Below are 55,804 nucleotides of genomic sequence, written 5' to 3' on the forward strand. Positions count from 1 at the left end.
GGGGGGGCCGGCCCGTAGTGGGGGCCCCCCCCCCCCCACACGCCAGGAGGAGTCCGCTCAACCCATGGCCGTCACCAGCGGTACCAGCGGCCCCGCTTGCCGTTTTCTGTCGACCGGATCACGAACCCAAGCAGCCAGACAATCAGCACGATGACGGCGATCCACCACAGGGCCTTCAGCGCAAAACCCGCGCCGAAGAGAAGCAGGGCGAGCAGAAGAACAAGAAGAATAGGAACCATGACTATCAACCTCCGATACGTCCTGTGCCCGCAAATCCCGCTTTCACTCTCCAGGACTTACAGAAACCTATGATGAATGCTCGCCACCAACAGCACGGTCGGCACGGTTCCTCACCGCATGGAGCGGAACAACGGCTCGACGTCGTCGAGGCGGGCCGCTGTTCGTGCGCGCGGCAAGGCGGAGGGTGGTACTGCCGCGTCGCCTTGCGCGACCGGAACGTCCCAGTACGACTCCGGCCAGGACGAGTGCCACGCCGCACAGCTGCTGGACGGTCAGCATCTCTCCGGCGATCACCGTGCCGAGCAGGACACCCGTGACGGGGTTGAGGAGCCCGACCAGGCCCACGGTCCCTGCCGGAAGGTGTCGCAGCCCGGTGAACCAGGCGACGAAGGCCAGCGCGGTGGCGACGAGGGTGACGTAGCCGAACGCGAGGAGCGCCGATGCGGAGAGTGCGGGTGGAGGGCCCTCGACAACTGCGGCGGCCGGCAGCAGGAACAGCCCTCCGGCGGTGAGCTGCCAGGCAGTCGACGCGAGCACGTCGGTTCCGGTGTCGTTCCAGCGTTTGGCCAGGATGTACCCGAAGGACGACACGCACATGGCGGCGACCGAGGCGAGGACCCCTGGGACGCTCGCTCCGCCCGCTCCCGTCAGCAGCATGAGGCAGACCCCGCCGAGCCCGACCCCGGCGCCGGCCAGGTGCGCGACGCCGGGCCGCTCGGACACCAGGACCCAGGCGATGAGCATCATCGCCAGGGGGGACATCGCCATGACGGTCGAGGCGACGCTCGTCGGCAGCAGCTGGGAGGCGACGTAGACGAGTACGAAGAACACGCTCACGTTGAGCAGCCCGAGGACCGCGGACCGCCACCACCACGCACCGCTCGGCCGCTGTCTGCACAGCCCCAGCAGGACCAGACCGGCGGGCAGCGCTCGCAGCGCCGCCCCGTAGAGAGGGGTGCCGGGTGGCAGGAACTCACGGGTGACGTAGTAGTTCGCGCCCCAGGCCACCGGCGCGGCGGCGGTGAGTGCCACCCACCGCAGATTACCTTCCATGGAAGACAATATAGCTTCCTTGGAAGGTACCGTAGTGGGCATGGACACTCCGCAACCGCTGGACCGCGTGGCTCGCATCCAGGCCGACTGGCGCCGCGAGCGGCCCGACCTCGACATCTCCCCGCAGGGCGTCATCGGCCGGCTGCACCGCCTGGCCGACCACCTCACCCGGGAACTCTGCCTCGTCTACGAACGCTACGGACTCAGCGAGGGCGAGTTCGACGTCCTGTGCGCACTGCGCCGTGCCGGTGAGCCCTATGAGCGTGCGCCCGGAGAACTCGCCGCACACACCATGGTCACGACCGGCGCGATGACCAAGCGGATCGACCGCCTGGAGCGAGCCGGACTCGTCACCCGCCGCCGCTCCGACGACGACCAGCGTGGCCGGATCGTGGCCCTCACCCAGCCTGGCCGCACACTGATCGACCAGGCATTCACCGACCACATGCACAACGAACGCCACCTGCTGAGCCCGCTGAGGCCGGACGAGACCGAGGCGCTCGAACACCTGCTCAGCATCTGGATCTCCCACGTGGAGAATCCGCGTCCGTCCGGCCGTACGTGAGCCGCCCGGCCGTACGTGAGCCTCTCGACGCCGAGCGGCCGAATCGGCGCGGCAGCCGCCTCCGCGCCGTTCCGGGGCGTTCTTACGACTGACGCGCAGGGGATGTCATTTGCCCTTGAGGCCGGGCCGGGTGATCGTGTTGGCTGACGGCGCGGGGCCGTCAGCGCCGCGGGGGTCCGCTTGGCTGTAGCAGGGAGATAAACGTGCAGGACATGGTCGTCGATCCCGTTTCCCACAATCGGGCGGCCTGGGACAGGTACGTCCAGGAGGGCAACGAGTGGTCGAGGCCGGTGAGTAGTGAGGTTGTCGAACGCGCCCGCAAGGGCGACTGGTCGGTTGTTCTCATCGGGCGGGAGCCGGTCGACCGATCGTGGCTGCCGGCGGACCTGACCGGGAAGGACGTGTTGTGCCTGGCCTCCGGTGGTGGCCAGCAGGGTCCGGTCCTCGCTGCCGCGGGGGCTCGGGTCACGGTGTTCGACAACTCGTCCGGCCAGCTCGGTCAGGACCGGATGGTGGCGGCTCGCGACGGGCTCGACGGGCTGCGCACCGTCCTGGGCGACATGAGTGACCTCAGCGCGTTCGGCGACGCGGCGTTCGACGTGGTGTTCCATCCGGTCTCCAACCTGTTCGTACCGGACCTGGCGCCGGTGTGGCGGGAGTGCTTCCGTGTTCTGCGACCGGGCGGGACTCTGCTCTCGGGGTTCCTCAATCCCGATGTGTACTTGTTCGACCACGAGGCACTCGACGAGCGCGGCGAGATGACCGTCGTGCACAAGCTGCCCTACAGCGATGTCACGCAGTACTCCGCCGAGGAACGCGCCGCGAAGTTCGGCGCGGATGCCGCACTTGAATACAGCCACACCCTGACCGGCCAGATCGGCGGGCAGCTCGCCGCCGGGTTCCTGCTCACCGGCTTCGCGGAAGCGCCGCACCAGTCCAACGCGTCCGCTTCCTACATGTCGCACTACTTTGCGACGTCGGCGGTCAAGCCCGGCTGACCCCTCGGGCGGTGAGGCGGAAGCGGTCGCGTGAACGCTCCGGCTCGGTGCCAGCGCCCGTCGCCGCCGCATCACGTGGCGTCCGCCCGGCTCCGCCGGATGAGAGGGGCGAAGGGGAGCACCCGTGACGGGTGCCCCCTCCGTCGTACGAGGAGCCGGTCCGCGGCCGCCGGCTCCGGCACGCGCCGGGCCCGGGGGAATCGGTGGCGTCAGGAGCGGACGTAGTCGATGGCCTTGACGACGACGTCGGTGATCAGCGGGCCGCATCCGCCGGGTGCGCGTCCGGCGAATTCGAGGGTGAAGTGGTCTTCGCCGGCGATGAACTGGAGGCTCTTGTCGACCGGGGCGAAGCGGGGGCCGATGGGGGTGTAGGAGTCGCCCACGGGGTCGGAGGTGGGCGGGGGGATCGCCTCGGTGCCGGGCTGGGTCGGCGGCCCGTACCGGATCATGAGCGGTACGTCGATGGCGACCCCGCTCGTCGCGGGATCGGCCGCGGTCCTCAAGCAGCGGCACCCCGACTGGACCGGCGAGCGCATCAAGAACGCGCTGATGTCGACGTCCGACACGACCGGTGGCACGCCGTACGAGGTGGGCACCGGCCGGGTGGGCGTCGCGTCGGCCGTCAGCTCCACCGTCGAGGCGACGGGCTCCGTGGAGGCGGCCGCGTACAACTGACCGAACGCCGACGCGAAGACGGCGACCCACACCCTCACCTACCGCAACGAGGGCGACGCGGACATCACGCTCGCCCTCGCCCTCGACACCGACGTCACCGCGTACACCCTGTCGCGGTCCTCGGTGACGGTCCCGGCACACGGCACCACCGAGGTGTCCCTGACCCTCGACCCGTCGAAGGTCCCCGCGGGCACCACGTTCTCCGGCCATGTCGTCGCGACGGACACCGCGACCGGAACGACCGTCGCCCACACCGGCTTCGCCCTCTTCAAGGAGGCGGAGATGTACGACTACACCATCACGCTGACGGGCCGGGACGGGAAGCCGCTGTCGGGCAATGTCGCGCTGCACACGGCGGACTCCAGCGAGTCCACGCTCATCGCCGTGGACGGGGAGAAGACGCTGCGGCTGCCGCCCGGCCGGTACACCGCGACCGCCTACGTCGAGGTGCCCGGCGACACCGCCGACTCGCTCGGCCAGGCACTGCTGATCTCCGACGAGACGACGCTCGGCGACGGCCACACCTCCGGCACGGCCGATCTGGACGCGACCAAGGTACGCAAGGCCTATGCGGTCACCGAGCGGGAGAGCGAGGAGACGCAGGCCGTCTTCAACCGCCAGCGCACCTACGCCAACGGAACGGGCGTCAACTGGTCCACCTCCTGGCTGCTGGCCGACATGTACGACTCGCTGCACCTGGCGCCCACGAAGAAGGTGTCGGACGGTTCGCTGCGCGCGTTCCTGCACTGGCGGCTGAGGGAGAAGGTCCTCGACGCCGCGACCGGAACCGGGCGGGACATCGAACTGACGCCGCAGCCGGGCACCGCGTACCGCGACGGCTCGTCGACCCTGCGCACCGTGTACGCGGGCCGGGGCGCGGCAGCCGACTACACCGGGCTCGACGCACGGGGCAAGGCCGTGATCGTCGACCGCAGCGAGGACGTCACCGCGACGGAGCGGGCTCGGACGGCCGCCGACGCGGGCGCGCCCCTGCTGATCGTCGTCAACAACACCCCTGGACGCCTGTATCAGAGCTATGACGGTGCCGACGGGCTGACCGTCGCCTCCGTGCGGCAGGGCGACGGCGCACGCCCGGTCTCCGAGGCGAAGTCGGAAAGCGGCCGGCTGCACGTGAGGCAGCAGCAGTATCCGGACTACGGCTACGACCTGGTGCAGCAGTTCGAGGACGTCGTCCCGGACCGGTCCCTGGCGTACCGGCCGGACGACGGCGAGCCGGCCCGGGTGCGCACCGGCGTCTACGCGGCGCCCGGCACACTCGGCTACGGCGGGCGCTACTTCATCCCGGCCTGGGGTCCGGGTCTCGGCGGTGACGCGTACGAGCAGTGGTCCCGGACGACGACGGAGTACGTCACCGGCGGCACCACCGCCGTCGGGTCCTGGTACGAGCAGCACACCGGACTCGGTGCGGCGGACGGCTACTTCGAGCGCGGGGAGACGGACTCCTACACCGGCGGCCGGCAATACGACGTCGCCTGGTTCAAGCCGGTCCAGGCCGCGCGCCTCGGGGATACCTACGTCCCGTACCAGACGAGCACCAACACCCTCAACTGGAACGTCGCGGTGTGGTCCGGAGGTGACGCCGGCCATGTCGGGGCCGGTGGCGGCACCAAGCAGACCACTCTTTACCGTGGCGACGCCCAGCTCGCCACGTTCAAGGCCCAGTCGGGCCGTGCGTACAACCTGACGGCGGGCTCCTACAGGCTCGTCGCGACCGGGCAGCGCACCACCGCCGCCTGGACGGGTTCCACGAGCACGCGCACCACGTGGAGCTTCGACTACAAACCGCTGCCGGCGGGCACGGCCCGCGCCGATGCGCCGATGCGCCGATGCTGAACCTGACGTACGACGCCGACACGGATCTGCGGGGCACGGCCGGGGCCAGCAAGCGCCTCGCCCTGGGGCTGCGTTCCGCGACGTACGACGGAAGGACCTCGGCCTCATCGGCCACCCTTCAGGTCTCCTACGCCGAGGGGGCGACGTGGCGGGACGCCACGCTCAAGCGGACGCGTGACGGCCGCTGGGCGACGGTCCTGAACACGCCGCGGGCCGCCGAGTCGGTGTCGCTGCGGGCCTCGGCCGCGGTGCCCGGCGGGCTCACGATCGGCCAGGACGTGATCCGGGCCATCACCCTGAAGTAGGCGGAGCCGGGAGCGGGCGGGTGTGGCGGACGGCGGTCACGCCCACCCGTAGTCGCGGGCGAGGGCCGTCACCTCCTCGCTGTCCGCCGGGGTGACGGCCTGGGGCCTGCCCGCCGAGAAGATGTCGATGGTACGGCGCGCGGACAACTGCAGTTGGCGGTAGCGCGTGCCGATGGCCTCGCCGCCCTCGACGATCTCCACGAGTTCGCGCTGCGCGCGGTCCGCGGTCGCCATCCGGTACGTCTCCGCGCGCCGCGCGACCGTCACTTCGGCGCGCCGCAACCGTTCTCGGTGCGCCGCCCGCTCGGCGCCCAGCGCGACGGCCGGGGGCGCCGCGGCGTACCGGTGGCCGTCGGCGGCGCGGGCCACGAGGCCCCTCGTCACCAGGGAGCCCAGTGCGGCCGCGGCCCGTTCGACGGGCAGACCGGCCGCGTCACAGATCGCCTCCGCACGGGCCGACGGCTGAGCGATCAGCATCTAGTAGACGGCCGCCTCGTCGGGCAGGAGCCCGAGTTCGTCGAGTTCCACACCGCCCACCCCCTTCGCTGTCCGGTGACCGTTCGCCGGCCCCCGTGGATGGTAAGCCCGAGCGGACCGGCCACCCACTGCCCCTCCTGCTCGATCGGCCCGCGAATCCGTCGTGGCTGCGCCGTCCCGCCTCCCCGGCACTGCGGAAGGCCTCGGGTTTACAATCGGTCAAGCTTCACGGAGGGTGACAACCATGGTGGCCAGGCATATTCCCAGCACCTCGACGCTGCTCGCCTTCGAGGCCGCGGCACGTCATGGCAAGTTCGCTCTCGCCGCCCGGGAACTGGTCGTCACGGAGGGGGCCATCAGCCGTCAGGTCGCGCGGTTGGAGGCGTTTCTCGGGGTGTCGTTGTTCCTTCGGAGCGGCAACCGGGTCGAGCTGACAGCGCACGGGGCGCGCTACGCCGAAGAAGTGGGACGGCTCCTCGTGTCGTTGGAGCGGTCGACACTGCAGGTGATGACGTCCCCGCCTCAGCAGGGGGTGCTGGAGCTGGCGGTGATCGGGACGTTCGCGACCAGGTGGCTGGTACCGCGGCTTCCGCTGTTCTCGCGGAAGCGTCCGGACGTGCTGGTGAATCTGAGCACGCGTAACGAGCCGTTCGTCCTGAACGGCAGCGCCTTCGACGCCGCGATCACTTTCGCCCATCCCGCGTGGGCCGGGACCGAATCACATCACCTGCTCCGCAGCCCCTTGATCCCGGTCTGCCGTGCCGACCTCGTCCCACAAGGCTACGGAATGAGTGCCGGCAGGCTCCCCGGTCTGCCGTTGCTGCACAAGACGACGACGCCGGAGAGCTGGCGGGACTACGCGCGGGAATTCGGGGTCGATCTCCAGAACGCGGCGGCGGGAAGCCGTTTCGAACAGTTCTCCATGCTGATCGAAGCGGCTCTCGCGGGCCTGGGCGTAGCACTCGTTCCCCGACTCTACGTCTCCGAAGAACTGCGAACCGGAAGACTCGTTCCGGTCGGGCCGCCCGGAGAGTCGGCGGGCAAGGACTTCATCCTCGTCACCAACTCCCGGACCTCCCGTACGGAACTTCTCGATGATTTCTCCGACTGGCTGGTGGACGAGGCCGGACCGGAGTACAGGCCGGCCACGTCGGACTCCGCCGCCGCTCACCCCTCGTACGTGATCCAGTAGTCACCGCCCAGCCGCTCGACGCGGGCGAATCCGCGGTCGGTGAGGTGGGGACCGGCGACGGTCATCCGCTCGGCACTGACCATCTCGAATACCTGTGAGCGGGTCTCGGCGGCGCGGACCGGGTCGTTGTCCAGAGCGACCGAGGCGTCCGGCCGCGTCACCTGGACGGCCGGGAAGTGCACGGTGTCGCCCCAGAAGAACACGCTCTCGCTCTGGGAACCGATGAGATAGCCGGTGTGCCCGTCCGTGTGACCGGGAAGCGGAATCGCTGAAATACCGGGCAGGACCTCGCCTCCGCGCAATGCGCGAAGTCCGCCGCCATAGGCGTCGAGGGCTCTGCGGGCGATCTGGAAATTGCCACGAGCCCTGTCGTTCGCGTGCGCGAGATTGCTGTCGTCCTCCCAGAAGGCGACCTCACGCTCGTGTACCACGAGTTCGGCGTTCGGGAAGGCGGCCCGTCCGGAGTCGTCGAGCAGGCCCCCGACATGGTCGGGGTGCGCGTGTGTGAGGAGGATCGTGTCGATCTCCGATGCTCGCACCCCTGCCCGTGGCAGGCAGGACGCCATACGACCGCCCCACTGCTTGATGCCGCCCGCCCCGGCGTCCACCAGAACGGTGCGGCCGCCGCCCCGGACCAGATAGCTGTTGATGTGCATGGGCGACTGATCGTTCAGTCCGCCCCGCCGCTGCAACGCGGACGCCTCGTGACGGTCGACGTTCAGGAGCAAGTCGAGACTCGCCGTGAGATACCCGTCACTGATGGCGGTGACCGTATAGTCTCCGACTTTTCTGACGGGAAAGGATTCGAATTCCATTCTTGCGCCGTTCTTCTTCATTGAGGGTGTGAATGCTTCGCCCGGTGAAGCCGAAGCAACGAATGCGGGCGCCGAGGCCGGTGGGATCCGTGATCGCAGCGGCGATCCGAATCTCGACGGAGACCGGACGACCTCGGCCCATTCGCGCGGGCACTACCTGTCGTCGGTCGCGGCTGCGGAGGGCACGCCCCTGAGCTGGGGAGTCATCGCCGCATAGAAATGGACGCCGTCCGGCACGCGTGCGAGGCACGGGGGCTCGGAACTCACGGCCGTGGCCAGCCAGCGCCGCTCCGGGGACTTCTCCATCGCGACGGCGCGCATGGCGTGCGGAGCGAGTCCGAGCCGCATCAACGCTTCGGGACCGATGGAACTCAGCACCAGGTATTCACCGGCCGACACGTCGGGCGCCCGGTCGAGGCCGTCGTAGAGGTTGCGGTGCCAGTCGACGATATCGGGTTGCCAGCGGGCGAAGCTCCCACCGCCCTTTTCTACGTACTCCTCTCCGTGCAGTACGTCCAGGGATCCGATGGTGTGAACGGCAAGATAAGTGGGGCACCCCGCACCGATCGCCTTGAACCGCTGCGAGGTATGAAATCCCGTGACAGAAATGAGCGCAGGCAACTTACGATGGGAATAGAAATCGTTCCACTCCCCCTCACGTACCGGATCGGCGAATCCGCACTCCACGGTGTAAATCATTGGACAGACCTCCGAGCCATTAACCGGTAGTCAAATCCTAGATCCCTCCCCAGCACCTTTCGCCCCTTTCAGGGCGATATTCTCGCAATGTAGCTTGACCATAAGTCATGGCAGACGGAACAGGCCGCCCCCAAGGAGTTGAACAACACGGCCGGCCAGGTCGTCGCACCCGTCACGCCGCGGGAAGAGCGATCTGTACCGCGTAGAGCGCACCGATCGTGGTGGCGAGGGTGGCGAGGAGGAGTGCGAGGGCCGCCTCGGGGAGGTGCGGTTGGAGGCGGGCGCCGAGGTATCCACCGAGGAGGCCGCCGGCGCCGCAGGCGAGGCCCAGGGGCCAGTCGGGGGCGACGTCGCCGGTGGCGGTGAGGGAGAGCAGCGCGTAGGTGGCAGCGCCGACGACGGAGGTGACGAAGGTGGAGGCGAGGGCGGCGGGTGCGACGGTCGCGACCGGCGCGCCGCGGCCGACGAGGACGGGGCCCAGCAGGGAGCCGCCCCCGATTCCGTAGATGCCACCGGCCACTCCGACGGCCAGTGCCAGCGATGTCGTCGCGCGGGGTGACAGGGGACGGTGGGCGCGGGTCGGGGCCGGGCGTACGGTCCGCAGCCACAACCACAGGCCGAGCGGCAGGAGCAGTGCCGCGATGAGGAGGCGGAAGGTGCGTGGGCCGGGCACGGCGTAGACGCGGATCACGGCCCCGATGACGACGCCGGGGGCCGTGCCCGCGACCAGGAGCCGGGTCAGCGGTCCGCCGAGCTGTCCGGCCCGCCCGTAACGCAGGAGGGCGCCGGGGCCGGCCACGACGTTGTAGAGCAGGTTCGTGGGTGTCACGGCCGGGCTCGGCACGCCCAGCACACTGACCTGGACGGGCAGCAGGAAGACCGCCCCGGAGACGCCCACGGGCGCGGTGACGACGGATATCAGGAACCCGGAGGCGAACCCGAGCAGCCCCAGCGACCAGTCCACGACGTCCCTCTCGGTGCTCTGCGACACGGCGCCCGGAACAGGGTCCGGACCGGGCTGATCCCGTTCCGGAACATCGGACCCGCTCCGATCCAACCCTCTCCCCCGGCGGCGGACAACCACTGTCCGGTCTCGGGACGTGTCAGGTGATGGCGGAGTCGCCCTTGCCGATGGGCCCGTTCAGTAGCCCGCTCGCCGCACGGTGGATCTTCGCCAGGGCCTTCAGGAGGGATTCGCGTTCGGTCTCGGTGAGATCCGCGGTGACCCTCTCCTCGATCAACTGCCGCTCCGACTCGACCGGTTCTGGCAGTGCACGCCCCGCGTCGGTGAGCCGGAGCCGGACGAAACGGTTGTCCCGGTCGTCACGGCGGCGGATGAGCAGCCCGGCCGCGGTCATCCGGTCGGCCGTCTCGACGACGGTGGGCGTGGTGACGTTCAGCGCGGTGGCGACTTCGCCGGGTGTACTGCCGTCGCGCCCCGACACCGTGGAGCAACTCCTCGGACGCGGGCCGCGGACCTTCGCGGACTTTCGCGCACGCAACGCCGACGCCTTCCGGTGGCCCGAAACAGCCTGATCCGGGGCGGCCACGCCCTCTTCCGCACCGCCGACGGGTCCGCCCGCCACGCGGACCCGCACCGCCCGCCCGATGAGCCCGACCGCCTCCGAACGCACCGTTGGAGAAGGCCGACGGCGACCACAAAACCGGGACCCGGCTGCGGGTACGCGTCCAGGTCGTCCCGCACGCCCTAGCGGGCGCTCCGACGCGCGCACATCGCGCACAACGCGAGCAAAACAGGCCCGCACCTGGACACCGCCCGTGTCCGGCTCGGCAGGTCCGCGGAACAGGGCCCGGCCGGCCGCGCAGACCGCCGATCGCCGATACCCTGGACGAATTCTCCGTCGCACTCTCGGCACGATCGACCCCCGAACAACTTACGCCGCAGACCGCTTGGGGGGCGGGCTCGGGTTCCGTGTCCGGCCGGCGGGTCCTGGCACGGTCCGTTCCAGCGCCTCTACACTGCCCGGGTGATCGACGACCTCCCCTCCGGACTGACAGCCCGGCATCCCGCTGCCGCGGATCATCCGCGGGTGCTGGCCGTGCTGGACAGGTGGTGGGGCGGGCTCAAGGGTGAGGCGGGCGCGAGGGAACGCGCGCTGCTGCTACCGCGCCTGTACTTCCAGCATTTCACCACGACCAGCTTTCTCGTCGAGCGTCCCGACGGAGAACTCGCCGCGTTCCTCGTCGGCTTCCTGTCGCAGACCGAACCGGACGTCGCCTACGTGCACTTCGTCGGCGTCGACCCGGCACTGCACGGGGAAGGCATCGGGCGCGCCCTCTACCATGCCTTCTTCCGGTTGGCACGGGCACACGGCCGCCGGTATGCGCACTGCGTGACCAGCCCGGAGAACACCGTCTCCCAAGCGTTCCACGCCCGGCTCGGGTTCGTGGCCGCGCCCGTTCGGCCGGACTACGACGGCCCCGGACTCGACCGCGTGACGTTCGTCGCCGACCTGGCCAAGGGGGCGGTCCGCTCGACGCGCCGTCTCCGGGTGCTGGATGCCGTCCTGGCCCTCGAACACCATCCCGGTCCGCGCGTGCCGCCCGGCGACGACTGGCTGGCCCTCATCCGAGCGCCGGAAGGCATGACGGTGATCCGTTCGGCAGGCGCCTCGGTGCCCGCAGCCGACCGCTGGATCGCTCTGTACGACGCCGATCCGAACCACGGACTCGACGAGCCGGGCCTCCTGGCCGCGGTCCTCACGCCCTTGTCCCGTGCCGCGATTCCGGTGTTCACCGCCTCGACGTTCCATGCCGACCTGGTACTTGTCCCCGAACACCGCCATGACCAGGCGCTGGCCGCACTGCGCTCGGCCGGATACGAGACGGCCTGACGCACGCTGCGGAGAACCTCCGGGCGCGCAGCGGCCGTGGGACTCATCCAGCGCCCGGGGAACACCACTTGCCCTCGTGCGACGCAGGCGTCACCACCATGGCGTGCAAGCGCTCCGACGCACGGAGGACGGGGGGTGGAGGTGCCGTACTCGGCATCATGTGTCAGGGCACTGCGACGTGACCGGTGAGCATCCAGCCCTCCAAGCCCTCACTTCTTCCTCAGACATCCACACGTCCATTCCGGCCATCGCAACCCAGCGCACCGCCGCGTACTTCCACCTCACCCAGAACCGCATCGACACCACCGCCTGATCTTCGACGCCACTCCCTGGCACGCCGTCATGCAGGCAGCCACCCCGTCCTGATACCGGACACCTCCCGGCATCGTGACGGCACCGTTGATGCGCTGAGCCGCCTCGCGCCGGTTCTTGAAGAATGACAATGCGGCAGGCTGCCAATGGGCGGCACCCTCGGAGCGTTTCGGCTCCAGCCGGCCCGCACGGAGGAGACCGCGGACGGCACATAGGGTCGGTAGCGCGGTCGATCAGGGGCACATCAATCTGCGCCCGGGAAATCGGACAACGGAGGATTCCACTGTGACGGAACTTCACCACGAAGAAGTACTCGCCCGGATCGCCAAGGGGCTCGTCTACACCGAGTCGGAAGCAGCCTTCCAGGCCCCTCTGCGCCGCACGGAGCAGATCTTCGCCTACAACCTGACACCACCGAGCGATCCGGAGAGGCGCCGGTCGCTGCTCACCGAGATCTTCGGTTCGGTCGGCGCACGCACCGTGCTGTTGCCACCGTTCCACGCCGGGTTCGGCAGCAACGTCCATATCGGCGACGACTTCTTCGGGAACGTGAACCTGACGTTCGTCGATGACGTGGACATCCGTATAGGCGACGGGGTCATGATCGCTCCCAGCGTGACGCTGACCACGACGGGGCACCCGGTGCATCCCGCACGCCGAGCCGACTTCGGCCGCTACTCCGAGCCGATCGTGATCGAGGACAAAGTCTGGATCGGCAGCAACGTCGTGGTCCTGCCCGGTGTTCGCATCGGATACGGATCCGTCATCGGTGCCGGCAGCGTCGTCAGCCGCAGCATTCCGCCGATGACCGTTGCCCTCGGTACGCCGTGCCGGGTGGTCCGCCAGATCACGGACGACGACCTCATCACACGTACCGCAGGCTGACCGATCAGGAAGGGCGGAAGCTGCGGCGGATCGTGCGCCGGGGCGGCATCGGGCTCGGTGCGTTGTCGGTCCGTCGGTCTGCGCAGATGAGGGCTGAGAAGGTGCTTCTTACGTTCCCGTGACGTGCCGGGGCGTCGGCTCCCGTCCCGGTCCGCACGGCCTACGGTGGGCGGTATGCGTGTACTGGTCACCGGCGGCGCCGGGTTCATCGGTTCGGAGATCGTGCGGAGCCTTGCGGCCGCGGGCCACGAGGCGGTGGTGCTCGACGCTCTGCTCGCCTCGGCGCACGGCGCCGACGCCGGCGTGCCCCCGGGTGCCGGGAGCGGGTTCGTGGTGGGGGACGTACGTGACCGCGAGGCCGTGGACCGTGTGCTGCGGGGGGTCGACGCGGTCTGCCACCAGGCGGCGATGGTCGGTCTGGGCAGGGATTTCGCGGACGCGCCGGACTACGTGGGGTGCAACGATCTCGGAACGGCCGTGCTGCTCGCGGCGATGGCGGACGCCGGGGTGCGGCACCTGGTCCTGGCCGGATCGATGGTGATCTACGGGGAGGGCCGGTACGACTGCACGCTCCACGGAACGGTGCGGCCCGGCCCCCGCGCGGAGGCCGATCTGGCCGAGGGCCGTTTCGAGCCCCGCTGCCCGTCCTGCGGGACGGAGCTGGTGCCCGGACTCGTCGGTGAGGACGCGCCGGTGGACCCGCGCAATGTGTACGCGACGACCAAGCTGGCCCAGGAACACCTCGCCTCCTCCTGGGCGCGGGCGACGGGCGGGCGCGCGGTGTCGTTGCGCTACCACAACGTGTACGGGCCCGGCATGCCGCGTGACACCCCGTACGCGGGTGTCGCCTCCTTCTTCCGTTCGGCCCTGGCCCGCGGGGAGGCGCCGCGCGTCTTCGAGGACGGCGGCCAGCGCCGGGACTTCGTCCATGTGCGGGACGTGGCCGCCGCGAACACGGTGGCGCTGGAGGCGGTCGCGGGACGCGGGCCCGGCACCTTCGCCGCGTACAACACCGGGAGCGGGCAGCCGCACGCCATCGGCGAGATGGCCACCGCGCTGGCCTCGGCCCACGGGGGCCCGGCTCCGGTGGTCACCGGTGAGTACCGGCTCGGGGACGTACGCCATGTCACGGCGGACTCGCGGCGGCTGCGCGAGGAACTGGGGTGGAGGCCGGAGGTGGGCTTCGCCGAGGGGATGGCGGGGTTCGCGGCGGCGCCGCTGCGGGAGGGGGCAGTGGTGGCGGTGGGGTGAGCTCGGGCCGTCGACGGCGTCACCTCGAAGCAGCAGCCGCCGGTGACCTTGCCGCCGGGGTGAGGCTCACACCGCCGGCAGCGTCACCTCGAAGCGACAGCCGCCGGTGACGTTGCGGACCTCGGCCCGGCCGGCGTGCGCCTCGACGATCCCGCGCACGATGGCGAGTCCGAGCCCCGCCCCGGCCGGGGGCGTCCGTGCGTGGGTGCCGCGCCAGCCCGTGTCGAAGACCCGGGGCAGGTCCTCCTCCGGGATGCCGCCGCAGCCGTCGGTCACCGACAGCACCACTCCGTCGTCCGCGCGCTGGGCGGCCACCGCGACGGTGCCATCGACGGGGGTCCGCCGGATGGCGTTGACCAGGAGGTTGTCCAGGACGCGGCTCATCTCCTTGCCGTCGACCTCGACGGGGACCGCGTCGATCCGGTCGCCGACCAGCCGCACGCCGTGCTCACGGGCGAGCGGGTGCGCACCGGCGAGCGCGTCGCCCACCAGGTCGTAGACGGAGATCCGGGTGGGGGTGAGGGTGAGCGAGCCGGCGTGGATGCGGGAGAGCTCGAACAGGTCGCCGACCATGTCGTTCATCCGCTCCACCTCCGTGCGTATCTGCCGCAGGTAGCGCCGCGAGTCGACGGCCATGCCGTCCTCCAGCGCCTCCGACATGGCGCGCAGACCGGCGAGCGGGGTGCGCAGGTCGTGCGAGATCCAGGCGACGAGCTCGCGTCGCGAGGTCTCCAGGGCGCGCTCGCGCTCGCGCGAACGGTCGAGCTTGGCGCTGGTGGCGGCCAGTTCGCGGGTGAGCGCGGCCAGTTCGGCGGTGGCCGGGGCCTCGGGGGCCGCGAACGTGCCGCCGTCGCCGAAGGAGCGGGCGGCGAGGGTCAGGTCCCGGCTGCTGGCCGCCACCCAGCGGCCGAGCAGCATCGCGGTGGCGAGCGAGACGACCGCGGCCATGGCGACGACGGTGGTGACCACGGTCAGGTCGTGCGGCGACAGGAACATCGCCCAGGCGACGGCCAGGGTGCCGGCGAGCATCGCGGTCACGGCCACGGCGGCCACGACGGTCAGCGAGACGACGAGCGAACGGTGCCGGGAGAGCCTCAGCACGAGTGCCCCGAGCAGTCCGGCCGCGGCGGCGCCCAGGAAGGCGAAGAGCGCGATGAGCAGGGTGTCGGTCATGACGGCTGCCCCGCACCGGAGTCCGGGGGAGCGTCGGCCCCGCTCGTCCCGGCGGAGGGCAGGTCCAGCCGGTAGCCGACGCCCCAGACCGTACGGATCAGCTCCGGGCGGGCCGGGTCGGCCTCCACCTTCCCGCGCAGCCTGCGGATGTGGACCGTCACCGTCGACAGGTCCCCGAAGTCCCAGCCCCAGACACTGCTCATCAGCTCCTCCCGGGTGAAGACCCGGCCGGGATGGCGCAGGAGGAAGGCGAGCAGGTCGAATTCGCGCAGCGTCAGCGCCAGGGTCCGGCCCCCGTGCGTCGCGCGGCGGGCCGCCGGGTCCAGGGCGAGGCCCGCGCCCTCGATCGGTGCGGAGCGGCCGGCGGGTGCGGCCGCCGCTCGGGCGCGGCGCAGGACGGCGTCGACGCGCAGCACGAGTTCGCGGGGGCTGAACGGTTTGGTGACGTAGTCGTCGGCCCCCGTCTCCAGGCCGAGGATGCGGTCGTCCTCGTCGCCGCGCGCGGTGAGCATGATGACCGGTACGGGGCCCTGCGCCCGCATGCGGCGGCAGACCTCGAATCCGTCCATACCGGGCAGCATGAGGTCCAGGACGGCCAGGTCCGGTCGGCGGGCCGTGTACCGCTCCAGCGCGGCCGGTCCGTTCATGGCGCGGTCCACCTCGTATCCGGCCCGGGTCAGGTAGCCGGTGACCACCTCGGCGACCGTGGGGTCGTCGTCCACGACGAGTACGTGGCCACGGGGAGGGACGGCGGTGGGCGGCCCGCCCGCCGGCAGGGCACCGGTCTCCCCCGACGGCGGGGCGCCGTACGCCGCGCGGGCGTCTGTGCGGTCGCCGATGGGACGGGAGGGTGAGGGATCCGGGGTCGGGTGCATGCCTCCACCCTGGCATCCGCGGGACGGGGAGCACGGGCCGCCCGGACCGTCGGCCGCCGACGTCCATGTTTCGTAAGAATACGGAACCCGATTTGTCGGCTTTCGCTCCGTAGGGTGAGCCGTGTGATTCCTCCCTCCGATACTTCCGGCCCTCGCGCCGATGTCGTTCTTCCCTGTCTGGACGAGGCCGCCGCGCTGCCCGCGGTGCTGGCCTCGGTGCCTCGTGGCTGGCGGGCGATCGTCGTGGACAACGGCTCGACCGACGGCTCGGCGGATCTGGCCCGCTCCCTCGGCGCGACGGTGGTGCACGAACCGCGGCGGGGTTTCGGCGCGGCCTGTCACGCCGGGCTGCTCTCCTCCGACGCGGAGTTCGTCTGCTTCTGCGACTGCGACGGCTCGCTGGACCCCGGGCTGCTGCCTGGCTTCGTACGCAGGATCGCCGACGGGGAGTGCGATCTTCTGCTCGGCCGCCGGCGTCCCGAGGCGCGGGGTGCCTGGCCGCTGCACGCACGGGCGGGCAATGCGGCCCTGGCCCGGATGCTGCGCCGCCGCACCGGACTGCGCCTGCACGACCTGGGACCGCTGCGGGCCGCGCGCCGCACCGACCTGCTGGCACTGGGGCTCACCGACCGGCGCAGCGGCTACCCGTTGCAGATGGTCGTGCGCGCCTCCGACGCGGGGCTGCGTGTCACCGAGACGGACGTCCCGTACCTCGCGCGGACGGGAAAGTCCAAGGTCACCGGCACCTGGCTGGGCACCTGGCACGCGGTGCGGGACATGCGGGCCGTCCTGGGCGAGCCGCCGGTCCGGATGGAGGTGGTCCGGTGAGCGCGACCGTTCCCGGCTCCCGCACGGGGCGGGCGACCCTGCTCGTCATCGCGAAGGAGCCGCTGCCGGGCCGGGTCAAGACCCGCCTCACTCCGGCCTTCTCGCCGACGGAGGCCGCACGCCTGGCCGAGGCGGCGCTCGCCGACACGCTGAGCACCGTCCGCACGCTGCCCGCGGCGCGCCGGGTGGTCGTCCTCGACGGCAGGCCGGGACCATGGCTGCCTCCCGGCATCGAGGTGGTCGCACAGGGCTCGGGTGGTCTCGACGAGCGGCTCGCCGCCGCGTTCGGTGCCTGCACCGGGCCGGCCGTCCTGATCGGGATGGACACCCCGCAGGTCTCGGCCACCGATCTGGCCCCCGCTCTGTGCCCCGGCGCCTGGGACGGCTGCGACGCCTGGTTCGGCCCGGCCGAGGACGGCGGGTTCTGGGCGCTCGGGCTGGCCGCGCCCGACCCGGGACTCCTGCGCGGCGTGCCGATGTCGGTGCCCGAGACCGGTGCGGTGCAGCGGCGCCGGCTCGTCGACGCCGGGCTCGTGGTCCGGGACCTCCCCCGGCTGCGGGACGTGGACACGGCGGCCGACGCCGCGCACGTCGCCGCGTTGGCGCCGCACGGGCGGTTCGCCGCGGAGCTCGCCCTGCTGTCCCGGGCGGCGGTCCGATGAACCGTACGGCCCACTACCGGGGCGTGCTGAACCCGCCGCACGAGGACACCGCTCCTAGGGACACCGGCTCCTGGGACACCGGCTCCTGGGGCACCGACCCGTACGCCGACGCCCTGCGCAACGGGCGCGGTCCGCTCTTCCTGCGCCGCATGGACGGCTGGCTGCTGCCGCTGGACGTAGAGCGCTGGTGCGCCGGGGCGGACGCCGCCGACCTGTCGGCCCTGGGCCGGTGCGAGGGCCCGGTCCTGGACATCGGGTGCGGCCCGGGGAGGCTGGTCGCCGCGCTGGCGGCCCGCGGGCAGCGGGCGCTCGGCGTCGACGTCAGCGAGGCCGCGGTCGACCGCACGCTCCGGCTGGGCGGATCCGCGCTGCGCCGCTCCGTCTTCGAACCGCTGCCGGGCGAAGGGCGCTGGGGCACCGCGCTGCTGCTCGACGGCAACATCGGCATCGGCGGCGACCCGTCCCGCCTGCTGCGGCGTACGGCGGAACTGCTGGCCCCGGGCGGGCTCCTCGTCGCCGAGACCGCATCGCAGGACATCGACGAGCGGGTCCGCGTGCAGTTGGACGACGGGCGGGCCCCCGGGGCCGGGCCGACACCGGCCGATCCCTTCCCCTGGGCCCGGCTCGGTACCTCGGCGCTGCTGAGGTATGCCCGCCCGCACGGGCTGCGCTCCGTCGATCAGTGGGACGCGGGCGGCCGCTCGTTCGTCTCCCTGCGACGCGGCCGGAGAATCCGGACGACCAGCCAGAGCCCCGACACCAGGAACAGCGCGGCCGTGATCAGCAGCCAGTTCCCCAGGAACACGTCGGGCGACGGCCCGCTCGCCCCTTCATAGCGCTCCGTCCGCCGGGTGATCAGCGGGAACCAGACGAGCAGCAGCAGACCGGACAGGAAGGCCGGCACCCGGACGAAGTTGACCAGCCCCGAACGCCGCCCGGCCGACCGGCACAGCAGCCGGTCGGCGCCCGCGTAGAGCGGTACGAGCACCAGGTCGTGCACGAGGGCGGCGCCGGCGAACCACACGATCACGCCGAAGGTGTCCCCCGCCAGCAGCCGTACGCCCGCATAGCCGGCCAGCGCGAAGGACGCCGCCATCAGCACCAGGTGCAGTGGCCCCTCCCCGTACCGAGGCCGCACGACCGCTCGCGTGTTCGCCCTTCTCACAGCTCTCCAAAGGTCAGCCGGGACACCCATTTGGTGTTGAGCACGCCGGGGGCGGCCGGGACGACGATCCGTGCGGGATATCCGTGATCGGGGGTCAGGTCCTCGCCGTTGACCTGGAGCGCGAGCAAGGAGCGCGGGTCGCGCACCTGGTTGTCGCGCAGAGCGGCCCGGCGGAAGGGCCCGCTGCGCTGCAGCGACTCCACCAGGACGCCGGGCGGCCGGTCCGGGTATCCGGCGCGCGCCGCCAGATCCGTGAGACGTACCCCGCGCCACCACTGGTCCGACGTGGACCAGCCCTCCACGCACGCGATCGGGAGCGCCGCGCTGTGCAGGTCCATCGCCATCAGCTGCTCCCGGGTGAACCGGAGGTCGCCGGCCGGGCCGCTGACGGTGAGCCACCAGCCCTCCCCGGTGTCGGCGGTGGTGAGACCGACCGCGGCGGCCGTCTTGTTGATCTGGAAGCCGTTGGGCCCGGATCCCGGCTCGGCCGCGCCGTGCGGGGTGAGGGCCGCGATCCGGCGCAACGGACCGTCGAAGCTCCGTCCGGCCGAGGTGATCAGCAGCACCAGGGAACCGGCGCCCACCATGGCCAGCGCTCCGCGCCGCGACAGCGTCGGCGGGGAGGGGGCGGGCGACTCCAGTGGATCGTCCGGGACCTTCCCGCTCAGGCCGCCCGACCTCAGCACCCGTACGGCCTGAGGCGCCCGGAGCACGGCGTGGGCGAGGAACGCGGCGAAGAACACCCACGCCCCGTAGAAGTGCAGCGGGTAGAACGAGCCCGGGAACACGTACTCCAGCTGGATGTTGAGCAGCCCGGTGACGAACTCGAACAGCGCCCCGCCCACGAGGAGGAGCAGCGAGATCCGCTCCAGCGCATGCCCGGCGGAACGGGCCGGCGGCAGGGCGAAGAGCTTCGGCACGACGGACCAGAGCTTGGCCGGCAGGACGGGGACGAGCACGATTCCCAGGGTGACGTGGAGCCCCTGGGTCAGCCGGTACAGCCAGCGCGGCCCGGTCGGCCACGCGAAGAGGTAGAAGCCCAGCAGGCCCTTGTCCGGCGTCTTGTCGTTGACCGGATTCAGGTCCGGGTTGTACGCCGCGTAGGACAGCAGTCCGGTCACGAAGAGCACGGTGATCCCGGCGAGCAGCACGAGGCCGAGCACCGCCGTGAACCGTACGCCGCGCACCGGACTGCGCCAGAACCCCGGCGCGGAGGGAGAACGTGCAAGAAGGGTCGTCCCACGCCCGCCGAGGAGGCGGGAAAGGAACGCGGGTGGGGCCGGACTGTGCCGACGGCTGTCTCCCATGCCCCGACGCTATGCCGCGGACGCGGGCACGAGGTGGTGACGACTCCTGACGAAACGATGACATCACCCCGGCGGGAACACGGGGAGCGGAGTCCCGGCCAGCGGCCCGGAGCCCGCCGGTTCCGATGACATCGACCGGGCAGGAACACGGGCAGCCGAGTCGCGGCCGACAGTCCGGAGTCCGCCGGTTCCGACGGCATCGACCGGGTGGGGACACGGGCAGCCGAGTCGCGGCCGACAGTCCGGAGTCCGCCGGTTCCGACGGCATCGACCGGGTGGGGACACGAGCAACGGGCCCCCGGCCGACAGCCCCGAATCTGACGGTTCGGTGACGCGCCCCGCCAGGAGGCGTGGCCAACGCCCCGTGGTGCGTACGGTGCCTGCGTGAAGACCGTGGACCGAACCGAGCAGACCGTCGAACCGCTCCCCGTACGGCACTCCGGGCACCTGCGCGACCTGGCCGCCGCCGGGGCGGGCGTCGTGCTGGTGGCCGCCGCCGTGCTCGTCGGCCGGGCGTTCGACGATCCCCTGCGCACCCTCGTCGTCCACTGGCCGCCGCTGCTCGCGCACTGGTATCCGCACGTCGGACCCGGTACCTGGGCCGCGCCCGCCGTCGCCGTCGCCGTCATCGCCCACGGTCCGGTCCTCGCCGCCCGGCTGCGCCGGCGGGGACTGCTCCTGAGCAGTTACGCCGCCTCGCTCGCCTGGGTCTTCTCGCTCGCGCTGATCGACGGCTGGCACCGCGGTATCGCGGAACGCCTCACCACCAAACACGAGTACCTGAGGGTCATCGGCCGCTTCGACGACATCGGCGCCGCCCTGCGCGGCTTCAACGGACACATCCTGGCCGGGCAACCGGACAACTGGCCCGCCCACGTCGCCGGCCACCCGCCGGCCTCCACCCTGACCTTCGTCCTGCTCGACCGCATCGGGCTCGGCGGCGGCGCCTGGGCCGGCGTCTGGTGCATCGTGACCGGTGCCTCCGCGGTCGTAGCCGTCCTGGTCACCGTGCGCGCCCTGGCGGACGAACACACCGCACGCCGCGCCGCCCCGTTCGTCGTCCTCGCACCAGTCGCGATCTGGGCGGGTGCCTCGGCCGACGGCTACTTCACCGCGGTGGCCGCCTGGTCCATCGCCCTGTCCGCCCTGGCCGCGACCCGCACGGTCCGCAGCCCCGCGGCCGCCGCACTGGGCGCCGGACTCCTCTACGGGCTGACCTGCTATCTCAGTTACGGACTGACGCTCATCGCGCTCCCGATCCTGACCGTCCTCGTCCTCACCCGCACAGCCCGCCCCCTCCCCCTCCTCGCCCTGGGGGCGCTGGTGGTACCGGCGGCCTTCACGCTCGCGGGCTTCAACTGGTGGGAGGCCTACCACCTCCTCGTCGAGCGCTACTACCAGGGAGCCGGCGGTGTCCGCCCCTACGGGTACTGGGTCTGGGCCAACCTCGCCTGCACCGCGATCGCGATCGGACCGGCCACCCTCGCGGGTCTGCGCCGGACGGCGGCGGACGCGCCCGGCGCCGTACGCACCCTGCGGACCGGCACGGCCGTTCCGTCACAGCGCCTGATCCTGCTGGTAGCGGCAGGGTTCCTCGCCCTGCTGGCCGCCGATCTGTCAGGGATGAGCAAGGCGGAGACCGAACGGATCTGGCAGCCCTTCATGCTCTGGCTGCTCCCGGCCGCCGCCCTCCTGCCCGTGTCGGGCCGGCGCGGCTGGCTGACCGCGCAAGCGGTCGTGGCCCTGGCCGTCAACCATCTGCTCTGGACCGGCTGGTAACGACACCCCTGAGAGAACACCCGTCGTAGTTCATCGTGTGTGATCGCCGGGGGGTGTGTCGGCTCCGGGCTCCTCCGACGTTCGGTGACCAGGCGAACCGCTGCCCTGGATGTCAGTGCCGGCTGCTACCCGACCGCCCTCACGTGTTCGGCGTGACCGCGCTCGGGTCCCGGTGCCACCAACATCACAGGCCCCAACAGTCCCAAAAGTCGGTCGGCGACGCCTTCCACCCCTCAGGCAGTTCCGTGCTTGAGGCCCAGGCCGCCACGGAACCCCATGTCGTCGGGCCCCTCGGACACCGATGCGTCCGGGCGCCAGCGATCGACGGTCACTACGCCCGGTTCCAGCAGTTCCAGTCCCGTGAAGAACTCCTCGATCTGCTTCTGCGTACGCAGCACCACGGGCTTGGAGACTTTGTTCTGCCGGTAGAAGTCCGATGCCTCCGCCGCCCTGACGGGATCCGCGTCACCGCAGGCATGGGACAACGCGACATACGAGCCGGCCGGAAGAGCGTCCACGAGCACCCGCAGGATGCCCGCCGGGTCCTCGTCCTCGTCGAGGAAGTGCAGGATCGCAGCGAGGACCAGGCCCACCGGACGTGTCATGTCGAGTGTCTCGGTCACCTCGGGCGAGTCCAGTACCGCGCGCGGGTCACGCAGATCGGCTTGCAGATAGGTCGAGCGGCCCTCTGGTGACATCGGGGTGAGCAGCGCCTCGGCATGCCTCAGAACCACGGGGTCGTTGTCCACGTAGACGATCCGGGCCGAGGGCACCATGCCTTGAGCGATCTCGTGCAGGTTGGGCCGGGTGGGGATGCCCGTGCCGATGTCCAGGAACTGCGTGACACCGCCCTCTTTCACCATGTGCCGTACTGCGCGCGCCATCCATGCCCGGTTCTGCTGTGCGCTCCGCTGGATCTCCGGCCAGCGCTGGGCGATGCCCTCCGCGACGGCTTGGTCCACGGGGTAGTTGTCCTTGCCGCCGAGGAGGCTGTCGTAGACCCGCGCCGGGTGCGGCTTTCCCTGTTCGAATGACCCGTTGGGGAACACACGATCTCCTTCGCACGACGGCACGTTCGATCCACACAACAACGCTCTGGCCAGAGTCATTTGAACATACTGGCTCCCTGACCGGGCGCTCGGGATCAGCCCCTTCCAGCACATTCCCCACGTCACCCCACCCACCCCGACTGGCCGCCTGCCCTGGAAGACCTCATCACCCTCCCCTTCCTGACGATCGGCCTGGCCGGCTTACCTCGCCGCGCGGGGGTGGTTCTGTTGCGGCGACTTCAGTGGGCGAGGTGGGGCATCACCGCTGCACTGATGTTCCCCGAGGCCCGAGGCTCATTGCCCTCGACTGCGAATCTGCCTGCCCCACTCCATCGGAAGGTCACTCTCTGCACCTGCACTATTGCTGGGAGTGGCAGGATTTGTTGCGTGGACTACCAACGATGCACAGAGCTCCTCGCCACGGTGCACAAGAATCCCCACAGGCTGACCCGGACGGTCCGCCAGAAGAACGTGCCGCTGCTGCTGGAGGCGCTGGGCCGGCCCGAACGGTCGCTGCGCGGGATGCTGGTGGTCGGGACGAACGGCAAGGGGTCGACCTGCGCCTTCGCCGTCGCGGCGGTGACGGCGGCCGGCGCTCGGGTCGGGAGCATGCCCAGCCCTCATCTGCAGGAACCGAGGGAACGCATCCGGATCGACGGGGTTCCGGTGACGCGCGCGGAGTACACCGAGGCGTTCGCCGAGGTCTGGCACGCGATCAAGCGACACGGGCTGCCCGTGCTGGCCCAAGGCATCTTCGCGGCCACCGCGGCCGTGCATTTCCGGCGGGCGGGCGTCGACCTGGCGGTGGCCGAGGCGAGCATCGGCGGCAGCAGGGCAGCGGCCGCGGAGCTCGGCCTGGACGTCAAGGTCGTCACCGGCATCGGACTCGACCACACCCGGCTGCTCGGTGGTTCCCTGGACGAGATCGCCCGAGCCAAGGTCGCGGCCACGCAGGACGGGGACCACGTCGTCCTCGGGCGTCTGGCCCCCGAGGCCACCGCCGGCGCCGAGCAGGTCCTGCGGGAACGGGCCGGGCTGACCGTGTGGCGCATGGACCGCGACATCCACTACACCGCCCGCGCCTCCGACTGCGGCACCGGCACACTCGTGGACGTCACCACCCCCCGCGCCGTCCACCGCGGCCTGCCCTGCCCGCTGTCCGGCGCCCATCAGCATCACAACCTCGCCACCGCCATCGCCGCCGTGGACGCGATGGCCCAACGCGGCCACATCCGCGAGCCCGACGGTGCCCGGCTCCGCGCCCGGCTGGCGGCCACCCGCTGGCCCGGTCGCCTGGAACTCATCGATCCCGCCCGGCTGGACCACTGGACGGGCCGCGTCCTGCTCGAAGGTGCCACCAACCCGCAAGGCGTTGCCACCGTCGCCCCGGAGATCCTGCGACACGCCCGGACCGGCGACCACGCGACCCCGCCCGTACTGGTCTTCGCCTCGATGAACGACAAGGACGTCTCCGGCATGCTCGCCCCGCTCCCCTCCCACTGGCCGCTGGTCCTCACACGCACCGCCTCCCACCAGGCCGCGGAACGCGCCGCGTTGTACGACCAGCTCTCGCCGACCCGCCGGGGGCCGTGCCTGACCGCCGACGACACCTCATCCGCCCTGCGCCGGGCCGCCGAACACGCCGGGACCGGCGGCCTGGTCGTCGTCCTCGGTTCGCTGCGCCTGGTGGGCGAAAGCCGCACCGTGCTGGGACTGCCGCCCGCGTGAGGATGCCGCAGCGCCGCACCGGATGCCGGGACGGAACGAGCAGCCCGCTCGCTCACCCAACGAGGGCAACAAGGGCGAGGAGCATCCACCGCCGGCACATGAGCCGGTTCAAGGCGATACAGCCGAACCCCTGTCGCTGCCGCTGCCCGAAACAGCCAACGGCCCGCAACGAGCACCAGAACCGCGTGCCCGCACCGGCATCCTCACGTCCGTTCACGCCGACTCCCGTCGCCATCCCGGGCCGCGGATGCCGCACAGGAGCCCCTCGGATCACAAGGGCTTCTCCACGCCGTGATCGGCTGCGATCCGGGCGATGTCGGCCGGTGTTCCGGCCATGATGGTGCGGGCGTGCTCGGTGACGAGGTCGGAGGGCCAGTCCCACCAGGCGGCGCGCCGCAACCGTTCGATGTCGGCGTCGTCGAAGCGCTGCCGGATCGGGCGAGCCGGGTTGCCGCCGACGATCGTGTACGGCGGGACGTCGGTGGTGACCACGGCGCCCGCCGCGATGATGGCGCCGTCGCCGATCCGTACGCCCGGCATGACGGTCGCCCCGTAGCCGAACCAGACGTCGTTGCCGACGACCGTGTCGCCGCGGCTGGGCATGGAGGTGACGATGTCCAGGGTCTCCTCGGCCCACCGGCCGCCGAACATGGTGAACGGGTACGTGGACGCGCCCATCGCCGGATGCTCGGCGCCGGCCATCAGGAATCGGATCCCCGTGGCGAGCGCGCAGTACCTGCCGATGACCAGGCGCTCGGGCCCGTAGGCGTAGAGGACGTTGCGGCTCTCGAACTCCGTTGCCTCCTCGGGATCGTCGTAGTACGTGTACTCGCCCACGACGATGTTCGGCGCGGTGATCAACGGCTTGAGGAACACCACCCTGTCGTGCGCGGGCAAAGGGTGAAGGGTCGTCGGGTCAGGTGACAAGTGCTACTCCTGGGAATAGGGGATGAGGGATGCGCTGGAAGGGCACGGGGAGGGCGCTTGGGTGCAACTCGGGTCAGCGGCAGGCGTCTTGGCCATGGGGTGACCTCATCGACGTCGGACGCGGTGATGCACTACGGCGTGCCGCGGCGGGGCGCGGGAACGGACTCCACAGGTTGCCGCCGCATAGGACGCAGGCAGCGGCCGAGGACCGCCCCTCGGAACGGGGCGCGGTCCTCGGCGATGCTTGCGGTTACGAGGTCCAGCCGCCGTACGGAACGGTGATGAGTTCCATGGCGTGACCCGCCGGGTCCATGAAGTACACGCCGCGACCGCCGTCGTTGTGGTTGACGGCGCCGGGCTGCTTCTTCTGCGGGTCGGCGTAGTGCTCGATGCCTCGGCTTCTGATCTGCGCGTACGCCGCGTCGAACTCGTCCTCGGAGATGAGGAAGGCGTAGTGCTGGGGGGTGATGCTGTCCGCGGGGACGGTGGCGAAGTCCAGCGTGACGCCGTTGCTCAGGCCCACTGCGATGAACGGACCCCACTCGGCGGTGATCTCAAGGTTGAGAAGGTCCGCGAAGAAGTCGGCGGACTCCCGGTTGTCCCGGGCATGAACGATCGTGTGATTCAACTCGACTGACAAGGAATGCCTCCGTGGGCATGTCCCGACACCTCCATGTCTCACCCAGCCGGTGACCGACACGCGATGCTGCCAGAGATCATAACGTTATCCGATCAGTGGATCAAGGGAAGTTGCTGGGCGGGCTGGAATCCGTCGGGCCGGAATCCGCCCACCCCAGCCCGTACACCAGGGTGTCGTAGTGCAGGATCCGCTCGCCGTCGATCCTGACGGTCCTCGCTCGGGGTCCACCGCCGTCACCCAGCCGCGCACGAACCGCGCGCCCATGCCCTCCAGAAGTTCCGGTGCCGTGTGTTCATGGTTCCGTCCTCCTCCTGCACGCTCGCCGACGCCCACCAGATGGGAGCAGGCGGCCTGAACGTGACATGGGCCGGATGTGACACGCGACACAGGCCCTGTCGGGGGTGCCGGCGCTGCCGGGGGCCGGAGTTCCGGAGTGTCAGCCGCGTCGATACCGGGCGGCCATCGAGTGGAACACCTTCTTCGGTTCCCAGCGCGTCTCGTCGAGCATCCTGACGACACCGTAGGAGCCGAGGTCGTGCTCCCCGGGTCTGCTGTAGCCGGCGAAGGTGAACCAGAGTGCGGTGTCGACGCCTTCGTCCTCGAAGACGTCCAGCAGTTCGGTGAGGTAGCGCACCTGCTCGTCCTCGTCGGGGATCGCTCCGTGCGGCACCTGCCACGCCATGCCACCGCGTTCTCCCGCGCCCCGGTACGCGCAGGTTCCGTACTCCGTGACCGCGACGGGCTTGCCGTGGGCGAGGTGCCCGCGCAGCTCGTCACGGAAGCCGTCGGCGTTGTAGGAGGCCCGGTAGGCATCGATGCCGACGAAGTCGAAGGGATCCCAGTCGACGAACTCCCAGGGGGCCGAGGCGTACGTGATCCGCCCGCCGAAGTGCCTGCGGACGGTCGCGGCGGTCTGGGCGAGGAAGTCGTTGAGGCGTTCCTGCACCGGTCCGAGGGAGGTCCACCACTCCATGTCGGCGTCGGCCATGGCCCGCAGACGGTCGCCGTAGGTGTCACCCGGGATGAATCCGCCGCAGAACGCGCTGATCTCGCAGCCGGCGACGAACACCACGTCGGCGCCGGCCGCCCGAACGGCCTCGGCCCGGGCGGCGCAGTCGGCGAAGAACGGGAGCAGCCGGTCGTGCGGCAGGTCCACGGGGAAGGGGGCGAACCAGATCTCGAGATCCGCGTCCGCGGCATGCCGTGCGGCGATGCTCAGCCGTTCGGGTTCTCGTCCCGAGATTCGTACGGCGTCGCAGTGGAGCTCTCCGGAGATCACCGCCATGTCGTGCCGGACCGTCTCGGCGGTGAAGTTCTTGCGGGAGATTCCTTCGCCCGGGAGGAACCCTGTGTCGTAGTTGATGCCCCGTGCGCGCACGTCGATGTCCCTTGCTGCCGTTGCCGTGTCCGGGCAAGTCAATGCCGCGCGCGGGACTTTGGCCAGAGGGACGCGCCCCGTGCCGATCCGTCAGATTCTGTTGCGCGCGGAGCCGCTTCAGCGGCCCGCCCCCGCCGGGGCGACCGGGGCGGGCCGGGTGGTCAGAGGCGGGAGAGTTCGTCGACGAGGTCGTCCAGTCCCAGCGAGCCCTGGGAGAGGGCGGCCATGTGCCAGGCCTTCAGGTCGAAGGACTCGCCCCGGAGTTGCTCGGCTCGTTCGCGGCCGAGCAGCCAGGCCCGTTCTCCGAGTTTGTAGCCGATCGCCTGCCCCGGCATGGTCAGGTAGCGGATGAGCTGGCTCTCCACGTAGTCCGCCGGGCGGCTGCTGTGTGCGCCGATGAACTCCTGGGCGAGGCCGGGCGTCCACCGCTCGCCCGGACGGAAAGGGGAGTCGTCCGGGATGTTCAGCCCCAGGTGCATGCCGATGTCGACGATCACCCGGAGTGCCCGCATCATCTGCGCGTCGAGGTAGCCGAGTCGTTCCTCCGCGTCGGAGAGGAAGCCCAGTTCGTCCATCAGACGCTCGGCGTAGAGGGCCCAGCCTTCGATGTTGGCGCTGACGATGCCGACGGTCGCCTGGTAGCGGGAGAGGTCTCCCGCGACGTGGATCCACTGGGCGAGCTGGAGGTGGTGGCCGGGGACGCCCTCGTGGTACCAGGTCGAGACGAGGTCGTACACCGGGAAGCGGGTCTGTCCCATGGTGGGCAGCCAGGTGCGGCCGGGCCGGGAGAAGTCCTCCGAGGGAGGGGTGTAGTACGGGCCTCCGCCGCCTCCGGAAGGTGCGATGCGGGACTCGACGCGGCGTATCCGGTCGGCGAGTTCGAAGTGCGTGCCGTCGAGGGCGGTGATCGCCTCGTCCATCAGATTCTGGAGCCAGTCGCGGACCGCGTCCTCGCCCTCGATGTGCCGGCCGTGCTCGCCGAGCCGGGCCAGGGCGGTCCACGGGGTCTCCGCACCGGGGACGACGCGTTCGGCCTCGGCGCGCATCTCGGCGAGCAGGCGGTGGAACTCCGACCAGCCATAGGCGTACGCCTCGTCGAGGTCGAGGTCGGTGCCGTTGTAGTAGCGGGCCCAGCGGGCGTAGCGCTCGCGGCCGACGGTGTCCGGTGCGTGCTGGACGGCGGGTTCGTACACCGCACGGATCCAGTCGCGCAGTTGGGCGACGGCGGCGGTGGCGGCGTGGGCCGCCCCGTCCAGCTCGTCGCGCAGCGCGTCGGGGCCGTCGGCCGCGAACTCCTCGAACCAGCCGTTCCCTCGGCCGTCGGTGTCGACCCATTCATCGAGCTGTCCGGCGAACGCGGCGGTGCGGCGGGGGCCCGCGTACAGCTTGCGTTCCAGGCCGAGGGCGAGGCACTCGCGATAGCCGGCCAGCGCCCGGGGCACGGCCCTCAGACGCTCGACGACAGCCTTCCAGTCCTCCTCGGTCCGGGTCGGTGTCGCCGTGAACACGTCGCGGACGAAGTGCGGGGGCGTGGCCATGTTGCCCACGGCGCGCAGGTGTTCGCCCGCCTCGTGGACCGCGAGTTCGGCGGTGAGGCGTTCGCGCAACAGGCGCGCGCAGCGTCGCTCGGCCCCGCTCCCGGCGCCGGGCAGGCGCTCGGCCTCGCCGAGGCGCGCCAGGGTGTCCCGCGCGAGGGCCGCGAGCGCGTCCGCGCCGGCCGGCGAGGTGTCCTGCAGGCGGCCGGAGCTCTCCGGTACGCCGAGGAACGTGCCGGTGATCGGGTCGAGTTCGATGAGGGCGTCGACGTATGCGTCGGCTACGTGACGAGGAAGCGGGCTGTCGGTCTGCGTCATGCGGTCATCCTCGCGCAGTGGCCGGCCATCGGCCGTGACCGGGCGGTCGCGCGGGCCGGAGAAGGCCGTGGGGCGGGACGGCCGAGGGGGCGCCCGCGAGGTGCGCCGGTCAGCGGAAGGTGACGCCGTGGCGGGTGCGCGACGAGACGCCGGCCGTGCCTACGAACCGATGGCCGGTACGGCCGTTGCCGCGTAGACCACCGCCGCGACCAGCGAGGCCAGCGCTCCGAGGCGCACCGGCCGACTCGGTACGAAGAGGGCGGCGGCGACCACGTAGGGCACGCCGGTCAGAGCGACACGCGTGCCGGCGCTGCCCAGACTGACATGCTGGTCGTACGCGGCCAGGCCGGCGAGCAACCCGGGCGTGCCGAGGACGAAGACCAGCACCGCCCAGCCCCACCGCTGCGAGGCGGAGCCGCACATCGGGCACAGGTCGGCCACCGGCAGACCGGTCAGGGTCAGCAGGCCGATCGCCAGAGGCACGCCCAGAGCGAGTACGGGCACGGTGTCGGCGGCACCGCCGTCCCATGCCGCCAGCACGAGCGCGAAGCCGAGCATCGACAGGATGGGCGTCATCGTCGCCCAGACGAGGAACAGGTGCAGGGCTATCAGTGGTCCTCTACCCGTTGTCATGGGCAGAGCTTTCCTGCGGGGCACGGGATGCGCATGAGTACGCCTACTCAGATACGCGTGCTCGGAGCGGCGCGCACCTCGCGGGCGCAGGCCGTTCGTCGGGCCCTCAGGTAACGGTTCACGGTTCACGGTCCCGTACGCGGTACGCTCTCAGGATGGCCACCGGGAAGACGGCCGGTCTCCCGCACCGTGTTGTGCCGGCCCCACGGCCGGGCCGGCGACGTCTCCTGGGTGCTGCGCCCGGACCAGTCGGCTCACACGCCCGGTCGCCTTCCGGAGCCCGACCGGCTGGACAGGCCGGGCGGTGGTGGGGTGCGGCGGGCGAACGAGAAGCGGGCGGCGGCTTCCGCGGGTGTGGTCGCTCGGAGGCGTCCGGGAACATCGTGAACGGTGGTCGCGCCCTCGGAGCGGAGCCGGTCGGCTCCGGCGTACCGGGACATGAGGGCAGCGTAGGCACGGACGTCGGCGGCGGTGAGATCCGAACGGTTTCTTGCGGCGTGCCGGTGGAGGAGGTCGGTGACATCGGGGTCGAATCGCAGCATGGTGACCGGGGCGTCGAAGCGTCTGGCGAGGGCGACGAGCCGTGCGCGCGCCCGGGGCGTGACGTTGGTCGACTCGGCGATCGCGGTGAGGCCGGCGGCGAGCCTGGCGACGATCCTGCGGTCTCGTTCCTCGAAGATCCGTGCGTCCGCCGCGTCGGACTCCGCTTCGGCGGGTGAGGCGCTGCCGAAGAGTTCCGCGCGGATCTCGTCGCTCGACACCACGGCTGCCGCGTCGATCTGCCGACGCGCGATCAGGGCCCGGACGAAGCTGGTCTTGCCCGACGCGGGCGGGCCGACGAGGACGACCAGCCCTGCCGGAACCCGAAGGGGCGGAGCGAGCGGGCCGGGGAAGGGATCGCCTGCCGGGTCGGGAGCCCCTGGTGGGGTACCGGCCGGCGGTTCGCCGGGCACGTGGTGAGGGTGCGTCGGTTCCGGGGCTTCGTTCGGCATGGACCCAGCCTGCCGCACGGGGTGGCGGCTCGTTCTGCTCGCCTGCCGTGATGGTCCGGCGAACAGGCGGGCGCAGTGGTGGCGTCGACGCGCCGCGAGCGGTTGCCGAGGTACTTGGATGGGTCCGGGGCGTGGGGCGAGGTCGTTTGGCGTGTCCGGGGCGTGGAGAGAGGTCGTCGGGCTGTCGAACCGTCGAAGGCCGTCGTCATCACCACCTTCGAGAACGACGACTACATCACCGCTGCCATCGGCGTCGGGGGCGGCGGCTCCGTCCAGAAACGGCGCCCCGTCCCCCGGATCGCGGAGGCCGTACGGGTGGTCGCTGCCGGCAAGGCGGTCCCTTTCCCGGCGGCCCTGGGCCGGACGCCCACCGCCCTCCCGCAGCGTGCCCGCCGAGCCCGGCGCGCGGGACGGGGCCCACGCGGTGGTCATCGCGTACGCATCGGGTCCGGCCGTGCCGGGAATCTCGGGCCGAGGCACAGGGGTCGGGTGCCGATCACCCGTTCGGGTCGATTCCGCTCGCGCGCGGTGCGGGTAAGGACGGCCCGTCCGTCCCCGAGCGCCTCCCGGAGGCATCCGTGCCCGAAATGAACAGCCCCTACAAGCCCGGCACCCCCTGCTGGATCGACCTGATGGTTCCCGACCAGCAGGCCGCCATCGACTTCTACTGCGACCTCTTCGGCTGGCAGGGCGAGGTCGGTCCGCCCGAACAGGGCGGCTACACCGTCTGCACCCTCAAGGGCAAGGCGGTCGCCGGGATCATGAAGGCGATGAACCCCGACGGCACCGTCCCGGATCCGATGCCGCCGACGGCGTGGACGACGTACCTCTCGACGGACGACCTCGACGCCACCACCACCGCCGTCGCCGACGCGGGCGGCCAGGTCGTCGTCGCCCCGATGGACGTCATGGACCTCGGCCGGATGGCCGTGATCGCCGATCCGGCGGGCGCCGTCCTCGGCCTCTGGCAGCCCGGTACCTTCGGCGGCGCGGCCATCGTCAACGAGCACGGCGCGCTGATCTGGAGCGAGCTGGCCACGCCCGACCCGGCGGCGGCCTCCGCGTTCTACTCCGCCGTCCTGCCGGTCACGACGGCACGCTCCGAGATGGAGGGTGCCGAGGGCTACATCGAGTTCCAGGTCGACGGGCGCGCGGTGGGCGGAATGATGGACATGAGCACCATGCCGCCCGGCGTCTCCCCGCACTGGCAGCCGTACTTCAACGTCGACAGCGTCGACGACATCCAGGCAGCCGCCGTCCGCGCGGGGGCCACCGTCCTGGCCCCCGCCTTCGACATGGTCGCCGGCCGCATGGCCGTCCTCGCCGACCCCCAGGGCGGCGCGTTCTCCGTCATCGCCCCGAACGGCTCGGCCTGACACGACCGGGGTGCGGGAAGGCAACCCACGCTTCCCGCACCCGGGCCCGTACACCCGTGCGACGATCACCTCGTGAACACCCCGCACCCGCGCCTCCACGAGCTGCGCTTCCGCCCAGCCCGTGACACCGACCTCGCTTCCCTCGTACGGCTGCGCGACGACGCCGCCCGCCGACTGCTCGCCCGGGGAGTCACCGGCCAGTGGCAGCCCGGCGAGCTGGGCCCCGATCACTTCCGCCAGATCATGGAAACCGGAGAGGTATGGCTCGCGGAGTCCGGCGGCAGAGCCGTCGGGGCCTGGGAACTGTGGTGGCAGGACGAGGACGCCTGGGGCCCGCAGTCACTGTCTGCCGGATACGTGCACCGGCTGATGGTCGACCACGCCACTGTCCCGCCCGGAACGGGGCGCCGCCTCCTGCACGCCGCCGAGGACCGCATCGCCGAGACCGGCCGGACCTTGGTGCGCCTGGACTGCCTGGCGGGCAACGAGCCCCTCACCGCGTACTACCTGGACGCCGGTTACCGCGTCGTCGGCCGCAAGGACGGCAAACCGCAGCCGGGCGGGACGCCGAAGTCGTTCACACTCCTCGAAAAGGCCCTGTCGGGCTGACCGGGAACGGATCGAGCGGTGGGCGGCCCGTGCCCGCCGAACCGGATGGCGGAGGCGGCGTGCAAGCGCCGGCGCGGCGACCGGGCCCGGCCTGAGCACAAGGGCCGTGCACAAGGGCCGTCGACGACGTCGTGGCCCCTCCGCCGGATCCCGGGATCAGGTCGAACGGCGCCCAGTGACGCGGATCGCTTCCCAAGCGGTCAGCGGCGCCCCCGTCCGGACCATGAGCAGCCGGAGTTCCTGCTTCTGCGCCGTGGTGATCCCCACGTCCTCCTCCGACAGCGCTCCGACGAGGTCCGGAATCGCGATGTCCCAGGCACCGGCCCGTGCGGCGGTGAGGATCATCTCCCTGTACGTGGGGCCGATGCGCGGCACGAATCGCTCGACCGCGAGCGCGGAGCGGCGCAGGTATTCATGCAGGTCCATGTGAGGGGACGATACGGGCGGCGATGGTGGTCAACGGCCCCGCGGGTGAAGGTGCCGAGCCTCCTGAGCCACCCCGACCTGCGCCGCCACGTCGCCGCACCGGTCGTGCGGCCCCCGACGTGCTCCTGACCGAGATCTACACTGCGGTGCGAGAACGCCTGGGGGGGGAGTCGCGACATGGGTGTGGACACGAGCGCGGGCACGAGCAACGCCGTGGGCGGCGAGTGTGCCGTGATCTCCGCGGTCCGGACCGGAGACGCCGACCTGGTGAGGACCCTTCTCCACGAGCAGAGCGACCCCGACGATCTGGACGCCGCGTTCTGCCTGGCCGTCCGGATGCACGCCGGGCACATCGCCCAACTGCTGCTCCAGTACGGTGCGGACGCCGACCGCGGCAGGCCCGAGGACCTCATCTCCCTGAGCGAGGGGGTCGACTCGGGTTCGCCCGCCCTGTTCGAGACACTCCTGGATCAAGGGAATGCGCGCGGGTACCCCGAGGCCGAGCTCCTGGAGGCGCGGGACCTCGCACGCCGCTGGCACGAGACCGGGACCGAGGCAGAACTTCGACGCCGTACGGGATCGCGGGATGCCCTCGTCCGTACGCGGGTTCAGGACGACGAGTACAGCAGTGTCGACGCGTTCACCCTCGGCGGTGCCACCGTGCGAGACGGCCACGGGGCGATCCTCACGTTCGTCGAGGACCTGATCGGGGCCCGGACCTCGTTCGAGGAGCTGGCGGTCCGGGCGCTGGCCCACGCCGGCCAGGAGAACCACGCGACGTGGAACAGTGTCACCATCCTGTTGGGCAGCCGGGGCGACGAGACGACCTGGACGGCTGCCGCGGCCCTGCGGACCGACCCGGATCCGTCCCGGCGGTTGTTCGGTGCCGAAGTGCTCCGGCTGACCCATCTGTTCGACGACAGCGACGAGGACGCGTTCGCCGGTCCCGCTCTGGACGTGTTCACCGACTGGTCGGCCGAGGAAACGGATGTCTCCGTGCTCACCGAGATTCTGGTCGCTCTCGGTGAACACATCGACTCCCGGGCGGAGGCGGCTCTCCTCCCCCATGCCGGCCACCCCGATGCCCGGGTACGGCGTGCGGTGGCGCAGGGACTCGGTGAGTGGTCGTCGCCGCCGGCCCTGTCCGACGATGCCCGCGAGGCGCTGGTACGGCTGACTGCTGACCCCGACGCCGTGGTTCGGAGGGCTGCCTGCAGCACCCTTGCCCAGGCCAGGGACGACGATCCCGCCCTCGGCGACGTCCTGGCGGCTGCGCTGGGCGACGCGGACCGTCTGGTCCAGCTGACTGCCGTCCACGGACTCGCCGTCCACGACAACGTGCGCTGCGTGGAAGCGGCACGCCTTCTGGGTCCGCTGCGGCGCGGCTCCCTGGAAGAGGAGCACTGCCTCGACGCGGTACGTCGCTACGAATGGCGCCACGCCCGCCCCTGACACCCCGGCCGTGCCCCGGCAGGTGCTCCGGAAGCGAGGGAATGCCGCGCGACCCGCACCGTGCTCCCCGCCGCCCCCGCACAGTGCCGCCGCGATTCCGCGCGGCCGTCACATCGCGCTGCTGCGGCCAACGCCTCGCGGCGACCCCGCACGGTACTCTCCCGGCCATGACCGGGACACCAGTGGCGCACTTCTACGACGAACTGGCCGACGACTACCACCTGATCTACTCCGACTGGGACGCGAGCATCCGGCGGCAGGGGGACGCTCTGGACGCCCTGATCGGCCAGGATCGCGCGGCGGTGCTCGACTGCTCCTGCGGCATCGGCACGCAGGCCATCGGCCTGGCGCTGCGCGGGCATCGCGTCACCGGGACGGACCTCAGCCCACGCGCCGCCGCCCGCGCCACCCGTGAGGCCGCCCGCCGGGGCCTGAGCCTGCGCACGGCCGCCGCCGACATGCGACGCCTCCCCTTTCCCGATGGCCACTTCGACACCGTCGTCTGCGCCGACAACTCGCTGCCTCACCTGCTGACAGAACAGGATGTGCACGCCGCCCTGGCCGAGATGCGTCGCGTGCTGCAGCCCGACGGCCTGTTGCTGGTCAGCACGCGTCCCTACGAAGACCTGCTGCGCGACCACCCCACTTCGACGCCTCCACAGGTCCACCGGACCGCCGACCGCGTCGACGACGGAGAACGGACCGTCACCTTCCAGCTCTGGCACTGGCACGACGACGGCGAGCACTACGACCTGGAGCACTTCCAACTCCTGCCGACAGAGGGAGAATGGCGCGTCCAGGTCCGCCGGACCACCTACTGGGCACTCGGCCAGGATCGCCTGACCGCGCTCGCAGTCGAGGCCGGGTTTGCCGACCCCTGCTGGCGGATGCCGCAGGAGACAGGGTTCTTCCAGCCGCTGCTCGTGGCCCGCGCCGGCGAGTAGGTGACTCCACCGCCCCAGGACCGCTCCGACCGGGTGGCCCGGCGTTCGGCACCGGTCCCGGCAGGAGGACCCGCCCGTCCCCGCCGCCTCAGGTCCAGGGGGTGACCGGCGGGCGGGCGGGGGCGGGGCCGAGTGTGGTGGTTCCGGGCTCGGCGCGGTGGCCGAGACCCGTCCGGTAGGCGTTCAGTGCCTCTTCCGTACGGCCCTCGTGACGCATCAGGTCGCCGAGGAGCCGGCAGATGTCGGCCAGGTCTCCGGCAGCCCCGGCCTGTTCGAGCAGGGTCAGCGCACTGGCGTAGTGCAGTTCGGCGGACTCGACATCGCCGGCCCCCTCGGCGATCAGGCCGAGCAGCCGGTGGGCTCCGCCGGCGTGCACCGCGCCACGATCGTGCTGGAGACCGCTGAGCAGGTTCTCCAGCAGTTCCGCGGCCTCCTGCGACTTCCCGCGCCTGCGGAGCACGTCGGCGAGTTCGACCTCGACCTGGGAGACGTAGAGGGCGGCCCGCTTGGAGACGAGCATGGAGCGTGCGGTCCGCAGCGCCGCCTCGGCCTGGGCGAGGTCGCCGTCCTGGGCGCAGACGTAGCCACGCATCCAGTGGCAGTGGGCGAGTTCGGTGCGCATCTGGAACTGCTCGTAGAGTTCGGCGGCGCGCGTCAACGAGGTCTGGGCCGCGTCGGCCCTGCCCTCGGCGATCAGGGTGCGGGCCACGGTGCGGTGCATGCCCGCGACGAGTACGGGGTCGGAGACCTGCGGCACCAGGGCGAGCGCGAGTTCGGCGGCCTGCGCGGCACGGGCGTGTGCGCCCATGTCCATGTAGGGGGCGATCGAGGCCGTGTACAGCTGCAGCAGCGCGCTCGGGTCGTGGAGCCCTGAAGTGTTCAGCTCGTCGATCGCGCTTTCCAGCAGGTAGCAGGAGTAGCGGAGTTCCCCTGCCAGGTAGTGCACGATGGACCTGCCCCGGACGGCCCGTGCGCGGGCGGGCAGCGGCTCGCCGGCCAGCGCCTGTTCGGCTGCCTCGAACCGGGCCAGGGCCTCGGCCAGTTCGCCCGTCTCCAGCGCGCACTCCCCCAGGCCGATGAGTGCGGCGCCTCGTTCCTCGGTGAGCTCGTACGCGGCGGCCCGTTCACGTACCTGTTCGTAGACGGCCCGCGCATCCGCGGCGTCCGCGACCGCCAGCACCCGTTGCGCGTCGGTCAGCTGCATGCGCAGCTCCGCGGCGAGGTGGGTGGGCCGGCCCGTGGCCAGTTCCTCCCCGGCGACCCCGAGCCGGTCGGCGATATGCCGCAGCGCCGCCTCGGAGGGCCGCACCTTGCCGGCTTCCAGTGTCGAGACGTACGCGGCGGTGTACTCCGGCTCGGCGAGCTGCCGTTGAGTCAGCCCGCGCTCCTTGCGCAGCTTCTTCACCCTCCGGCCGATCGCGACGGGGTCCGTCGTCCCCCCGGGGAGGGTCGTCCCCCCGGGGCTGGTCGTGCCGACGCCGCCCGTCTCCGCCCCGTCGGGCTGCGGCATGGCGCCCCCTCGCATGTCGTCCACCGGAGTTCCCGACCTTGTGTGTGTCATCTGTTGTCCTGTGGTGTGCCGACCCGCCGACCACCTCGGGGTCCGCGGGCGAGGCGGGCACGCCGCTCCCGTCCTCCGCGCCGTACGGCGCTTCGGCCCGGTGCGACGAAGCGACTCCCGCCCGTAGCGATTCGCATGGTCCCACACGGGTCGGCCACGTCCTGATGTGCGCGCGGGACCGGCTCGTCCCAGAACCGCGGCGAGACGCCAGTTATCCAAACGCAACCTGCTGACCGCCCCTCACCGTTGTGCGGCTCCCGCCCACACCCTAAGTTAAACGCCAACTCAAGTGGATTTAATCTTGAATTTAACTCGGCGAAGGAGTCGGAGGATGCCCTGCCGGCCACCAGCGGGCCCGTCGGCCAGAGGCTCGGCAGTTCCCCACCGCCCCTCGCCCGGCCCGCACACCAGAGCAAGGGGTGACATGCGCACAAGAAGAACTGCCGTCATATCCACGGGCGTCGCGCTCACGGCCGTGCTCGGGGCGGCGCTCGCCGCGCCCGCCTCGGCCGCGGACCCGGAGCCCGCGCGGACGCCCGGCGTCAGCGTCGAGTACTTCCCCGAACCGGGCGGCGAGGGCCACCGGACCGATGTCCCGCTCTCCGCCGGGTCGGGAAGCGGGGGCACCGCACTCAGGAGCGCGGCGCCGTCCGCGGCGACGACCGACGGCGCCGTCGGCAAGCTGGCCGTGACCGGCTCGTCCGACGACCGGCTGGACGTGGTGATCATCGGCGACGGCTACACCGCCGACGAGCAGGACGCCTTCCACGCGGCCGCGGCCGCCAAGTGGGCGGACATCACCGCCGTCGAGCCCTACGCGAGCTACCAGGGCCTGATGAACGTCTGGACCGTCGACGCGGTCTCCGCCGAGTCCGGGATCACCGGGGACCCCACCGCCGACGTCACCAGGAACACCGCACTCGGCAGCTACTTCTGGTGCTCCGAGACCGAGCGGCTGATCTGCGCCGACATCGACAAGGTCGCCTCGTACGCCGAGAAGGCGCCCGACGCCGACCTGGTCGTCGTCGTCTCCCACTCCACCAAGTACGGCGGCGCCGGGTACTCCGGCCTCGAGGAGTACGGCTACCCCTTCGACGGTGTCTCGACCCTCTCCTCGGACAACGCGCAGTCGAGCATGATCGCCACGCACGAGATCGCCCACTCGGTCGGCCTCCTCGCGGACGAGTACACCTACGACGGCTACGGCACCTGGACGGGCGGCGAGTTCACCGAGCCGAACTCCAGCATCCTCACCGCGGCACAGATGAAGGAGAACCGGAGCAAGTGGTACCGCTGGCTCGGTGAGAGCGACCCCACGGGCAGCACCGTCGGCACGTACGAGGGCAGCAGCTACTACCCGTTCGGGACGTTCCGCCCGACGGAGAACTCGCTCATGAGGGCGCTGAACATCAGCGAGTTCAACCTGCCCGGACGCGAGGCCATGATCGCCGGGTTCTACCGCGAGGCCAACGCGCTGAGCAGCGAGACCGCCACGGGCACGACCATCGGCAGGAAGGAGCGGATCAGCGTGACGCAGGCAGCGCTCACCGGGCTCGCCGCGCCGGAGTTGCGCTGGTACGTCGACGGGGTCCGGGTGAAGCGGGCCCGGGGCCTCACCTCCGCCGTGCCCGCCGCGCTGGGTGTGCCCGCCGACGGCAGGAAGCACACCGTCACGGTCGAGTCGGTGGACACCACGGCCTCGATCCGCGACCCCGAGATCCGTGCCGAGGCCACCGAGAGGCTGACCTGGAGAATCTCCGCCTCCGCTGGCCCGAAGCCCGCCCACGGGCCCGGCCCGCGGCACTGAAGCACGGTGAGTACGCCGCCGGGAGGGTGGTGTCGCCCCCTCCCGGCGGAGAACTGCCCGTAAGCGGAGCAGCGCCGGACCATCCCAGTACCTCGTCGGCGTCCGCACGGACGGGGTCGGCGCAGGCCGCGGGATCGGTGATCCGCCGCTCCCGGTCCGGTTCGGGACCGGTGTCCTACGCGTTCGGACGTGTCGGGCGGGGCTGCCCCCGGCCGGGCTTCTGATGTGCCGGGTGGATCACTTCTCGTCAGGGGGATTCAGGAGGTCCAGGGCCGCGCGGGCGTCCGCGTCGCCCGCGCCGGCGGCGCCGCTGAGCCAGCTCGCCACCGCGGCGAGGTCGGGGCCGGCCGGGGTGTCCGCCGGTGGTGCGGGAGGTGCGGCAGGAATGTCGGCGGACCGCACCCAGTGTTCCGCCTCCTTCGCCCGGCCCTTGCGCATCAGGGCCGACGCGAGGTTGAGCTTCGCCGCGGGATGGCCCTCCTCGGCCGCGCTCCGCCACAGTTCCTCCGCGCGGTCCCAGTCGCCGCGTTCCGCGTGGACGGCGCCGTAGCTGACGCGTCCGTCGGTGCTGCCGCCGTCGGCCGCCCGGCGCCACCACCGCTCCGCCCCGGCGAGGTCGCCGCGTTGGCGCAGCAGGTTGCCGAGGTTGTTCATGCCGTCGACGTCCCCCGCAGCGATCGCCTTGTGGTAGCAGGCCTCCGCGCCGTCGAGGTCGCCGCGCCCGCGTAACAGGACGCCCAGGTTGACGTACGAGTCGGTGTGCCCGGCGGCGGTGGAGAGGCGGTAGTAGTGCTCGGCCCGCGCGGTCCGGCCCTCCTCGGCCAGCAGCGCTCCCATGGTGTGCTGGGCCAGTGGGTGTCCCGCGTCGGCCGCCCGCTGTAGGTGCGGTCTCGCCGTGTGGAGTCCTTCGTCGGCGATATGCATCTGGGCGATCCAGAAGAGCACCTCGGGGTCGCCGGAACGCAGCGCGGTCGCGAAGTGGGCGCGAGCCTGTTCCCATTGCCCCGCGTCGGCTTTGAGGACGGCCATGGCCAGATGCGCGTGGGGATGGTCGTTGTCCGGGTTGAGGAGCAGGAGCCGGCCTGCCCATTCCACGGCGGACCCCGGCCGGGACGTCGAAGCGTCCGCGGCGGCCGGCGCCCCCGAGGGGGCGGAGGGGGCGGAAATCGCTGACGTGCCGGCCGTCGCCGAAGGGGCCGGTGCCGGCGGAGCAGTCCGGGGACGCGCTGCGGGAGCGGGCGTCGGCGCAGGGCGCCCCGGGGCTCTGCGGGCCTCGGCGGCGCGCAGGGCCCGTAGTTCCTCCATGGCTCGTCGGGCACCGCTGTTCCCGGTGTCGGCCACCGGCCGGAAGTAGCGTTCGGCCTCGTCGAAGTCGCCGCGGTCCATGCGGATCGTGCCCAGCGCCATGGACGCCATCGGGTCACCGGCCGCCCGCGCCCGCTGGAGCCAGACCTCGGCCTCGTCGAGGAGTCCCCGGTTGCCCAGACCGATCCCGTAGACGGTCATGGCCTCGACCCCGCCCGCCTCCGCGGCCTCCCGGACGAGATCTTCCGGCACCGGGGTTCCGTACCGATGGGCCGCCCTGATCAGGTCGTCCCGGTCCGGTCCCGCACCACCCCGCGCGCTCCGCCCCCCGGCTCTTCCGCCCTTGCCCGCTCTCCTCCACCACGCGCCCATGCCGCCCCCCACGCCGGTATGCCGTCATCACGCCCAGGACAGGGTATTCCCGCACCAACTCCCCTGTATGCCCCTGTCGTTCACGGTCCTGCGTGAAGATGGGCCGCCCACAGGGAAGGCGTCAGCGGATACCGGTCGCGCATGTCCCGTACCGCCTCGCGGACCGCGTACGCGGCGCGGTCGGCCATCGGCCGCGGCGCGCCCAGTCCCACGTACACCCGCTCGGCGATCCGCGCGGACACCGTGTCCTCGATGCCCCACAGCGTGGCCACCACATGGCGGAATCCGGCGATCTGCAGGCCGCCCGCGAGATGGAGCGCCTCGTCCACGGCCGTGAAACCCGTCCGGGCCGTGTGACATGCGGACAGGTACGCCAGCTCGGCGCCGGCCAGGTCGAGACGGGAGATCCCGGCGACGGTCAGCGGGTGGTCGAGATGGTCGTGGACGATCAGCCGGCTTCCCGAGCCCGTGCCCGGTTCGGCGGTGGCGTGTCCGCAGAAGTGCAGCCAGGCATGGTCGCGCAGGGCGGCGACGACCGCGTCGCGGGTGGCGGCGTCGCCCGTGAGCAACCGCGCCCCGGGCAGCAACGCGGTGAGTACGGCCGCCTCCTCGGCGGCTCCGGGCAGGGGCGGGGCCGCCGGCGCCTCGGGTACGGCGACCACCAGGAAGGAAGCCGCTGACCTGCCGGGGCGGCGGCTGCGTGCGAGAACCCGCAGGGACGGCGTATAGGAGGACGCCGTGCGGTCGAGCACCGTACGGCCCGCCGCCTCCTCGTGGTGTCCGGCGGCGTGCAGGGGGAGGAAGGCCAGCGGTCCGGTGGGAATCCACCACACCCGAGGCGGTCGGGTCTTCGACGGGCCGGTGATGCCCAGGCCGTCGAGCACGGGCCCCGTCACCGTGTCCCACAGCCACCGCAGATGTCCGTCGATCTCGTCCTCGGCCGCCACCTGGGCCTCCGGGCCGGCTCCGGCGGGGTCCTGGAGCCGGTCGAGCACGGTGAGCAGATCCGCCGTCCGGTGGACGAGCCCGGACAGTGCGAGGCCGGGAAGGGGAATGACGCGCAGTCCCTCGGCGGTGACCGCGATCGCGTCACAGCGGTAGCGGCTGACATTGACCACTACGACGGGACCCCGCTCGCCCAGAGGCAGCAGCTTCTCGGGGCGGGGAGGGAGCATGAAGTCCTCGAAGCCCCGCCGGGCGCGCACTTCGGCCAGGAGCCGGTCCCATTCCGCTGCCAGCACATGACGTTCGTCGGAGGTCGTCCCGTCGCCCGCGCCGTCGAGTCGTGTGCGCAGCCACATGAGCCGGTCGGCGGTCCGAGGTGCGTGGACACGCAGTTCCGCCAGTTCGTCGCCGTTCTTCATCCCCTGTCCCAGCAGGACACCGCGGCCGAGCTCCAGCAGGCCCAGTGCCAGGGCCGGGTCACCGGCCGACAACGCGCAGGCCGCCGCGTCGCCGGCCAGGAGTCCGCTCTCCCCGAGCGCGTGTTCGGCATCGGCGAAGTGCAGGTGGCGCGGCACAAGTGCGGGCAGTCGGGCGATCGCCGCGCTGTAGGCGGTGACCGCCTCCTCGGGCCGGCCGTCCTTCATCGCCGCGTGCCCCCAGCCACGGGCCGCCCGGAGCCGCAGCCGGGGCGCGGCCGAGGCGTGGAGGGCGGCGGCCCGCAGACAGGATTCCGCTCCCGGCCGGTCACGGGCGGCCAGCACCAGGCCGAGTTGGTACGGGATCACGGCGTGCCGCGCGTGCTGGGCGGGCAGGACGGCCGCCGCGGCCCGCAACAGGTCCTCGGCGCGGTCCGCGTCCTCGTCGTCGGTGGTCAGTTCGTACCTCCGGGTCAGCGCGGAGGCGAGGTTGACCAGGGCACCGGCCCGTGTGAGGGCGTCGGCCGCTGCCCTGCCGCCACTGTCCGGGGCTGCGTCGTCCCCGGTTCCGGGTACTGTCCGGGCCGTCCGGGCCGTCGAGTCGACCGCAGCCTCCAGGGCGTGGATGCGCGCCTGGAGGTCCTCGGTGGCGGAGGTCCGTTCGAACCGGGCGTCCCATGCGTTGGCCAGGCCCTGCTGGAACAGGGCATGATCTCGGTCATCCGGGGGTGTGAGGGCGACGGCCTCACGGTGTACGGCGATGGCCTCCTCCAGGTCCGCCCGTTCCCCGGTCCGCTCGTGGCGCAGCCGGAGGGCGAGGCCGAGGTTGTGCAGCCTGCCTCCGCGGCCGTCCGGGCCGCCCGCCTCCACGGCGGCGCGGGCCGTCCGTACTCCTTCCAGGAGATCCTCGAAACCTCCCGTACGTTCGTGGCGTTCGCGCAGCGAGGCGGCGAGCGCGCTGAGTACGCCCGCCCGGTCGGGGTGCCGGCTGCCCACCGCGGCGTCGGCCTCGCGGAAGGCGCCGATGGCCGCGTCCAGGTCCGCTGGATCGCCGCCGCGCTCGTACCGGAGCCTCAGCGCCATTCCCCACAGGGCCAGGGCGGAGGCCCGGACCGGCCCCGCCCGCACGGGGATGCCGTCGACCGCGGCCCTCGCCGCGTGGAGGGCCTGTCGCAGCAGCGCGGCATCCCTGTGCCGTTCGGCCGCCGCCACCCGGTCACCGGCCTGCGCCAGAAGGCCGGCCAGGTGCCGGTCCGCCGGCTCGGCAACGGCCTCGGGCTGTCCCCCGGGTTCCAGGTACCGGGCCAGCGCCGCGGCGATGACGGCGTCCTCCCGGCCGCGCTCCGTGCCCAGCACCACGCTCCGGCAGAGATGGAGGTCCGCGACGGCCCTGACGGCCTCCGGGTCGGCCGAGGGGTCGGCCACGAGCCGCATCAACTCCCGCACCTCGACCAGGGCCTGCGGGGAGACAACCGCGTCCTGGTCCAGGGAGGAGCGGTACAACAGCACCCTGGCGCCAAGGGCCCGTACCAAGTCGTCACGCCCCGCGGCCGTCATAGGAGTTACCGTACGAGGCGGCATCGGCATCGCGGGAGGAAAGCGGGATGACGGATCAGGATTCGCCTCAACTCGCGAAACTCTGCGCTCAGTTCACGGGCATCAGGGCCGTCGTGGCACGCCGCGGACAGCTGCCGGCACTGGAGACGATCCTGAGCGGGCTCCGCGCGGGGGGTGACGCGGCACGACTCCTCGCGGACATGGACGAACTGCTCCGACGGTGCGGCATGGCCCGCGGCCTCGGCGAACTGCGGGCCGCCGGGGGTGCGGCACTGCCCCACCTGGGCCCCGGGCATCCCGTGGAGGAAGCCCATGTGTGTCCGGCGGGCGCGTGCGACCGTGTGGTGCTCGACGCGGGCGGCGGCCGGTGCGAGCTGTTCGCCCTTCCTCTGCGTCTGGTCAGGTGGTGAGCGATGACGGCGTTCCTGGCGACGCTCGGCGGCAAGCTCGCCGACACCTGGCTGTCGCTGCTCGTGCTGCCCGGTCTCCTCTACCTCTCGGTGGCGGCGGCCGGCTCGGTCCTCGGACACCGCGACCCCTTCGGCCACCACCTGCTGATCGACCGTATCGACACCCTGGCCGGTACCCCCGCCACGCACTCCCCCGGGACGGTCGTCCTGGTCGCCGCCCTCGTGCTCGCGACCTCCGCCGGGGCCAGCCGGCTGGCCGGCGCACTCGGCGGCGGCGTCGAAAGGCTCTGGCTCGGCGACTGGCCCCGGCCCCTGCGCCCGGCCGCCCGCGCCCTGACCCGGCGTCGCGTACAGCGGTGGAGCGCCGCGGACGCGCGCTACCGGCAGGCGCTGACCCAACGGGCGCTGCGCGCCGCCGCGGAATCCCGTGCCGTCCCGGGACCGGACGCACCGGACAGCCCCTCCGCCCCCGACGATCCGGCGGGCGGGACCCCCGCGCCGACCACCGCCGAACTGGGCGAGGCCCGCAACCTCATCGCCCTTTCCCGCCCCGCGCGCCCGACCTGGATGGGCGACCGGCTCCTGGCGGCGGACGCCCGGGTCCACCGCGCGTACGCCATCGACCTCACCTCGGCCTGGCCCAGGCTCTGGCTCCTGCTTCCGGACACCGCTCACGGCGAGATACAGGCGGCCCGGACCGCACTCACCGCAGCGGCACGCCGTGCCGCCTGGGGGCTGTTGTACGTACTGCCCGCCCTCTGGTGGTGGCCCGCAGCGCTGATCGCCGCCGTCACCTTCACCGGGGCGTGGCGGCAGGCCCGGCTCGCGGTGCACGAGTTCGCCGAGCTCGTCGAAGCGGCGGTGGACCTGCACGGCCGGGACCTGGCGACCGCCCTGGGCATCCCCTGCGAGGAACGGCTCACCGCTGTCGAGGGCCTGGAGATCACCCGTACCCTCCGCAAGGGGACGTGATCCGCCGCCCCCGTCATCGACGGCCACCACCTGTGCCCCTGGACGTTCCCGACGGCCCTCCGCCTTCCTCGCGTCGTCGGGAACACCCTCGGAGCACGAGGTCCCGCACGGACAGCACACCGCCGATGCCCAACGGCCGCAGATCCGGACCCGCCGTCACCCGGCGGGGGCGGTCCGCCGTACGGCCGGCTCGGGGAGGTGACCGACACGCCGGCCGACCCGCTCGCGCAGGAGGAGGTACTCCTCCCAGCGTCTGGGCAGGGGCCCCGGCGGGCGCTCGACCACCCGGGCCGCGGTGACGATCTGGCCGTCCCGGAACTGCTCACGGGTCAGGTCCAGCTCGACACCACTGGCAAGCCGGTTCCACCAGTGAAATCCCTGCTGCTCTCCCCGGCAGTGGACCTCCCCGACCATGAGATCCCCGCCGAAGATGTCGTTCACGACCAGGGCGGTGATGTCGCAGTGACCCCACGCGGGGTTGTCCGGCCGCCATCCGCACCGGGCGAGGTCGTCCGGCGAACAGGTGTCGGCGGCCCAGGCGGCGTGCAGAGCCTTGTCGATGTCGAGCAGGTTCCACGAGGTCATGCCGCCAGCATGGCATCCGCCACTGACAACGGCGGCGGACCGAGGGCGTCGCATGTGGCGGTGCCGGTTGCGGAATCCCGTTCACCTCCTCGCGTACGGGGAGGGCCGGCCGGCGGTCACGACGGCAGGATGCGCGTCAGCGAAGCGACACGTGACAGCCGCAGGGTTCCCAGCACGATCACGGCGAGTCCCGCTCCCATCGGCAGCAGCCACCAGCCGTCGCCGATCTCCTCCTTGTACAGCACGACACCCAGAACGAGGCTGACGAGGGCGTCGCCGAGTGTGAGCGCGGGCTGGGAGGCCGTGATGGGACCCGCCTGCAGGGCGTTCTCCAGCAGAACGATCGCCAGGACGCCGCACAGGGCGAAGCCGTACGTCTGCCAGACGGAGAGGAAGGCGACGGCCCCGTCGTCGGCGAAGGTGCGGGCCGCCGACTTCATGAGGGCCGCGGTGAGCGCGTTCGCCACCGCGGACCCCGTGCCCAGACAGGCGGCGCGTCCCAAGCCCGACGGCAGCCTGCGCGCAACGGCGACGAGGCCCGCGATCGCCCCGAGACACACGGCGATCACGGGCACCCAGAGCGTCATCGGCGCCTGAGCCTTCCCGCCGTGGGGATGGGCCGCGACCAGGACCACCGCCAGCCCGACGACGATGTATCCGATCGCCCGCCAGCCGGACGTGGGAAGGCGCCGACGGATCACGTACGAGCCGATCATCAGAGCGAACGGCAGTTCCAGGATGAAGACCGGCTGGACCAGGGCGAGCGGCCCGGCAGCCAGAGCGAGCGCCTGGAACGCGGCAGCCGCCGCGACCGCCCCGATCCCGGCCACCCACACCGGCTGCCGCGCCAGATCGGCGAACAGCCGGGGCTTGAGCGCATGACTCGCGGGAACGTTGAGCGCGGCCTTGCGTTGGAGCACGGTCCCCATGGCGTTGCTCATCGCGCCGAGCAGGGCGGCCAGGACGCTCAGCACGAGCACGGGGCGCTCACCTCCGCGGACGCACGCGGGCCGGGGCCCACCCGCCCGGAGTCCGGGGTCACGGTCGGACAACATGCTCACACCGGGGACGGTCCCCCGCACGGGGCGCTGGTCCATCCGGCCTCACCGCCGATGGCGATCACGGTGGTGCCGCCGACCGTGATCTTGGCTCCGGACCGCCCCTAATCGTCGGCGGGCTCGTCGATCGGCCAGGCGATCTCCAGCCGGTTGCCCGGGTCGTCGGGCGTCCCGGTCCACCGGCGGTAGATCATCCGGACCGGGCCCGCGAAGGCGAAGCCGTGTTCGGATATCCAGTCGGCGACGGCGTCGTAGGCGCCGAGGATCCGCGGGAAGGCGGCGGCCGCTCCCTCGATCCGTGTGCAGGCGAGCGTGCTCTCCGGCAGGTCGCGCACATTCATGCCCTCGGGCAGGCCGGCGGGCTGCGCGCCGTCCTCCCAGAACGGCAGGCACGCCTCGACGAGCGTCTCGTTCTCGTCGTCGCACACGCCGTGGAAGCGGACGAAGGCGGGCCCGGCGAAGGTGAGCGGGCCGCGGCCGGCGACTGCGTACATCTCCTGATAGGCACGCCGGAGGAACGGGTCGAGCCCGGAGTTGTCCACGGCGGCCCCGACAACGAGAATCCGCTCGGCAGGCCCCTGACGGGCGGTGACGTGGTGTGTCATGTCTGCTCCTTCGGTCATTCGGCTCAACAGACCGTGGACCAGGGAACGCTGCGTCTCCAGCCGTCGTTCGGCCGCCGCCAGATGTGCCCGCAACGCGGTGGCCAGCGCTTCCTGCCCGCCGTCGAGCAGTCGGCGCACCTCCTCGACGGGGATGTCCAGTCGGCGCAGCGCCCTGACCGACTGGGCCGTACGCACCTGGTCACGCCGGAAGTACCGGTAGCCGCTCACCGGATCGACGAACGCCGGCACCAGCACGCCACTGGCGTCGTAGTGCCGAAGCGCGGTGATCGAGAGGCCGCTGGCCTGCGAGAACTGCCCGATCGGCAGCAAGCTTTTCCTGTCCACGGCAGCGACTGTGCCGTCTCTCGCCACCTGAGAGTCAAGTCCTCGCGGGATGACGAACGCACCCCCGCGATCGCGCCTCCTTCGCCCGCACCGCGCCCCCATCACTCCCGTACGCCCCCGCTTGGGCCCGTCGGAGTAGCGCTGATGGCCGGAAGGCGCGGGGCGGGCGAGGCTGGCGGGCAGGTGCGGCGATGCCATGGGGCGCCGCGGTCGTTCGGAGGCGGGAGGGTTCATGGGTTCGACAGGGGTCCCGGATGAGGGAGGGCGTGCGGCCGATGGTGCTCCGGGGAGGCGGCGGGAGCTCGGGGGTGCGGTGCGGGAGCGGAGCGTGGCTGTTCGCGGTGGTCGGTAGGCGTCGTGGCGGAGAAGGACGTCGAGACGGAATCCGGACGGGACGACGGAGCCGAGGCCCGGTCGGCGGATCGTCACGGGGGTCCCGGGCATACGGTGCTGCTGGCGATCGCCCTCGCGGTGCCGGTGACGAAGGTCGCCTACACGGTCGGGGGCGGAGCGGCGGCGCGTGATGTGTTCGTCGGGATGGAGCCGGCGAACTGGCCGGATGTCGTCATCGGGATGGTGCTCACCGATCCGCTTCTCGCCTCGGTGCTGGCCGTCGTCGTCTCCCGGATCGTCTTCGCCCTGTTCGCGGCGCGGGGCGCTGTTCCCGTGAAGGCCGGCGTGCTTCGGGGGCTCCGGCGCGCGGCCCTGACCGTGGTCGATCCGGCCGCCATGGGGGTGGTGATCGCGTGCTTCTTCGGTCCGTGGTGGGGTGTGGGCACGGGGGTGGCCGCGTACGTGCTGCGCAAGGGCGTCGTTGTGGAGTACCGCACCGGGAGACGGCGTCCGCACGCGCGTTCCGGTCACCGGGACTCGGCAGGAGGCCACGACGGCGGCTATCGCCCGTCGCGGGTGCTGCGCCGGGCCGCGGCGCTGGAACAGTGGGCGGCCCTGTGCCTGACGGCGCTCGTGCTGCCCGTGCTGTCCTTCGTCGCCGCGCTCGACGGACAGGCGTGGACGTCGATCGTCCGCTGCCAGGTCACCGCCGGGACCCGGACCGAGAGCAACCGCCTCATCGAACTCGGCCGCAAGGGGAACGGCGTCGTCGGCTGGAATCTGGACACCGGGGAGATCTCCGACGGTGCCGCGTGCACGGGCGAGGAGAGCCTGTTCGTACGCGATCCGTGGTGGCGCGGTTGAGGTGATGCTCCGTACCCCCCGGTTCCGGGCGGCGCGACGGCCCCGCCCCGTGGTTGCCGGAGCGGGGCCGTCGGTCGTTTTCCGGGTCAGCCGGCGTCGGGCTCAGCGGGATCCCGTGCCGGGGCGCCCGCGGCGACCGGGGCGGGGGTCCGGGCCGGGTCCGGCTTGCGCCACAGGGTGCCGTGCAGGTCGGTGCCGCGGACGAGTTGTACGCGCCAGGGGTCGATGCGCAGTACGTGGTAGCCGGGGTCGGTGGGACCGCCGGGCCAGTAGCGGACGGGGTCGTAGCCGACGCCGGGTGGGCCGCCTCGTCGGTAGAGGTCCCATGCGTGGGTCCTGGAGGCCCGGTCCTCGGCCCAGGTGGAGACGCCGTCCACGAAGACCGCGTTCTGGCGGGGGCTCCAGTAGGTGTACGTGGTGTGGGGGTTGGCCGCGAGGTGTGCGGTCTTGACAGGGGTGCGGAAGGCGGCGAGCCAGCCGACGGGGGCGCCGTCGACGACCTCCCACACCGGCATCACCATCCGGGCACGCGGGCGGTTGCGGTGGTCGACGGTGACCATGGTCGCGTAGCCGATGTCGCGGATGTGATCGGTGAAGGTGCGCTCGATCTCGGAGAACGTGGTGACGACGGTGGTCATGGGGGTGTCCTCTCGGTTGTCAGCGGGCGGCGGGGACGTCGGTGTGCTCGGCGGGAGGGCCGGCCGGTGCGGGCGCGGTCGTGCGTGGCCGGGTGCGCAGGCCGACGGCGCTGATGACGGCGGCGAGGGCGGCGGCCGCGAACGGGACGAGCAGGCCGTCGCGGTAGCCGTCGAGCTGGGCCGCGGGGGTCGCGGCGCCCGAGGCCGCCGTGCCGGCGGCGGTGACGGCGGAGAGGCCGAGTGCCGCGCCGAACTGGAAGGCCGTGTAGAGGAGGCCGCCCGCGAGTCCCTGTTCCTCCTCCGCGATGCCCTCCGTCGCCACGATGGTGAGGGGACCGTACGCCAGGGAGAAGGAGAGCCCGAGGAGGATCAGGCTCGGGAACATCGTCGCGTAGCTCCAGTCCGCTCCCAGGGGGAGGAACAGTCCGTAGGCGAGCGCCGCGAGCAGGAGGCCGCCCAGGATCACCCTGGCGTTGCCGAACCGGGTGACCAGCCGGGGGGTGAGTGTCGGCGAGAGGACTGCGTCGACTCCGACGACCAGCATGGCGAAGCTCGTCTGGAGGGTGGACCAGCCGCGCAGTTCCTGCAGGTAGAGCACCACCAGGAACTGGAATCCGAAGAATCCGGCGGCGAACAGCAGCGCCGAGAGGTTGGCCCGGACCAGGGGGCCGTGGCGGAGGATCGACAGGCGGACGAGGGGTTCGGCGGTGCGCCGTTCGATGACGACGAAGGCGGTGAGGAACACCAGGCCGCCCAGCAGCGTCGCGGCGGTGACGGCCGGTGCGGCGTGTGAGGCGCGCTCGACGCCCAGGACGATCAGCAGGAGGGCGGCTGTGATGGTGAGTGCGCCGGGCGCGTCGACGCGCTTGCCGGTCCGCTTCGGGCGGGCCGAGCGGGGGACGAGGACGAGGGCCGCGACGAGGACGAGGGCGGAGAGCACGACCGGGGCGAAGAACACCCACCGCCAGCCGACGGCGGTGAGCAGCCCGCCGGCGACCAGGCCGATCGTGAAGCCTCCCGCGGCGGTTCCGGAGTAGACGAGGAGGGCCTTGTTCCGCTCCGGTCCCTCGGCGAAGCCGGTGGTGATGATGGACAGCCCGGCCGGGGTCATGAAGGCCGCGGCGACGCCCGTGACGAAGCGGGCGAGGATCAGGGTCCATCCCTCGGTGGCGAAGCCGCCGAGCCCGGAGAACAGCAGGAAGACGGCCAGCCAGAGGACGAACATCCGACGGCGCCCGTAGAGGTCGGCGGCCCGTCCGCCGAGCAGCATGAAGCCGCCGTAGCCGAGCACGTAGGCGCTCATGACCCATTGCAGTTCACCGGTGGAGAGCCCCAGATCGGTGCGGATCGACGGCAAGGCCACGTTGAGCATGGCCACGTCGATGCCTTCGAGGAAGATCGCGCCGCACAGGACGAGCAGAATGCCCCACTTGCGTGTGCCCAGCCCGCCCGAGGCGTTCAGCGTACTCATGACGAGGTACTCCTTCCGGAGTGTGAGGTGTGGTCGGTGCCTCAAGCCTTCGCCACCGCGGGCACGGGAACAACAGCGGTCATCGCAACGTTCGTTCAGCCGGAGTTACCGATCCGATCCGTTGCCGCGCACCATCCGGAGACGTCTGTGGACCAGAGCGAAATCGAATGCTTTCTCGTCCTGGCCGAGGAGCTTCACTTCGGGCACACGGCCGCCCGGCTGCATCTGTCCCGTGCCCGGGTGAGCCAGCTGGTGCAGAAGCTGGAACGCCGGGTCGGCGCGCCCCTGTTCACGCGGACGAGCCGGCGGGTGGCCCTCACGCCCCTGGGCCGCCGTCTCCGCGACGACCTCGAACCGCACTACCGCGGCATCGAGAACGCGCTGGCCAGGGCAGTCGCCTCGGCACGGGGCATCGAGGGGGTCCTCCACGTCGGATTCTCCACACCGCTCGCCGGGGAGATGGTGATGAAGGCGACCGAGCGGCTGAGTTCGAGTCATCCGGAACTCGCGGTCGAGGTGTGCGAAGTGCCGCTCGCCGACCCGTACGGGATGCTGCGCAACGGCGAGTTCGACGTCCAGCTGACCGACTTCCCCGTGCACGAGGCCGATCTGACGCGCGGTCCCACGCTCCTCGCCGAGGCAAGGGTGCTCGCGGTGGCGTCCCGGCATCCGCTCGCCGGGCAGGCCGCGGTGACGCTGGAGGATCTGGCCGGCATGCCGGCGCTCACCATCGCGGGTGACATCCCGGAGTACTGGACGGAGCATCATCTGCCGACGGTCACACCGAGCGGCCGGCCGATCGGGCAGGGCCCGTCCGTCACCAACCTCCAGGAGGCGCTGACGCTCGTCGCCGGAGGCAAGGGCGTCCTGCTGGCGGGGGCTCATATCGCCCTGTACCACGGGCGGCCCGGCGTCTCCTACGTCCCGGTGAAGGAGGACACGCCCCTCGGCTACGGGCTGATGTGGCGTTCCGACGGCGGGACCCGGGCGATCGAGGTCTTCGGCCGTACGATCCGCGAGATCGCACGGACCATGGAGCCCCCCGGGGCATGACCCTCTTCGGCTGCGGCGGCCGGGGCGGGGGCATGTGCGGCCCTACACGTGGCCGGAGCGTTTCCAGGGCATATCCACCGGGCCGTTCGGGGCGGGCGAGTTGCCCGAGTTCGGTGGACGCGCCGTCGGCAGGCGGTGTTCGTCGCTGGGGATACGCGGAGTCGCTGTTTCCCGCCGACACGCGGGACGCCCCCGATTTCGGTCACACGCTCGCCTCGGCATCCGTTCGGGGTTCCGGGTGTGGTGATGCGGTGGCACGGCGGTTCTCCGCATCATGATCGACTGCGGCGCGGTGATTCGGCAGAGCAAGCAAAGGTAGCCGAGTCAGGCGGTGCCGTTGGTCGTTCCGGGGGCAGGGGGCGCCCTCACCGTCGCAGAGGAGTACGGATGCATCTGATTCCCTCGGAGCAGGAGAAGCTGCTGCTGAGCGTGGCCGGGATGCTGGCCAGTTATCGCAAGGAACGCGGGATCAAGCTCAACTATCCCGAGGCGGTGGCCTACATCAGTTGCTGGGTCATCGAGGAGGCGCGTGCGGGCAACTACACCGTCGACCAGATGATGAGCGACGCCGGGGTCCCGCTGGAGGAGCGGAAGGGCGATACGCGGGGCGAGGGCGAGAGCGTGCTGACGACCGAGGACGTCATGGACGGCGTGGCCGAGATGCTCGACGTCCTCCAGGTCGAGGCCACGTTTCCCGACGGACGCAAGCTCGTCACCTTGTACGAACCGATCCGCGCGCCGAGGCCCGTTCCGCTGCCCGCTCCTATCCGCTGAGGTCGAAGCCCATGCCGTACTTCCAGCCGCCCGCCCCGAAACCGACCGGCTGCGCACCGGCCGCGTGCCCGCCCCCGTGCCCCTGTTGCGTGGACGACCCCTGTCAGAGGCCCGAACCCCGCCCGCCGTCCGAACTGGACCCGGACCGGGCGGGCGATGTCCGCCGGTACGCGGTGGGAGGGGTGTGGGTCAGGGATCCGGAGGATGCGCACGTGCTCAACGCGGGGAGCGAGAAGGCCATGGTGTATGTGGTCAATGTGGGTGACCGCGACATCCAGATCGGCTCGCACTTCCATCTCGCCGATGTCAACGAGGACTTGCTGTTCTTCACCGATCCGGAGACCGCCACCGAAGCGGAGGCGGTGCTGACCGATCCCCGGCGGGTGCGGTCCGAGCAGATCGCCGCCGCCCGTGCGCTGGCGTACGACCGGTCGAAGACACCGGGGACGGCCCCTTGGGGGTGCCGTCTGGACATCGCCCCTGGGGACTCGATGCGGTTCAGCCCCGAGAACGCGCCCAGCGAGGCGATCGAGGTCGTGCCGATCGGTGGACGGCGGCGTGTTCCGGGCCTACGCAAGGGCAAGCCGGACGACGACGTCGCTCTCGGCTGACCGGGCACCCGTACATCCAGCTGGAGGAATGCAATGGCGCACATCACGCGCGCGCAGTACGCGAAGTCCTACGGGCCGACCGTGGGCGACCAGGTCCGTCTGGGCGACACCAACCTGTGGATCGAGGTCACCGAGGACCTGACCTTCGGGGGCGACGAGGCGATCTTCGGCGGTGGGAAGACCATCCGCGAGTCGATGCTCCAGGGGACGACCACGAGCACGGAGGGTGCCCCCGACACCGTGATCACCAATGTGGTCGTTCTCGATGCCGGGCCCGCGCTGGAGCGCGGGGACGGCTATTCCGTCGTCCGCGCGGACGTGGGGATCAGGGGCGGAAAGGTCGTCGCGATCGGCAAGGCCGGGAACAGCGACGTCATGGACGGGGTCACACCGGGGCTGGAGATCGGCCCCTCCACGGACGTGATCGCCGGCGAGGGCCGGATCCTCACCGCCGGAGCCGTCGACACGCACGTGCACTACATTTCGCCGTCGGCGGTCAGGGAGGCCCTGTCCACCGGAACCACTACGCTGATCGGCGGCGGTGTGGGGCCCTCGGAGGGGTCCAAGGCGACCACGGTGACGCCCGGCCCGCAGCATCTGGTGAACCTGCACCGCAGCTTCGACGATCTGCCGGTCAACGTGATGCTGCTGGCCAAGGGCAACACCGTCAGCGAGGCCGCGCTGGACGAGCAGGCGCTCGCGGGGGCCGGGGGCTACAAGATCCATGAGGACTGGGGAGCCACCCCGGCAGCGCTGGACGCCGCGCTGCGGGCCGGCGAGAAGTGGGGACTGCAGGTCACCCTGCACGCCGACTCGCTGAACGAGGCGGGCTTCGTCGAGACCACACTCGACGCGATCGACGGGCGCGGCGTCCACGTCTTCCACGCCGAGGGCGCCGGTGGCGGACACGCCCCGGACATCCTGAAGGTGGCCGCGGAGCCGAACGTCCTGCCCGCGTCGACGAATCCGACGTTGCCGTACACCGTGAACACGGTCGCCGAGCACATCGACATGCTGGCCTCCGCGCACCACCTCGATCTGAGCAACCGGAACGACCAGGCCTTCGCCGACTCCCGGATCCGCTCCACGACCATGTTCGCCGAGGACGTGCTGCACGACATGGGAGCCATGTCCCTCACCTCCTCCGACGCGCAGGCCATGGGGCGGATCGGGGAGGTCGTGACCCGTACCTGGCAGGTGGCCCACGTCATGAAGGAGTGGAGCCATCAGGTTTTCAAGGACGCCGGGTTCTTCTACGGGCCCGACCGGGGGCCGGGGGACAACGCCCGCGCGCTGCGGTACGTGGCCAAGTACACGATCAACCCGGCCCTCGCGCACGGCATCGACGCCTACGTCGGTTCGGTGCAGCCGGGCAAACTGGCCGATCTCGTGCTGTGGGACCCGCGGTTCTTCGCCGTACGGCCCGAGGTGGTCATCAAGGGCGGCGCCATGGTCGTCGGGAACCTCGGTGATCCCAACGGTTCGGTGTCGACCCCTCAGCCGACCTTCCTGCGGCCCGCGATGGCCGACGCGATCGGATGCCGGCTCTCGTACTCGTTCGTCTCGGAGAAGGTGCTCGACCCGCCCGCCGACATGGACCCCTACGACGAGGTGAGGGGCACGGGAGTGTTCAAGGGCTCGTTGCGGGACACGCTCGGTCTGCGGCGCGAGCTGCGGGGCGCGAAGCCGGTGAAGGGCGTCGGGAAGGCGGACATGGTCTTCAACGACGGGCGGTTCGGCATCGACATCGACCCGAGCACGTTCAAGATCGCGGTGGAGATTCCCGGAGTCGACCCGGCGGCGCACGGGCTCGGCCGGCACAAGAGCCTCAGCGGTTACTGGTATCTCGACCAGCCGAAGCCGCCGAGGAGCCTGCCGCTCACTCAGCGGTACCTGCTGTTCTGAGGCGCCCGGTGAGCACATCTCCGCTCCTTCTCGCCCTCCTGGGCGACGCGCGACTCCCCTCCGGGGGGCATACCCAGTCCGCCGGGCTGGAGCCGGCGCTGCGGGCCGGGACGACGCCCGCCGAGGTGCCCGCGTATCTGCGCTCGCGGCTGCGGACCGTCACCCTCGTCGAGGCGGGCACCGCCGTCGTCGCGCGGGCGGTCGCGGCGGACGGCGGCGATCTGGCCGGGGTCGAGGCCGCCTGG

54 protein-coding genes and 1 pseudogene (1 of these 55 running past the window's edge) are annotated in these 55,804 nt (G+C 71.6%); 27 read left to right on the plus strand and 28 right to left on the minus strand.

Going from position 1 to position 55,804, the window contains the following annotated elements:
- Positions 1–71 precede the first annotated feature (71 nt).
- Both ACFVDM_RS05425 and ACFVDM_RS05430 read right to left on the minus strand, forming a co-directional pair.
- Entirely contained in the window at positions 72–239 is a 168-nt protein-coding gene (locus ACFVDM_RS05425) for a hydrophobic protein (protein ID WP_383633612.1), read from the minus strand.
- Positions 240–306: 67 nt separating this feature from the next.
- On the minus strand, positions 307–1,293 hold the full coding sequence (locus ACFVDM_RS05430; protein WP_383633615.1) for an EamA family transporter: 987 nt from the start codon (positions 1,291–1,293) through the stop codon (positions 307–309).
- 40 nt (positions 1,294–1,333) lie between these two features.
- Between ACFVDM_RS05430 and ACFVDM_RS05435 the strand changes: the two genes are divergently transcribed.
- Positions 1,334–1,858 carry a MarR family winged helix-turn-helix transcriptional regulator gene (locus ACFVDM_RS05435; protein ID WP_383633617.1) on the plus strand — a complete coding sequence of 175 codons (525 nt, stop codon included), beginning with the start codon at positions 1,334–1,336 and terminating at the stop codon, positions 1,856–1,858.
- A gap of 203 nt (positions 1,859–2,061) precedes the next feature.
- Positions 2,062–2,856 carry a class I SAM-dependent methyltransferase gene (locus tag ACFVDM_RS05440; RefSeq protein ID WP_383633619.1) on the plus strand — a complete coding sequence of 265 codons (795 nt, stop codon included), beginning with the start codon at positions 2,062–2,064 and terminating at the stop codon, positions 2,854–2,856.
- 209 nt (positions 2,857–3,065) lie between these two features.
- Here ACFVDM_RS05440 and ACFVDM_RS05445 read toward each other — a convergent pair whose 3' ends face one another.
- Positions 3,066–3,305 carry a hypothetical protein gene (locus ACFVDM_RS05445; RefSeq protein WP_383633621.1) on the minus strand — a complete coding sequence of 80 codons (240 nt, stop codon included), beginning with the start codon at positions 3,303–3,305 and terminating at the stop codon, positions 3,066–3,068.
- Here ACFVDM_RS05445 and ACFVDM_RS05450 point away from each other — a divergent pair.
- The 3 genes from ACFVDM_RS05450 to ACFVDM_RS05460 all read left to right on the plus strand — a co-directional run bounded on the left by ACFVDM_RS05450 (position 3,304) and on the right by ACFVDM_RS05460 (position 5,690).
- The gene (locus ACFVDM_RS05450; protein WP_383633623.1) at positions 3,304–3,531 is read left to right on the plus strand and encodes a S8 family serine peptidase; all 228 of its coding nucleotides are present in this window, start codon (positions 3,304–3,306) and stop codon (positions 3,529–3,531) included. The two genes, ACFVDM_RS05445 and ACFVDM_RS05450, sit on opposite strands and share 2 nt — an antisense overlap.
- Before the next feature lie 123 nt (positions 3,532–3,654).
- Positions 3,655–5,385, plus strand: a complete 1,731-nt coding sequence (locus ACFVDM_RS05455; protein ID WP_383633627.1) for a PA domain-containing protein — start codon at positions 3,655–3,657, stop codon at positions 5,383–5,385.
- Complete coding sequence (locus tag ACFVDM_RS05460) at positions 5,379–5,690, plus strand: hypothetical protein (RefSeq protein WP_383633629.1); 312 nt, start codon at positions 5,379–5,381, stop codon at positions 5,688–5,690. The genes ACFVDM_RS05455 and ACFVDM_RS05460 overlap by 7 nt, the downstream gene beginning before the upstream one ends.
- Positions 5,691–5,726: 36 nt before the next feature.
- On the opposite strand, the gene ACFVDM_RS05465 is transcribed toward ACFVDM_RS05460, so the two are convergent.
- The gene (locus ACFVDM_RS05465; RefSeq protein WP_383633632.1) at positions 5,727–6,167 is read right to left on the minus strand and encodes a hypothetical protein; all 441 of its coding nucleotides are present in this window, start codon (positions 6,165–6,167) and stop codon (positions 5,727–5,729) included.
- A gap of 244 nt (positions 6,168–6,411) precedes the next feature.
- Between ACFVDM_RS05465 and ACFVDM_RS05470 the strand changes: the two genes are divergently transcribed.
- Positions 6,412–7,359, plus strand: coding sequence for a LysR substrate-binding domain-containing protein (locus tag ACFVDM_RS05470; RefSeq protein WP_383633635.1), 948 nt, complete (start codon positions 6,412–6,414; stop codon positions 7,357–7,359).
- On the opposite strand, the gene ACFVDM_RS05475 is transcribed toward ACFVDM_RS05470, so the two are convergent.
- From ACFVDM_RS05475 to ACFVDM_RS05490, 4 genes are all read right to left on the minus strand, one after another.
- The gene (locus ACFVDM_RS05475) at positions 7,335–8,195 is read right to left on the minus strand and encodes an MBL fold metallo-hydrolase (protein WP_383633638.1); all 861 of its coding nucleotides are present in this window, start codon (positions 8,193–8,195) and stop codon (positions 7,335–7,337) included. The genes ACFVDM_RS05470 and ACFVDM_RS05475 overlap by 25 nt on opposite strands.
- 132 nt (positions 8,196–8,327) lie before the next feature.
- Positions 8,328–8,873: a hypothetical protein gene (locus tag ACFVDM_RS05480; RefSeq protein WP_383633641.1), complete on the minus strand. Its 546-nt coding sequence runs from the start codon at positions 8,871–8,873 to the stop codon at positions 8,328–8,330.
- Between the two features lie 172 nt (positions 8,874–9,045).
- A complete protein-coding gene (locus tag ACFVDM_RS05485) occupies positions 9,046–9,837 on the minus strand; it encodes a TSUP family transporter (protein ID WP_383634442.1) in 792 nt (263 codons plus the stop codon).
- A 139-nt stretch (positions 9,838–9,976) separates the two neighbouring features.
- On the minus strand, positions 9,977–10,318 hold the full coding sequence (locus tag ACFVDM_RS05490) for a MarR family winged helix-turn-helix transcriptional regulator (protein ID WP_383633644.1): 342 nt from the start codon (positions 10,316–10,318) through the stop codon (positions 9,977–9,979).
- Between the two features lie 606 nt (positions 10,319–10,924).
- Between ACFVDM_RS05490 and ACFVDM_RS05495 the strand changes: the two genes are divergently transcribed.
- From ACFVDM_RS05495 to ACFVDM_RS05505, 3 genes are all read left to right on the plus strand, one after another.
- Positions 10,925–11,728: a GNAT family N-acetyltransferase gene (locus tag ACFVDM_RS05495; protein WP_383633647.1), complete on the plus strand. Its 804-nt coding sequence runs from the start codon at positions 10,925–10,927 to the stop codon at positions 11,726–11,728.
- 597 nt (positions 11,729–12,325) lie between these two features.
- Positions 12,326–12,925 carry a sugar O-acetyltransferase gene (locus ACFVDM_RS05500; protein WP_383633650.1) on the plus strand — a complete coding sequence of 200 codons (600 nt, stop codon included), beginning with the start codon at positions 12,326–12,328 and terminating at the stop codon, positions 12,923–12,925.
- A gap of 174 nt (positions 12,926–13,099) precedes the next feature.
- Entirely contained in the window at positions 13,100–14,176 is a 1,077-nt protein-coding gene (locus tag ACFVDM_RS05505; protein ID WP_383633653.1) for an NAD-dependent epimerase/dehydratase family protein, read from the plus strand.
- Between the two features lie 66 nt (positions 14,177–14,242).
- On the opposite strand, the gene ACFVDM_RS05510 is transcribed toward ACFVDM_RS05505, so the two are convergent.
- Positions 14,243–15,349 carry a sensor histidine kinase gene (locus tag ACFVDM_RS05510; RefSeq protein WP_383633656.1) on the minus strand — a complete coding sequence of 369 codons (1,107 nt, stop codon included), beginning with the start codon at positions 15,347–15,349 and terminating at the stop codon, positions 14,243–14,245.
- Positions 15,346–16,224 carry a response regulator transcription factor gene (locus tag ACFVDM_RS05515; protein ID WP_383633659.1) on the minus strand — a complete coding sequence of 293 codons (879 nt, stop codon included), beginning with the start codon at positions 16,222–16,224 and terminating at the stop codon, positions 15,346–15,348. Before ACFVDM_RS05515 ends, ACFVDM_RS05510 begins: the two co-directional genes overlap by 4 nt.
- A 123-nt stretch (positions 16,225–16,347) precedes the next feature.
- Between ACFVDM_RS05515 and ACFVDM_RS05520 the strand changes: the two genes are divergently transcribed.
- From ACFVDM_RS05520 to ACFVDM_RS05530, 3 genes are read left to right on the plus strand one after another with little or no spacing between them, the layout of a single operon-like run.
- The gene (locus tag ACFVDM_RS05520) at positions 16,348–17,052 is read left to right on the plus strand and encodes a glycosyltransferase family 2 protein (protein ID WP_383633662.1); all 705 of its coding nucleotides are present in this window, start codon (positions 16,348–16,350) and stop codon (positions 17,050–17,052) included.
- Entirely contained in the window at positions 17,049–17,714 is a 666-nt protein-coding gene (locus ACFVDM_RS05525) for a DUF2064 domain-containing protein (protein WP_383633665.1), read from the plus strand. Before ACFVDM_RS05520 ends, ACFVDM_RS05525 begins: the two co-directional genes overlap by 4 nt.
- Positions 17,711–18,550: a class I SAM-dependent methyltransferase gene (locus ACFVDM_RS05530; RefSeq protein WP_383633668.1), complete on the plus strand. Its 840-nt coding sequence runs from the start codon at positions 17,711–17,713 to the stop codon at positions 18,548–18,550. The genes ACFVDM_RS05525 and ACFVDM_RS05530 overlap by 4 nt, the downstream gene beginning before the upstream one ends.
- Before the next feature lie 325 nt (positions 18,551–18,875).
- On the opposite strand, the gene ACFVDM_RS05535 is transcribed toward ACFVDM_RS05530, so the two are convergent.
- Positions 18,876–20,186, minus strand: coding sequence for a molybdopterin-dependent oxidoreductase (locus ACFVDM_RS05535; RefSeq protein WP_383633671.1), 1,311 nt, complete (start codon positions 20,184–20,186; stop codon positions 18,876–18,878).
- A gap of 384 nt (positions 20,187–20,570) precedes the next feature.
- Here ACFVDM_RS05535 and ACFVDM_RS05540 point away from each other — a divergent pair, with 384 nt between their 5' ends.
- Positions 20,571–21,965, plus strand: coding sequence for a hypothetical protein (locus ACFVDM_RS05540; protein ID WP_383633674.1), 1,395 nt, complete (start codon positions 20,571–20,573; stop codon positions 21,963–21,965).
- 233 nt (positions 21,966–22,198) lie between these two features.
- Here the strand turns inward: ACFVDM_RS05540 and ACFVDM_RS05545 are convergent, their stop codons facing one another.
- Positions 22,199–23,014: an SAM-dependent methyltransferase gene (locus tag ACFVDM_RS05545; RefSeq protein ID WP_383633677.1), complete on the minus strand. Its 816-nt coding sequence runs from the start codon at positions 23,012–23,014 to the stop codon at positions 22,199–22,201.
- A 387-nt stretch (positions 23,015–23,401) separates the two neighbouring features.
- Between ACFVDM_RS05545 and ACFVDM_RS05550 the strand changes: the two genes are divergently transcribed.
- Positions 23,402–24,742: a bifunctional folylpolyglutamate synthase/dihydrofolate synthase gene (locus tag ACFVDM_RS05550; RefSeq protein ID WP_383633680.1), complete on the plus strand. Its 1,341-nt coding sequence runs from the start codon at positions 23,402–23,404 to the stop codon at positions 24,740–24,742.
- Between the two features lie 270 nt (positions 24,743–25,012).
- Here the strand turns inward: ACFVDM_RS05550 and ACFVDM_RS05555 are convergent, their stop codons facing one another.
- The 7 genes and pseudogenes from ACFVDM_RS05555 to ACFVDM_RS05585 form a co-directional block, all read right to left on the minus strand.
- Positions 25,013–25,669, minus strand: coding sequence for a CatB-related O-acetyltransferase (locus ACFVDM_RS05555; protein WP_383633683.1), 657 nt, complete (start codon positions 25,667–25,669; stop codon positions 25,013–25,015).
- Between the two features lie 250 nt (positions 25,670–25,919).
- Positions 25,920–26,309, minus strand: a complete 390-nt coding sequence (locus ACFVDM_RS05560; protein ID WP_383633686.1) for a VOC family protein — start codon at positions 26,307–26,309, stop codon at positions 25,920–25,922.
- 151 nt (positions 26,310–26,460) lie between these two features.
- Positions 26,461–26,696, minus strand: a pseudogene (locus ACFVDM_RS05565) (hypothetical protein); the annotation flags it as partial.
- A gap of 49 nt (positions 26,697–26,745) precedes the next feature.
- Positions 26,746–27,687, minus strand: coding sequence for a hypothetical protein (locus ACFVDM_RS05570; protein ID WP_383633689.1), 942 nt, complete (start codon positions 27,685–27,687; stop codon positions 26,746–26,748).
- 161 nt (positions 27,688–27,848) lie between these two features.
- A complete protein-coding gene (locus ACFVDM_RS05575; RefSeq protein WP_383633692.1) occupies positions 27,849–29,540 on the minus strand; it encodes a DUF885 domain-containing protein in 1,692 nt (563 codons plus the stop codon).
- A 159-nt stretch (positions 29,541–29,699) separates the two neighbouring features.
- Positions 29,700–30,173, minus strand: coding sequence for a hypothetical protein (locus ACFVDM_RS05580; protein WP_383633695.1), 474 nt, complete (start codon positions 30,171–30,173; stop codon positions 29,700–29,702).
- Positions 30,174–30,427: 254 nt separating this feature from the next.
- A complete protein-coding gene (locus ACFVDM_RS05585; RefSeq protein ID WP_383633698.1) occupies positions 30,428–31,126 on the minus strand; it encodes an AAA family ATPase in 699 nt (232 codons plus the stop codon).
- A gap of 626 nt (positions 31,127–31,752) precedes the next feature.
- Between ACFVDM_RS05585 and ACFVDM_RS05590 the strand changes: the two genes are divergently transcribed.
- Complete coding sequence (locus ACFVDM_RS05590) at positions 31,753–32,541, plus strand: VOC family protein (RefSeq protein ID WP_383634444.1); 789 nt, start codon at positions 31,753–31,755, stop codon at positions 32,539–32,541.
- A gap of 72 nt (positions 32,542–32,613) precedes the next feature.
- The gene (locus ACFVDM_RS05595; protein WP_383633701.1) at positions 32,614–33,150 is read left to right on the plus strand and encodes a GNAT family N-acetyltransferase; all 537 of its coding nucleotides are present in this window, start codon (positions 32,614–32,616) and stop codon (positions 33,148–33,150) included.
- A gap of 156 nt (positions 33,151–33,306) precedes the next feature.
- Here the strand turns inward: ACFVDM_RS05595 and ACFVDM_RS05600 are convergent, their stop codons facing one another.
- Positions 33,307–33,576, minus strand: a complete 270-nt coding sequence (locus tag ACFVDM_RS05600) for a DUF6189 family protein (protein WP_383633703.1) — start codon at positions 33,574–33,576, stop codon at positions 33,307–33,309.
- Positions 33,577–33,753: 177 nt separating this feature from the next.
- Here ACFVDM_RS05600 and ACFVDM_RS05605 point away from each other — a divergent pair, with 177 nt between their 5' ends.
- Both ACFVDM_RS05605 and ACFVDM_RS05610 read left to right on the plus strand, forming a co-directional pair.
- The gene (locus tag ACFVDM_RS05605; protein ID WP_383633705.1) at positions 33,754–35,028 is read left to right on the plus strand and encodes a HEAT repeat domain-containing protein; all 1,275 of its coding nucleotides are present in this window, start codon (positions 33,754–33,756) and stop codon (positions 35,026–35,028) included.
- Between the two features lie 167 nt (positions 35,029–35,195).
- Positions 35,196–35,972: a class I SAM-dependent methyltransferase gene (locus tag ACFVDM_RS05610; protein WP_383633707.1), complete on the plus strand. Its 777-nt coding sequence runs from the start codon at positions 35,196–35,198 to the stop codon at positions 35,970–35,972.
- Between the two features lie 88 nt (positions 35,973–36,060).
- On the opposite strand, the gene ACFVDM_RS05615 is transcribed toward ACFVDM_RS05610, so the two are convergent.
- Positions 36,061–37,482: a helix-turn-helix domain-containing protein gene (locus ACFVDM_RS05615; protein ID WP_383633709.1), complete on the minus strand. Its 1,422-nt coding sequence runs from the start codon at positions 37,480–37,482 to the stop codon at positions 36,061–36,063.
- A 475-nt stretch (positions 37,483–37,957) separates the two neighbouring features.
- On the opposite strand from ACFVDM_RS05615, the gene ACFVDM_RS05620 reads away from it, so the two are divergent.
- Positions 37,958–39,340 carry a M64 family metallopeptidase gene (locus ACFVDM_RS05620; RefSeq protein WP_383633711.1) on the plus strand — a complete coding sequence of 461 codons (1,383 nt, stop codon included), beginning with the start codon at positions 37,958–37,960 and terminating at the stop codon, positions 39,338–39,340.
- A gap of 237 nt (positions 39,341–39,577) precedes the next feature.
- Here ACFVDM_RS05620 and ACFVDM_RS05625 read toward each other — a convergent pair whose 3' ends face one another.
- The gene (locus ACFVDM_RS05625; RefSeq protein WP_383633713.1) at positions 39,578–40,897 is read right to left on the minus strand and encodes a tetratricopeptide repeat protein; all 1,320 of its coding nucleotides are present in this window, start codon (positions 40,895–40,897) and stop codon (positions 39,578–39,580) included.
- A 200-nt stretch (positions 40,898–41,097) separates the two neighbouring features.
- Positions 41,098–43,935, minus strand: coding sequence for a CHAT domain-containing protein (locus ACFVDM_RS05630; RefSeq protein ID WP_383633715.1), 2,838 nt, complete (start codon positions 43,933–43,935; stop codon positions 41,098–41,100).
- Positions 43,936–43,982: 47 nt separating this feature from the next.
- Here ACFVDM_RS05630 and ACFVDM_RS05635 point away from each other — a divergent pair, with 47 nt between their 5' ends.
- Positions 43,983–44,345 carry a hypothetical protein gene (locus ACFVDM_RS05635; RefSeq protein ID WP_383633717.1) on the plus strand — a complete coding sequence of 121 codons (363 nt, stop codon included), beginning with the start codon at positions 43,983–43,985 and terminating at the stop codon, positions 44,343–44,345.
- Positions 44,346–44,348: 3 nt separating this feature from the next.
- A complete protein-coding gene (locus ACFVDM_RS05640; RefSeq protein WP_383633719.1) occupies positions 44,349–45,317 on the plus strand; it encodes a hypothetical protein in 969 nt (322 codons plus the stop codon).
- Between the two features lie 156 nt (positions 45,318–45,473).
- On the opposite strand, the gene ACFVDM_RS05645 is transcribed toward ACFVDM_RS05640, so the two are convergent.
- From ACFVDM_RS05645 to ACFVDM_RS05655, 3 genes are all read right to left on the minus strand, one after another.
- A complete protein-coding gene (locus ACFVDM_RS05645) occupies positions 45,474–45,902 on the minus strand; it encodes a hypothetical protein (protein WP_383633721.1) in 429 nt (142 codons plus the stop codon).
- A gap of 116 nt (positions 45,903–46,018) precedes the next feature.
- Entirely contained in the window at positions 46,019–46,882 is an 864-nt protein-coding gene (locus tag ACFVDM_RS05650) for a DMT family transporter (RefSeq protein WP_383633723.1), read from the minus strand.
- Between the two features lie 182 nt (positions 46,883–47,064).
- On the minus strand, positions 47,065–47,910 hold the full coding sequence (locus tag ACFVDM_RS05655) for a MerR family transcriptional regulator (RefSeq protein ID WP_383633725.1): 846 nt from the start codon (positions 47,908–47,910) through the stop codon (positions 47,065–47,067).
- 357 nt (positions 47,911–48,267) lie between these two features.
- On the opposite strand from ACFVDM_RS05655, the gene ACFVDM_RS05660 reads away from it, so the two are divergent.
- A complete protein-coding gene (locus ACFVDM_RS05660) occupies positions 48,268–49,107 on the plus strand; it encodes a hypothetical protein (RefSeq protein WP_383633727.1) in 840 nt (279 codons plus the stop codon).
- An 86-nt stretch (positions 49,108–49,193) separates the two neighbouring features.
- Here ACFVDM_RS05660 and ACFVDM_RS05665 read toward each other — a convergent pair whose 3' ends face one another.
- Positions 49,194–49,745, minus strand: a complete 552-nt coding sequence (locus ACFVDM_RS05665) for a pyridoxamine 5'-phosphate oxidase family protein (RefSeq protein WP_383633729.1) — start codon at positions 49,743–49,745, stop codon at positions 49,194–49,196.
- A 19-nt stretch (positions 49,746–49,764) separates the two neighbouring features.
- Entirely contained in the window at positions 49,765–51,216 is a 1,452-nt protein-coding gene (locus tag ACFVDM_RS05670) for an MFS transporter (RefSeq protein WP_383633731.1), read from the minus strand.
- Between the two features lie 147 nt (positions 51,217–51,363).
- On the opposite strand from ACFVDM_RS05670, the gene ACFVDM_RS05675 reads away from it, so the two are divergent.
- The 5 genes from ACFVDM_RS05675 to ACFVDM_RS05695 all read left to right on the plus strand — a co-directional run.
- Positions 51,364–52,269: a LysR family transcriptional regulator gene (locus ACFVDM_RS05675; RefSeq protein ID WP_383633733.1), complete on the plus strand. Its 906-nt coding sequence runs from the start codon at positions 51,364–51,366 to the stop codon at positions 52,267–52,269.
- A gap of 387 nt (positions 52,270–52,656) precedes the next feature.
- Positions 52,657–53,043, plus strand: a complete 387-nt coding sequence (gene ureA, locus ACFVDM_RS05680) for an urease subunit gamma (protein ID WP_383633735.1) — start codon at positions 52,657–52,659, stop codon at positions 53,041–53,043.
- Between the two features lie 212 nt (positions 53,044–53,255).
- A complete protein-coding gene (locus ACFVDM_RS05685) occupies positions 53,256–53,654 on the plus strand; it encodes an urease subunit beta (RefSeq protein WP_383633737.1) in 399 nt (132 codons plus the stop codon).
- Positions 53,655–53,687: 33 nt separating this feature from the next.
- Entirely contained in the window at positions 53,688–55,559 is a 1,872-nt protein-coding gene (gene ureC / locus ACFVDM_RS05690; RefSeq protein WP_383633739.1) for an urease subunit alpha, read from the plus strand.
- 8 nt (positions 55,560–55,567) lie between these two features.
- Positions 55,568–55,804, plus strand: the 5' portion of a protein-coding gene (locus ACFVDM_RS05695) for an urease accessory protein UreF (protein ID WP_383633741.1). It continues 417 nt past the right edge of the window; the window shows 237 of its 654 coding nt (coding positions 1–237); its start codon is at positions 55,568–55,570; its stop codon lies beyond the right edge, outside the window.

The organism is Streptomyces sp. NPDC057682 (assembly GCF_042799575.1).
In the GTDB taxonomy this organism is placed as follows: domain Bacteria; phylum Actinomycetota; class Actinomycetes; order Streptomycetales; family Streptomycetaceae; genus Streptomyces.

Coding starts and splice junctions, on each gene's coding strand:
- ACFVDM_RS05425 (WP_383633612.1), bottom strand. CDS start 239: ATGGTTCCTATTCTTCTTGTTCTTCTGCTCGCCCTGCTTCTCTTCGGC.
- ACFVDM_RS05430 (WP_383633615.1), bottom strand. CDS start 1,293: ATGGAAGGTAATCTGCGGTGGGTGGCACTCACCGCCGCCGCGCCGGTG.
- ACFVDM_RS05435 (WP_383633617.1), top strand. CDS start 1,334: ATGGACACTCCGCAACCGCTGGACCGCGTGGCTCGCATCCAGGCCGAC.
- ACFVDM_RS05450 (WP_383633623.1), top strand. CDS start 3,304: ATGAGCGGTACGTCGATGGCGACCCCGCTCGTCGCGGGATCGGCCGCG.
- ACFVDM_RS05445 (WP_383633621.1), bottom strand. CDS start 3,305: ATGATCCGGTACGGGCCGCCGACCCAGCCCGGCACCGAGGCGATCCCC.
- ACFVDM_RS05460 (WP_383633629.1), top strand. CDS start 5,379: ATGCTGAACCTGACGTACGACGCCGACACGGATCTGCGGGGCACGGCC.
- ACFVDM_RS05465 (WP_383633632.1), bottom strand. CDS start 6,167: ATGCTGATCGCTCAGCCGTCGGCCCGTGCGGAGGCGATCTGTGACGCG.
- ACFVDM_RS05470 (WP_383633635.1), top strand. CDS start 6,412: ATGGTGGCCAGGCATATTCCCAGCACCTCGACGCTGCTCGCCTTCGAG.
- ACFVDM_RS05475 (WP_383633638.1), bottom strand. CDS start 8,195: ATGAAGAAGAACGGCGCAAGAATGGAATTCGAATCCTTTCCCGTCAGA.
- ACFVDM_RS05480 (WP_383633641.1), bottom strand. CDS start 8,873: ATGATTTACACCGTGGAGTGCGGATTCGCCGATCCGGTACGTGAGGGG.
- ACFVDM_RS05505 (WP_383633653.1), top strand. CDS start 13,100: ATGCGTGTACTGGTCACCGGCGGCGCCGGGTTCATCGGTTCGGAGATC.
- ACFVDM_RS05510 (WP_383633656.1), bottom strand. CDS start 15,349: ATGACCGACACCCTGCTCATCGCGCTCTTCGCCTTCCTGGGCGCCGCC.
- ACFVDM_RS05515 (WP_383633659.1), bottom strand. CDS start 16,224: ATGCACCCGACCCCGGATCCCTCACCCTCCCGTCCCATCGGCGACCGC.
- ACFVDM_RS05530 (WP_383633668.1), top strand. CDS start 17,711: ATGAACCGTACGGCCCACTACCGGGGCGTGCTGAACCCGCCGCACGAG.
- ACFVDM_RS05535 (WP_383633671.1), bottom strand. CDS start 20,186: ATGGGAGACAGCCGTCGGCACAGTCCGGCCCCACCCGCGTTCCTTTCC.
- ACFVDM_RS05575 (WP_383633692.1), bottom strand. CDS start 29,540: ATGACGCAGACCGACAGCCCGCTTCCTCGTCACGTAGCCGACGCATAC.
- ACFVDM_RS05580 (WP_383633695.1), bottom strand. CDS start 30,173: ATGACAACGGGTAGAGGACCACTGATAGCCCTGCACCTGTTCCTCGTC.
- ACFVDM_RS05590 (WP_383634444.1), top strand. CDS start 31,753: ATGAACAGCCCCTACAAGCCCGGCACCCCCTGCTGGATCGACCTGATG.
- ACFVDM_RS05600 (WP_383633703.1), bottom strand. CDS start 33,576: ATGGACCTGCATGAATACCTGCGCCGCTCCGCGCTCGCGGTCGAGCGA.
- ACFVDM_RS05605 (WP_383633705.1), top strand. CDS start 33,754: ATGGGTGTGGACACGAGCGCGGGCACGAGCAACGCCGTGGGCGGCGAG.
- ACFVDM_RS05610 (WP_383633707.1), top strand. CDS start 35,196: ATGACCGGGACACCAGTGGCGCACTTCTACGACGAACTGGCCGACGAC.
- ACFVDM_RS05615 (WP_383633709.1), bottom strand. CDS start 37,482: ATGCCGCAGCCCGACGGGGCGGAGACGGGCGGCGTCGGCACGACCAGC.
- ACFVDM_RS05620 (WP_383633711.1), top strand. CDS start 37,958: ATGCGCACAAGAAGAACTGCCGTCATATCCACGGGCGTCGCGCTCACG.
- ACFVDM_RS05630 (WP_383633715.1), bottom strand. CDS start 43,935: ATGACGGCCGCGGGGCGTGACGACTTGGTACGGGCCCTTGGCGCCAGG.
- ACFVDM_RS05635 (WP_383633717.1), top strand. CDS start 43,983: ATGACGGATCAGGATTCGCCTCAACTCGCGAAACTCTGCGCTCAGTTC.
- ACFVDM_RS05640 (WP_383633719.1), top strand. CDS start 44,349: ATGACGGCGTTCCTGGCGACGCTCGGCGGCAAGCTCGCCGACACCTGG.
- ACFVDM_RS05645 (WP_383633721.1), bottom strand. CDS start 45,902: ATGACCTCGTGGAACCTGCTCGACATCGACAAGGCTCTGCACGCCGCC.
- ACFVDM_RS05665 (WP_383633729.1), bottom strand. CDS start 49,745: ATGACCACCGTCGTCACCACGTTCTCCGAGATCGAGCGCACCTTCACC.
- ACFVDM_RS05670 (WP_383633731.1), bottom strand. CDS start 51,216: ATGAGTACGCTGAACGCCTCGGGCGGGCTGGGCACACGCAAGTGGGGC.
- ureA (WP_383633735.1), top strand. CDS start 52,657: ATGCATCTGATTCCCTCGGAGCAGGAGAAGCTGCTGCTGAGCGTGGCC.
- ureC (WP_383633739.1), top strand. CDS start 53,688: ATGGCGCACATCACGCGCGCGCAGTACGCGAAGTCCTACGGGCCGACC.